The sequence below is a fragment of the Terriglobales bacterium genome (genome assembly GCA_035487355.1).
Lineage (GTDB): Bacteria > Acidobacteriota > Terriglobia > Terriglobales > Acidobacteriaceae > QIAW01.
Window position 1 is genome coordinate 1 of the sequence record DATHMF010000075.1, and the last position, 41,097, is coordinate 41,097.

Genomic DNA, 41,097 nt, shown 5'->3' on the forward strand with positions numbered 1-41,097 from the left:
CGGCTTGCTGCGGTCAAATTTTTCCTTCGCCATGTTCTCTCTCTTTGCTCCTGGCTCTTTGCTCTTATTGCTTAAATTCTTTTAATCTGCGCTCATCCGCGTTAATCTGCGGCGAATAAATTCTTTACTTGCTGGTAGCGCTCTTGCCCTGCGCTTTGGCAATAATTTCTTCGGCTACCGAGCGCGGCGCTTCTTCATAGCGCGCAAAGTGCATGGAATATTCCGCGCGCCCTTGCGTGCTCGAGCGCATGTGCGTGGCGTAACCGAACATCTCCGCCAGCGGCACAATGGATTTAATCACCTGCGACCCGGCGCGGTGCTCCATGCCTTCAATGCGTCCACGGCGCGAGCTGAGGTCGCCCATGATGGCTCCGGCATAATCTTCCGGCGTAACCACTTCGACGGCCATGACCGGCTCAAGCAGCACTGGTGAAGCCTTGCGCGCAGCTTCTTTGAAGGCCATCGAACCGGCGATCTTGAAGGCCATTTCGTTGGAGTCAACCTCGTGATAGCTGCCGTCGTAAAGCTCGACCTTCACATCCACCATGGGATAGCCAGCTAGCACTCCGCCCTCCAGTGCTTCCTGAATACCCTGGTCAATCGGCTTGATGTATTCCTTGGGCACCGAGCCACCGGTAACCTCGTTGATGAACTCGTATCCCTTGCCCGGCTCGTTGGGCTCAATGCGAATCTTGGCGTGGCCGTACTGTCCGCGGCCGCCGGTCTGGCGAATATACTTGCCTTCGGCTTCCGCCTTTTTGCGGATGGTCTCGCGATAGGCCACCTGCGGCTTGCCCACGTTGGCCTCGACCTTATACTCGCGCATCATGCGATCCACGATGATTTCCAAATGCAGCTCGCCCATGCCGCTGATGATGGTCTGCCCGCTGTCAGGATCGGTGTGGACTTTAAAGGTCGGGTCTTCTTGCGCCAGCTTGCTCAACGCCAGCGACATCTTTTCCTGATCGGCTTTGGTTTTGGGTTCTACCGCAACGGCGATGACGGGAACAGCAAATGTGATGGATTCCAGCAGGATGGGGTGCTTTTCGTCGCTAATGGTATCGCCGGTGGTGACATTCTTCAGTCCAACCACGGCGCAGATATCGCCCGCCATGATCTCCGTGATGTCTTCGCGCTTATTGGCGTGCATCTTGAGCAGGCGGCCAATGCGTTCGGTCCTGTTTTTGGCGGAACTCAACACACTCTGGCCGGATTGCAACTGCCCCGAGTACACCCGGATAAACGTAAGGTGCCCGACGAACGGATCAGCCATAATCTTGAACGCCAGCGCGCTGAAGGGCTCATTGTCATCCACTTTGCGCGTAATTTTTTCGCCGTTGTCCGGATTTATACCGGTAATCACCGGGATATCCAGCGGCGAGGGCAGATAATCCACCACCGCATCCAGCAGCGGCTGTACGCCCTTGTTCTTGAATGATGTGCCCACCAGAACCGGGAACACCTTCAACTCAATCGTGCTCTTGCGCAGAGATTTTTTCAGCTCCGAGGGCGTAATGGTCTCGCCTTCCAGGAACTTGTGCAGAATTTCGTCGTCGTTCTCGGCGATGGTCTCGACTAATTGTGTGTGGAAGGCTTCGGCTTTCTTTTTTAGGTCGGCGGAAATTTCTTCGACAACGTACTCGGCGCCCAGGGTCTCATCATTCCAGATGATGGCCCGCATTTCGATCAGGTCTACGACGCCCTTGAATTTATCTTCTTGTCCGATGGGAATCTGGATCGCGACCGGCTTGGCATTGAGGCGCTTGCGGATGGTGTCTATGGCATGTTCAAAATCCGCGCCCATCTTGTCGATTTTATTGATAAAGCAAATGCGTGGGACGCCGTATTTATCGGCCTGGCGCCATACTTTTTCCGATTGCGGCTGCACCCCGTGCACCGCGTCAAACAGCGCGACCGCGCCGTCGAGCACGCGCAGGGAGCGCTCCACCTCGGCGGTGAAATCCACGTGGCCGGGGGTATCAATAATGTTGACGCGAACGTCGCGCCAGGAGCATGTAGTGGCAGCGCTGGTGATGGTGATGCCGCGCTCCTGCTCCTGCTCCATCCAATCCATGGTCGCAGTGCCTTCATGCACTTCGCCGAGACGGTGCGTGCGTCCCGTGTAAAACAGGATTCGCTCGGTCGTAGTGGTCTTGCCGGCGTCAATGTGGGCCATGATGCCGATGTTTCTGCAACGCTCTAATGGAACTGTACGGGGCACTTTAATTTCTCAATTTCTACTTTGTAGAGACGCTGCTTGCTGCGCCTCGAATTCTTTTTTCGTAGAGAGGTAGCTTGCTACGTCCCTACTCTGGCTAAAAGCTAAGAGCTAAAAGCTTTTTTCTACCACCGATAATGCGCAAAAGCCTTGTTGGCTTCCGCCATGCGATGGACATCTTCCTTCTTCTTGATGGCGGCGCCTTTGCCGTTGGCCGCGTCGAGCAGCTCATTGGCCAGCTTATCCACCATGCCTTTTTCACCGCGCTCGCGGCTGTAGGCCAGCAACCAGCGGATGGCCAGCGACGTACGCCGGTCTGCGGCAACCTCGACCGGAACCTGGTAGTTGGCTCCGCCCACGCGCCGGGTCTTCACTTCCAGCAGCGGCTTGGTGTTTTCTACCGCCTTCTTGAACAGCTTGAGGGGCTCATCGCCGCCTTTTTTCTCAAGCTGCTTCATGGCGTTGTAAAAAATTGACTCTGATGTGGATTTCTTGCCGTCCCACATCATCGAATTTACAAACTTGGTGACCAGCGTGGAGTTGTACACCGCATCGGCCTCAACCTCGCGCTTCGCAATGTGTCCTTTTCTTGGCATATGCTTTATTTATCTGCTTATCTGTTAAGACCGCTCAACTATTTCGCGGTCTCAAAAATCTTTCAGGCCTTTCATCTTCGCGGCTCGGCGGCCTGATGGGCCTCGCCGCTCTTGCATCGCTAACATCTCGAAACCTGAAACTCGAAACTTGAAACTTTCTTACGCCTTGGGCCGCTTGGCTCCGTACTTGGAGCGTCCTTGTTTGCGATTGGCTACGCCGGTGGTATCCAGCGTGCCGCGCACCACGTGATAGCGCACGCCGGGCAGGTCTTTCACGCGGCCTCCGCGAATCAGCACAATCGAGTGCTCCTGCAGGTTGTGGCCGACGCCCGGGATGTAGGTCGTGACTTCAATGCCGTTGGTCAAGCGGACGCGCGCCACTTTGCGCAGTGCCGAGTTCGGCTTCTTGGGCGTCTGCGTGTACACACGCGTACAAACTCCACGCCGTTGCGGGCACTCCTGCAGCGCCGGACTCGCCGTCTTAAATTTCGGCGCCGTCCTTCCCTTACGAACCAACTGATTAAACGTAGGCAAAGTTTTCTTTTCTCCTGCTTCTAAGCCATGCCGCACTCGAGCGACAGGCTCACATGGCGTATCTTGTCGCACGCCAAACCATACTTTCCCGCACACGCAACTCCAATGAGTGCGGGATTACTCAAGGGTTTCCAGAAATTTTGATTTAGCTTCCGACGGTGGCATCGCGCCGGGTCGCCCCAGGAGATGCTCCGTTTCGTCCGCGTTCAACCTGCATACCCTTACCACGGTGGGAAGGAAGCGCAGGTTTATGTTTCAGCGAGATAGATGCGGTGTTTGCAACGCGTAACCGCTGCTCAACTACAACTACTTTATATAGATATTAATCAGACTGAATCGGATTCACACCAACACAGACTCTTACAGCTTTGCTCGCAGAACCTATTAAATATAGCAATCCTGCTGCAGCTTCGTCAACCCTAACAATGCAAAAGTGGCACATTTGGTGTGCTTTTCTAATCAATAATTCACCTAGAGGGTCTCTTTTAGGTCACTTTTAGTCTGAGAACTGGGGACTGGGAACCGAAGAACTGCTTCTAAGCCACAACTACGTCCCCAAACCCCTGTTTGCGGAGGTTCTTGATAGCGGAAACCAACAGCTTCTGGTCATCATCGCCCAGGGCAACAAAGCGGAAGGGCTGCTCTTTGGCCTTAGGATCGTTTTTTGCCAGGATCTCCACCACTGCCTGCACGGTCCCTGTGTTGGTGTGCAACCTGATTTCTCCCAAAACCCCGGCGGCGCACTCTTTCGACAACTCAACTGCGCCTCCCGTCAGGGAAAGCTTGAGCAGGTTGCCTTCAATGGGCACGTTATCCACTATAAAAAGGATCTTCGGGGCCTGCGGCACTCGCACCCGCGGAGAGCGCACCCGTTTGTCCGGTTGTGGGAAATACGCCATAGCTGGCTGAATCCTTGATAGCCGCTGACAGGTCTTCGCCGAACGGCTTCCAGATTGAAGCATGGCATTGCCGGTGTCTCTTAGGGTAGATTACCGAAGTACCATATGTCATTACTTCATCTAAGTATGTATCTTTCGTTGCAGGCTAACGTCCCCGTTCATGCTTCACAAAATCTTACACAGCCAAGCCTAGGAAGCTCTCCCCAAAAGCTGCTACACTGTTTGTTTTCAGCTATTCAGGCGGTATTTCATACGACCACCGGCAGTTAGGGGTGGGGAGGATCAATGCACTATTTGCGGTCAGCGGTTCTAACCTTCATTATTCTTACTGTCGTTCTCTTTTTTGCCAGTTGTGGCGGGGGCAGCTCCAGCAGCGTCGGACCTATTACCAGCATTACCCTATCGCCCAGCCCTGCGCTTTCACTCAACGGTGGAGATACCTTTCAAATGACGGCCAGCGCCACCGATGCCAGAGGCCGCGCCGTGAATAATCAGACGCTCACCTTTAATTCCAGCAATACGTCCGTTGCCCAGATCGCTACTGGTGGCAACTTGCCCGGCATAATCTGCGCCGGCGGAGTATGGAAAGATGGTCAAGGCAACACCTCGGATGGACTGGCTAATCCTGTCGTCTGTGCGTCTCAGGTACCTCCTCCAGCAGCGCCTGTATTTAATTCCGGCACGACAAACATCACGGTTACCGCCCAGGGCGTCACCAGTAACGCTGTTACCGTCAACGTGCATCCCAAGGTGGCGAGGGTAGTGCTTACTGCCTCGCAAAATACCTGCGCTTCCCAGACTGGACAAATTTCTTTTACGGCGCAGGCACTGGATGCAAACGGCATTGACATCACCAGCTCTGTCGGCGGCTTTAACTGGAGCATCGCTGACAGCACTGTCGGCACTTTGGCATACTCCACCACGCCTGGCCCCAATAACCTAGTTACTGCAGTTTTACCGGGAATTACCACGGTAACCGCCAGCATCAACAGCACCAATCCTGTAAACAGTCCAGCTGTCGTATTTCAGGAGTGTCCGGTAGCCAGCATCACCATCACTGGCCCCAACACCAACCCCAACCTGGCCTTCAACCCGTCACCGGGAGCGATAGGTGCAACCGGGCAGTTGTCAGCCGTAGTCAAAGACAGCTTGGGAGCTGTGGTCAACAACGTTACCCTCACCTGGAACAGCAGTGTGTCTGCCGCCGCCACCGTTAACAGCACGGGTCTGGTGGCTGGAGTTGCTTACGGGACCTCTAACATTACAGCCTCCTGCGCAGTAAACGGTAGTTGCAACAAGGGCCAGGGATCCGTGGTAAACAGCAATACGGTCACAGCCAGTGTTGGCCCTGGGGCTACGGGAACAACGGTCTACGCTACCGGCTCGGGAACAACCTCTTTGGTTCCGATCAGCAACACCACTAACACTGCGGGGACCGCGATCACTCTGCCGGCAAACCCCAATTCTCTCGTCTTCGATCCGCAAGGAGCTAATGCCTATCTCGGGTCGAGCACCGGATTGATGGTCGTCAACGCCACCAATAACACCCTCACCAAGCAGGTGTCAAACGCTCCCGGAATAGTATTGGCTGTCTCGCCCAATGGACAACTCGTTTTCATCGGCGGCGCCAATTACACCACGTTGTTATTCAACAGCAGTGCGAATACCGTTACTACGCTAAGCACCATCAGCAATGCAGTGGCAGCCGACTTCTCTCCTGACAGCTCCGAAGCGATTGTCGTCAACCAAAATACGCCTGCGACTCCGGCCACTTCGACTTCAACCGTCTATGCGGTCCAAGGTGCTACGGTCAGAACAGTGGCAACCCTTCCCGCACCGGGAGCAAGCGATGTCAGCTTCCTGCCTAACGGCGGACTAGCCTACGTGGCCAACTCCACGACTCCGCTGGTGACAGTTTGCAATAATGCCTCCCAGGCGGGCTCGAGTTCGCTGCTGACCACCAAGCTAAAGGGGATTGCTGATCCCACCAACCCAAGCAATCCCAACATTATGCTGGGGGCCAATTCCCCGAACATTGCTGTCATGACTCCCACGCTCACCGCTGCCTGCCCGCCGGGAATCACCGAAACCCGCGCGCAGGTGACCACTGGAGGCAGCTTCACCGCTAACCAAATCATTGTTACCCCTGACAGCAAACACGCTTACATCCCGGCTAATGACGTTTCCGGAAAATTACTGAGCTATGATGTCGTTGGCAACGCAACTGGGGCAGTTACCCTGGTAGGCACCGCACCGTTCGCCACCACTGGTGGCGTTACGCTGGACAGCGCGTCCGTGTATGTAGGTGTGAGTGACAATGGGAACACCACGGGCAGCGTGCACCAGATTGCCGTGGCCTCTGGTACGGATGTAGCCCAGATTTCGGTAAGCTTCATTCCTGATTTGGTCGCCGTCAGGCCGCACTAAGGCAGCGATTGGCCTTCGGCTATCGAGTTCTTTGCCATGGATATGCCGCGCTGAATACGACAATCTCCCGATGCCGTATTCCTTTTTCCTGATTTAGGAAAGAGTCTCGTTCCGCGGAAGAGCAATATCTCCACCGGAGAAAAGAAGCCAACAGACTAAAATTGATTATGATCCCCATTCTTGAGACGCCCCGGCTCTTACTGCGTCCGTTGGAGCTTGCTGATGCTGCGCAAGCCCAAATTCTCTTTCCACAATGGGAGATCGTGCGCTACCTGACGAACCAGGTGCCCTGGCCTTATCCGCCGGATGGCGCACACAAATTTTATCGCGATGTGGCCCTGCCCGCTGTCGAACGCGAAGATGCCTGGCATTGGACGTTGCGGCTCAAAAGCGATCCTGCTCGATTGATCGGAAGCATCGGTTTGATGAGAGACGAGAACAACAATCGCGGCTTCTGGATTGGCCTGCCCTGGCAGGGACAAGGTTTGATGAGTGAAGCCTGCGAGGTCGTAACCGATTATTGGTTTGACGTGCTGAAGTTCCCCCGGCTGCGTGTTCCCAAGGCAATCGCCAATACAGCATCGCGCCGTATCTCGGAAAAGCAAGGTATGCGTATCGTCGCCACCCTGGAGCGGGACTACGTTTCAGGCCGTCTCCCCGCGGAGATATGGGAGATTACCGCTGACGAGTGGCACACGAACAGGCACCGGCGACGTTAGTTGGGAACAAGGGCAAGCCAAAATCCTGGAGCGCAACTGTACTATAATCTCCGAATATGCAGAAAGTTTTTCTCATCATCTGCATGGTTTTTCTGTGCTTCTGCGCTCTAGCGCAAGCCGACCCAGCAGCATGTCCAGTGCGCGACGGCGATCAGTGGTCACCCGGCTTAACACCGAAGGCGTTCGTACGCAAGCTCATCTTGCGCAATCCCGGATTCTCTCTGGCCGCTCAACAAAGGATCGCTCTAGAAATAAAAAGTCACACCTATTGGTGCGACAACTTCGATGAGATTGCCGAGCGCGTACGCCAGGCCTACCAGGAACGCGGCTACTTCAAAGCACTTATTGGTAGCCCTATGGTCAGAGTGATTCAGGGAGATACACGCAGGAAACTGATAGATGTCACCATTTCGGTAGATAAAGGCCAACTGTATCGGCTAAAAGATATCTCGTTCACCCGCATAACCGTATTCCCTGAGGCTGAATTGCGCAGGCAGTTTCCTATGAGTGCGGGAGATATCTTCAATACCGGCAAAATCCACATAGGTCTTGAAAACACCCGCAAGCTCTACGGTGCCCGGGGATATATCGACTTTACTCCTGTTCCGGATACAAAGATTGATGATGACGCCAACCTGGTCTCGCTCATCATTGACGTTGACGAAGGGCCGCAATTTCACTACGGCAAATTGACAGTGGACGGCGAAGAATCAAAGCCGGGCGCTCGCGCAACACTGCTGAAAGCATGGCAAGCCTACGAAGGAAAGCCATGCAATGATGATGGCTTGGCACTTAAAGATTTCCTTCGCGACATTCATGCTGCACCAAGCGTCAAGTTTGGCGAAGTCTTCAGAGTTTTCCACGATGAGAAATCAGCCCTTCTGAATTTCCAGATTACCCTGGCAAAACCGCCGGAAGGATTGTTAGTGCACCCCATTGCGGCCCGAGCCCAACCATCCGCCATCCATCATTAACCTTGCCAGCTCATCACAGCCAGCTCATCACAATCAACAAAAAAGCCGCCTGGTTCCAGGCGGCTGTAGCTAAAAGCTAAGAGCTAACGGCTATTTCTTCGCAGCCACATCGATCCGCGTCTGCGCCCGCCGCAATGCATCTTCTGCGCGCTGGTAATCTAAGTCCGTTCCACCCTGTTTGAGCCGCGCCTCTGCGCGCTGCTTGGCTGCCTGTGCGCGGGCAAGATCGATATCGGCAGACCGCTCTGCAGTTTCAGCAAGAATTGTGACCTTTTCCGGCAGCACCTCGGCAAAGCCCCAGGCTACAGACAGATATCGGGTCTCGTTCGCCTTGCGATAGGTAATTTCGCCGACGGCGATTTCGGTGATCAGCGGGGCGTGCCCCGGCAGGATGCCCAGGTAGCCGCTCTTGCCGGGAATCTGTATCTCCTGCGCCGTATCGCTCACAATCAAGCGGTCCGGAGTAACGATTTCGAGTTGTAGTGTCTCTGCCATATCCCCATTGTCAGTTGCCAGCCGCCAGTTTCCAGTTTCAGGTTTCGAGTTTCAAGTTGGGAACTCGAAACTTGAAACTAACAACTCAAAACTAAGCGGCAGCCTTCATCTTCTCCGCATCTTCGAGCACTTCCTCAATCGAGCCCTTCATATAAAAAGCCTGCTCGGGGATCTCGTCGTGCTTGCCTTCAATAATTTCGCGGAAGCTGCGCACCGTGTCGGCAATCTTCACAAAGCGTCCGTCGCGCCCCGTGAATTGCGCGGCCACGAAGAACGGCTGCGAGAGGAACTTTTGTACTTTTCGTGCGCGGGTCACGGTGATCTTGTCGTCTTCGCTGAGCTCATCCAGGCCGAGAATCGCGATAATGTCCTGCAAATCTTTATAGCGCTGCAATAATTTCTTCACGCCTTGGGCCACGTCGTAGTGCTCCTGGCCAACAATGCGCGGATCGAGAATGCGCGAGGTAGAAGCCAGCGGGTCCACCGCCGGATAAATCCCAATCTCCGTCAGCGGCCTCGAGAGCACGGTGGTCGCATCCAGGTGAGCAAACGTGGTCGCTGGGGCCGGATCGGTAAGGTCGTCTGCAGGAACATAGATCGCCTGCACCGAAGTAACCGAACCCTTTTTCGTGGAGGTAATGCGCTCCTGCAACTCGCCCATTTCTGTTGCCAGGTTCGGCTGGTAACCCACCGCGCTGGGCATGCGTCCCAGCAGGGCCGAGACTTCCGAACCCGCCTGTGTGAAGCGGAAGATGTTGTCAATGAACAGCAGCGTGTCCGCGCCTTCCACGTCGCGGAAGTATTCCGCCACCGTGAGTCCGGTCAACGCCACGCGCAGCCGCGCTCCTGGGGGCTCGGTCATCTGGCCGTAAACCAGTGCCGCCTTCGACTTGGAGGGATCGCCCGGCGTGATCACGCCCGATTCGCTCATCTCCAGCCACAAATCGTTACCCTCGCGCGTGCGCTCGCCCACGCCGGCAAACACCGAGTATCCGCCATGCTGTTTGGCTACGTTGTTGATCAGCTCCATGATGACCACGGTCTTGCCGACGCCCGCGCCCCCAAACAGACCGATCTTGCCACCCTTGAGAAAGGGCTGGATCAGGTCAATGACCTTGACGCCGGTCACAAACATCTCCGACGTGGTGGCCTGCTCTTCAAACGATGGCGCCTGGCGATGGATGGGCAGCCGCTGCTTGGCGTTGATCGGACCCAACTGGTCCACCGGTTCGCCAATCACGTTGATCACGCGGCCCAAGGTCTCGCGGCCCACCGGGACCGAGATCGGCCCGCCCTGATCAATCGCCTTCATGCCGCGCACCATGCCGTCGGTGGCCTGCATGGCGACGCAGCGCACGCGACCCTCGCCCAGGTGCTGTTGCACCTCCAGAATTACGTCTATGGGCTGCGGAACGGTGAACCCTTCGCTGGTCACGCGCACTGCGGTATAAATTGGCGGTAAACTGCCCTCGGCAAACTGCACGTCTACGGCAGGGCCGGAGATCTGTATGACTTTTCCTATATTTTCCATAATTATTTTTTCGTAAATTATTTTTCGTAGAGACGTAGCATGCTACGTCTCAGTTCTCAAAAGTTGAGCGTTGCTAGTTTTAAGTTTCAAAGCATGAACTCTAAACCCGAAACTTGAAACTGTTTTACAGCGCCGCTGCTCCGCTCACAATCTCAATGATCTCTTTCGTGATCTTTGCCTGCCGGGCGCGGTTCATGGCCAGCGTCAAGGCATCAATCATGTCGGACGCATTATTGGTGGCCGACTCCATCGCCGTCATGCGTGCAGCATGCTCGGCGGCAACCGATTCCAGCAGCGCGCGATAAATCTGTATGGCCACGTACTTGGGCAACAAATCGCGGAACAGCTCCTCGGGCGGCTGCTCGTAGATATAGTCCACCTGCGAGGCGGCAAATGTCGCGGCCTTCTTGTCGGCCTCGCTGGTATCAGCCTCGCGCAGGCCTACCCCGGAATGGATCGCCGCCTCTACGGCGCGCCGGCGATCTTCTTCTGACAATTCTTCCACCTGCTGGATGTCGTGCGCTCCAATCTCACCGATGGGCAGCACCGTATCCACCAGCACCCGCTGTGAGATCACCGACTTGAACTCATTAAAGATGATGTAAACCGCATCCGCCTCGCCGCGGGTATAGCGCTCGATTACCGTCTCCGCCAGGTCGCGCGCATGGTTGAAGGCAATTTTATTGAGAATGCCCACCTGCTCGCCGACGATTTGGATCTCCGCGGCGCGCGTGCCGCTTCCGTTTTCACCCTCGCCCGGCTGCACTACCTTGTAACGCCGCCGGAAATAATCGCGCCCCTTGCGGCCGACTGCTTCGATATCAATATTTTTCCCGTGCTTGCTTTCAATGAACTTCGCAGCGGCCTTCACGATGTTGGTATTAAAGGCTCCTGCCAGGCCCTTGTCTCCGCTCACGATGATCAGCGTTATGTTTTTCTCGGGCCTGCGCACCAGCAACGGATTCAGTGGTTCTCCCGTTTCCGGACTATAAATTTCCGCCCGCTGTACCAGCGACTTGAGCACGTTGGTCAGCATCTGCGCATAAGGACGCCCCGCCAGAGCGCGCTCCTGCGCGCGCCGCAGCTTCGCCGCCGAGACCATCTTCATGGCCTTGGTGATCTGCCGCGTGTTCTTCACGCTGCGTATCCGCCGCCGTATATCGAGTATGTTCGCCATTCTTCTACTTTTGTGTCTTTGTCATCTTTCGTGACCTTGTCATCCCGAGCGAAGCCGCGCTTCGCGGCGGAGTCGAGGGACCTGGGTTTTCTTTGCTTATGACTATGAGTCTTTCCCAACTGAGTACTAGTACTTCATGCCGTTACTGCCTGCCTGTCCGCCACAAACTTCTGCTTGAACTCACCCAGAACGCGGGACAGGTCAGCTTTAATAACATCGTCCAACGCTTTTTTCTCAGCAATCGTCTTGAAGATGCCCGGGTTCATGGTTTCAACGTACTTGTAGAACTCCGTCTCAAAGTCCCGGATCTGCTCTACCGGCAGGTCGTCCAGCACACCAGAGGTTCCGGCAAAGATGATGGCAATCTGTTTTTCAAACGGCAGCGGCTGATACTGCGGCTGCTTCAAAATTTCCACCAGTCGCGCGCCGCGATTCAACTGCGCCTGCGTTGCCTTATCGAGATCTGACCCGAACTGCGCGAACGCCGCCAGCTCGCGGTACTGCGCCAGCTCAAGCTTGAGCGTTCCCGCCACCTGGCGCATGGCTTTGATCTGCGCGGCGCCGCCCACGCGGCTCACGGAAAGTCCCACGTTCACCGCTGGACGAATGCCCGAGTTGAATAAATCTGTTTCCAGGTAAATCTGACCATCGGTGATGGAAATCACGTTGGTCGGGATGTATGCCGAAACGTCGCCCGCCTGGGTCTCGATGATGGGCAGCGCGGTCAGCGAGCCGCCGCCCAGCTTGGCCGACATTTTTGCCGCGCGCTCCAGCAGCCGTGAGTGCAAATAAAAAACGTCTCCCGGATATGCCTCGCGTCCCGGCGGTCTTCGCAGCAGCAGTGAGATTTCGCGATAAGACGCGGCGTGCTTGGAAAGATCGTCATAAATGATCAACGCATGCTTGCCGTTGTCGCGGAAATATTCTCCGATGGCGCATGCGGCATAGGGAGCAATGTACTGCATTGGCGCCGGCTCTGATGCCGAAGCTGCTACCACGATGGTGTAATCCATGGCGCCGAAATCGGTGAGCGTCTTCACCACCTGGGCAATGGAAGAACGCTTCTGCCCGATGGCGCAGTAGATACATATAAGGTTGTTGCCCTTGCTGTTGATGATGGTGTCGAGCGCGACTGCTGTCTTGCCCGTCTGCCGGTCGCCGATGATCAGCTCGCGCTGTCCGCGCCCAATCGGGATCATGCTGTCAATGGCCTTGAGTCCGGTGGCCATAGGCTCGCGTACCGGTTGGCGGTCAATCACGCCCGGAGCGATGCGCTCGACGGGAATGAATTGCTTGGTGTTGATGGGTCCCTTGTCGTCAATCGGCTCGCCAAGAGAGTTGACCACGCGCCCCACCATGGCATCGCCCACCGGGACGCTCATGATGCGTTGCGTGCGCTTCACCTCGTCACCTTCTTTGATCTCGGTGTAATCGCCCAGCAGCACCGCGCCTACCTGGTCTTCTTCCAGGTTCATGGCGATTCCCGCCACGCCGTGCGGGAAGCTAATCAGCTCGCCGGCCATGACCTTATCCAGTCCGTGGACGCGCGCAATACCGTCGCCCAGGGAAATCACCGTGCCGATCTCGTCCACCGAAATCTTGGACTCGTAGTTCTCAATCTGCGCGCGCAGTATCTTTGTAATTTCGTCAGCTTTAATTCCAGCCATGTATGACTCCGAAACCTTTCAAACTCTCAAATCTTTGTGCCTGAGCTCTTAGCTTTTAGCTCTTAGCTAAATTCCAGACAAGAGAATCAGGAATTTTTAATCTCTTTGACATTGCGGAATTTAAAATGCTTCCTGTTTCCGTCATTTCCGTTTGCATCTTGTCATCCTGAGCGCCGATTTTGGCGCGAAGGATCTTGTGTTTTCTTTGTCCGCTCGATACCGCCCCAGAGATCCGCTCGAGCTAAAAGCCTAACTGCTCAGCGCCTCTTTCAACTTCTGCAACTGCCCTCGCACCGACCCGTCGTAAATCGTGCTGCCTACACGGACCACCGCACCGCCCAGCACCTTGGCATCAGTGGCGTAGTTCGCCTTGATGGTCTTGCCCACGACCTCGGCAATTTTCTTCTCAAGCCGCTTGCGCTCGTTCGCGCCCAGCTCGCGCGCTGTCGTGATCTCAGCTTCTGCCAGGCCCAGCCGGTCGTTGATTTCGGCCTCAAACTCACGCACGATCTCCCCGAGTTGCCCCACGCGCCGATGATCAATCAAAACCGCCATAAAATTGCGCAGCAGCTTGGGTAACTTTGTTTTCTGAACAATCGCATCGAGCACCCCATGTTTCTGCTCGTGAGAAACCGAAGGGTTCTCCCACACCACGCGCAACTCATGGCTGGAATCGAGCAGCTCTTTCAGCTCGCGCAGAGCTGCGGCGGTTTTGAGCGCATCCAGCTTCTGGTCGAAGATGGCATCGGCTAAAGCGCGGGCATATCGGCCTGCGACCACACTCATCGGCTGCCGTTCCTTCCCAGTTGGTCTGCAAAATCGCGCACCAGCTCCTGATCGGTCGCCGCATCAACCTTAATTCTTTTCTCCGCCAGGCTCACTGCCAGCTCAGCCGAGTAGGCCTTCAAATCGCGCCGCGCCGCGTTGACAGCCGCGGCAATTTCCTGCTCCGCTGTCTGGATGATCCTCTGCCGTTCTTCTTCAGCAGCCGCTTTCAACCTGCCAGCCTCTTCGTCGGCTTGGGCAGACGCCGTAGCCTCCAGTTGCACGATCTCGGAATTCAACCGTCCCAGCTTGTCTTCAATTTCACGTAAGCGCCGGTTGGCATCTTCGCTGGCGCGGCGCGCCTCTTCCATCCCTTTTTGGATGGCCGCCGTCCGCTCCCGGAACATCTTCGGCAGCGCCTTTTTCAATCCGAACCCAACCAGCCCGGCGACAATGGCGAAGTTAATAAAAACGCTGAGCCAATAAGCCTGCTCAACTGTGATTCCCAGCCACTTGGCAATCAGCTTGACAGAAAATGACTGCTTGAACTGCGCATTCTCGTCTTCAGATTTATTGGGTTCGCGCCCGGCAGCATCATTCGCCGCGTCAGCTAATTGCGCTGCCGGCGTCTGCGAGGCTTGTGTCTGCCCCGAACTGGAACTCGTCTGTTTCGATCCCGCGCCAGCCGGCTGCTTCTCGTTCGAACCTTGCTGCGCGGCGGCCATGGCCGCGGCAAGCAATACTACGGCCCCCAGACTTACGACTGATTTCATCGCATTCATGAGCGTCCACCTACCGGAGCGGCCGCCACCGGCTTCAAAACCGTACGGATAACCTCCGCTGCCAGAGCCTCAACTTCCTGCTCCAGGCGGGCCTTGGCTTCTATTACTTCTTTTTCCAGAACGGAACGGGCTTCTTTGACCATCTGTTGCGCGCGGGCGCGGGCTTCGTGCAAAGCCGCCTCACGGCTTTCAGTGAGTTTTTGCCGTCGCGCTTCCTGCACTTTAAAGATGGCCACTCGTGCCTCACGCAAGCGTTGCTCGTACTCCGCAGTTTTGGCGGCGGCGGCCGCGATATCGGCCTGCGCCTTGGCTACGGCTCCCTCGGTGCGCTCATAACGTTCTTTTAAAATTTTCTGCAGCGGTTTGTGGACCAGGGACTGGTAGGCCACGAACAAAAGAAAAATAAAGATGATGGTCGGAATAGCTCCGATGAGAAATCCTTCGAGTGCTTGAAGAAGGGCCTGGTCCATTGGAAGTCGTTAGTATTTTTTCCTGACTTTATGCTCTTGCTAAGCGGGTTCCGCAGCCACACGTTTTCCCTGCTTGTTGCGCTCGTTGGGCGAACTTCCACCCTGAGGGCAATCTGCTATCCAACCGAACAACTCCCGCCGAGTGGGATTCTGTGGGATGGGAAAGTGGGCTATAAAACTCTCTAAGTTACCATCGTGCCCGAGGCAGTGTCAATGCAGCCATGGCCTGTTGCACCATAAATTGTGCAAAAATCGCCTCCCGCCGCTCTCGAGTTACTTGACAAACTCTGTAGTGGGTCTACCATAGAAGTATCACCTCCGATCCAATTCAGGATCGAATGGGCCGTTGGCCAAGGAAATTGTCACCGCTTCTTGGCAATCGGCCCATTTATTTTGCCGGCTTTTTGTGTTCCCGGCTTTTTGTTCTTTTGTGTCCTTCCGCGGTTAGACCTTCGATTACAAATTTTTCCAGCTTCATCAGGACCGACTGTGCCACCCGGATATCCATCTCCACGCTGCCATCGCGGTATTTGCGTTCTAAAATCCGCGCTCGCGCCTCGATCAGCGAGAGGGCTTTGCCTTCGTGCTGCGGCACCCGCAACCTGACCCGCCGCACCGGATCATCCGCCAGGCATTCATCAATCCGCTCCAGCAGGTGGTCAATTCCCGCCCCGGTCTTGGACGAAACATGCACCGTCCTCACGTCATCGCGCAACCCCTCGCGAATGTTCGCCGGCAGCAGGTCAATTTTGTTAAGCACGCGGATCTGCGGCTTGTTCCCGGCTTCGAGCTCTTCGAGCACGCGCTCCACTTGCGTCTCCTGGCTACGCGCATGGTGCTGGGTTACATCCGAGACGTGCAACAGCAGCGACGCCCGCTGGACTTCCTCCAGCGTCGCGCGAAACGAAGTTACTAACGTGTGCGGCAGGTTGCGGATAAATCCCACTGTATCCGAGAGCAGTATTTTTCGCTTCGATGGCAGCGTAACTGCCCGGATCGTCGGATCAAGCGTGGCAAATAGTTTCGCGGACTCCAGTACCCCCGCCTTCGTCAGCGCGTTAAATAAAGTTGATTTACCGGCGTTGGTGTAACCCACCAGTGCTATGGTCGCAACCGGGACAGACTCGCGCCGCTGCCTCTGCTGCGCCCGCGTGCGCCGCACGTTTTCCAGTTGCTGCTGGACCGCGCGAATCCGCCGATGAATTTTGCGCCGGTCGGTCTCGAGCTGCGTTTCACCCGGACCTCTCGTGCCAATTCCGCCGCCAAGCTGCGACATCTGCAACCCGCGCCCGGTCAGGCGCGGCAGCAGGTATTCAAGCTGCGCCAGCTCAACTTGTAGCTGGCCTTCACGCGTTCTCGCATGGCGGGCAAAGATATCCAGGATCAGTTGCGTGCGGTCAATTACCCGCACCTGCACCGCATCTTCTATATTGCGCTGCTGCGAGGGCGTAAGCTCGTGATCAAAAATAATCAGCCCTGCTCCCGCAGATTGCGCCGTGGCCGATAACTCTTCCAGCTTGCCGCGTCCGATCAAAGTTGCCGGGTCAGGCTTGTCTCTTACCTGCAAAAATTCGCCTGCAACTTCCGCTCCGGCGCTGAGACTCAACTCGCGCAATTCGGCCATGGAATCCTGCGCGCTGAAGCTGGGTTCCTTCTTGCTGGTTTTTGTGCGAGATGCTGAATCGGCGCGAGGTACTGAACCTGGTGAAAGCACTTGGCCGGCGCGGGCTCCCGAATCTGCAGAAGCGGACATGCCTTCGCCAGACGCTAAATCTGCGGAACCCGCCGAATCCGGCGTGCTCGATTCCGCTTCGTCGGCGAGGACCGCCGCCGCATCTTTGGCCTTCTGCGGCTCCGCCCGCCGGCGCTGTCGCAGGTCAATGCCCACCAGAAACGTACGCTCTTGGGATGCAGATGTAGTCTGCTGCGAGCGTCCGCGCCGGTCAGCGCGTTCAGTTAGACGAGAGGAGCGAATTTCTTTTGACACCTGAAGGGCCAGTCTTGTGTGGCACAGGCCGTCCCCGGCTGTGCATTGATGTAGCGCCGGCTATTGTATCTGCTTGGAGCTGAGAGCTTGGAACTTGCAGCTAGGCTCACACTTCGCTGCTGCCTGTAGGTCCTGATGGCGCCGGAGGGGGAGCGCTGCTTCCGGTGTTGGCATGGGACATGCGATCATGCAACTGCACCGCCTTGCTGGTCACCACCGTGGAGATGGCGTGCTTGAAGATAAGCTGTTCCTGATTATTGCTGGTCTCGAGCACTACCGAATATTTGTCGAACGAACGAATCCGCCCTGTCAGCTTGACCCCGCTAAGCAGATAAATCGTAATAGGGGATTTGTCCCTGCGCGCATTGTTCAGGAACGAATCCTGGATGTTTTGTGCCGGCTTAGTTTCCATAGCTAGGTACGATACGGCGACTCACGGGATTTTTCAACCCATAACCAAAGTTGGATGCCCGTTGGCATGGATTGGCGCGGATTTCGGCCAGCAAAATTGGGTGCCACAGCCGATTTGTGCCAGGCGGGGGTGGGGGTACCCTTGCTAGCTTAGAGTCTTGAAAACAGCTCCAAGCTCGCAGCTCTCGGCTCGAAGCAAAGTTTACGGCTATGGGAATGCGACTGGTTTTGGGGAAGGGGGGACCCTTGCTAAGCTTGGGTCGAATCCAGGTGAGCGTTTAACGGATGAGAGGGTACTCGAGGAATCTTGCATTCCCGAGCACTGGGGGCACCCCTCGTGCCAGCTTGGGGGCGAGTGCTAAGTCATTGAAATCAATGGGCCCAGGAGAGACCAAACAATGTCATTCGTAGCGCATGAACCTATACAGACGGCGAATTTTCAAAGAACAATCTGTTGGAGAAATGGTTGAGCTATGCCTCGGGAGAATGATAGCTCGGAATTCGCAAGAAGTTAAGAGTTTGATACCAGGATGGTACCAAAAAGCAGTTCTCGGTTCTCAGTTCCCAGTTTTAAGATAGCTATTTTCACCACGAGACCGTCATGATCGAAGCGACAGGCTATGAGACAATCCTGAGCGGGTCAAGTAGGTGCGGATTCTTGAGTGGGAACTGAGATATGAAGAAATCTTAGAGTGGGACTCATGACTGAACCACAGAGATTCGAAGCGGTTGCAGAAACCCCCGGCCTAGCAAAGCTAGGCACGGCGCACCCTTGAGGTCATCTTGATACAAACTGTTTAGCCCGGGCTACCCGGCCTTGACAGAGCCTTTCCTCTTATCGAGGGCCCCCCGTCCCTTTATCCATTTCCCAAATTATCTCCGCATTAACAGCAAGAGAATCTGGATTAGCAACACTAAAATTGCTATTGACATGTAAGACAAGATGATGCCGACCGCACGATTCGCGGAGGACAAAGCTTCGTGGAGGACTGAATTTGATTCGACCTCGGGGTTGGTCTCCTCACTCGCAAGCCCAAAGCTATTCTGCTCACGAGAAAGTTCGTGAGCTTTTTTACGATATCGAAAGGCTGCCCTCCAGCTACCCGATATCCATGCCATAACCAAGAGATCGCCTGCAAGTAAGCGTGGACTGGGATATTTCCATACAATAACGCTGCCAACAGCAATACACCCTAAGCAGATCAGAGTATCGATCAAAAAATCCCACGACCGAAATGGTGCTTCGGTCGTGAGTTTTCGCTGATTCAAGTTGTTATTTGCCATCACAAACCAATCTTTGCAGCACTATTAGATTTGCTCTACAGGAATTTCTAATTACTCGATTCTTACTCTTTTCTAAGAAACTCGCCCTCAGATCTAGTGCATGAAAAGGCACTCATTGACAGTACCCAAGAAACGTCGCCACTGAAAACGCCCCGCCGGCACGAGCAGCCCATTTGTTGAATGCAACAGGAATTTCAACTTCTTCGAGCGCAGTTGTACCAGCGAGTGTCGTAACTTCACCAGCGGCTAAAGGCGCCTCACCAAGGCCCGCGCCGATTGACCCAGCTCCAAAAACTGCAAAGCTGCAAGCCAATTGGGTATCGAACGTTGTATCCCATTGCGATGGGGTAACAACCGCGTGCGCCAATTGACGAATGCGAACATCCTGGGAATCCACAGGCCTTGCTATTTGAACTATTGTAGTAGTCCCAACTTGTTGCCCATTTACAAAGAAAGATACGTTAGAAATATCCAGATTTACCCAGCCTCCAGTCATTGCTCCCATGACTTCTGGAACCATGAGTGGATTAGGGTTCTTCTTAGGATCATAAAATGGATTATTGATTACCGGAGTTCTCAAACCCGGTATGTAGTATTGAAACTGCCCATTAGATCCAGTGCGTACCCTACTGCAATCACCACCTGGACACATTGCAACAGCGTCGCCACCCCCCCGCAAGAACGCCATTACCACTCCACACGGCATCGACGCGCCATCCATTCTGCATTCAGGTCCTCCTCCGTACATGGACAATAGGTCGAATCCTCCAAATCCTCCGCCGAACTCTGAGCCGTTCGCCTCGGCTGCGGAGCATGTGAAAGCACCCGGACCAGGACACCCCCGCAATCCCAGCGGATCAATAGACGTAAGCGGACTGTTCGACACGTAAGCATAGCGGTTCCAGCTTTGTGGATCTGTCAGGCTTACCGCCCCCATTCCTGCCGGATCGGGCGAGATCCAGCGGCCCTGCTGCGGGAAACTGTACTCCCGGTACATGAAGTCTTCCAGCCCGGGAGCCGTGTCTTCATTCTGCCCGGTAAACGAGTGATCCGTCGTTCCGGCCTCTTTGTAGGATTCACCAAACGGCGCATAGGCGCCCGAGTAGTACAGAGTGCGAGAAGGGGTTGAAGCCAAGCGTGAACTCCCTAGCCAATCCGAGTGCCGGTAGTATTGCAATCCCGAGGCGTTATATACAGCGGTGGCCCCGCCCGGTAGCGGAACAAAAGCTTTGGCCAGTGTTTGCCCGTTCATCAAGGCAAGCTTGCCGCCGCCCGGCCCGTATACAATTTGCTGATAACTTGTTCCGCGCTGCTGCTCTACCATTCTGCCCAGCGCGTCATAGGTCAGGTTCACCGTGTTCGCTCCGCTGGTCACCGAAACCATCTTCCCGTCAGCATCCCACGTATAGGTGTGATAAACGTCATTGGTCAGGTTTCCATTGCTGTTCGCTCCACCCCCATTGTCATAAGTAAAGCCGGCAGTTGTAATCCGGTTTGTGGCCGTATTGTAGGTAGGCTGAAAGGTCAACATGCCATTCTTGGTGATATTGCCGAAGGGATCGTAGGCGAACGTCTGGTTCCACGCAGTGCCGCAGTCCACACCGGCAATACGGCCCAGGTCGTCATGACTATAGTTGCAGGTCTGGCTGTCTACAGCCCCAGGGATGCTGTCGTTAATCGCGAGTTGCTGGAGACTACCGTTGGCATTCCAGATCAGCGTTCCCGTATCGGTCTGGCTATTCACACTGAATTGATAGGTATGCAACCGCCCGGTGTTCGGATAATAAGTAAACGAGTTCGAGTCGTACTGTCCGCTGGTCGTCGTACCCAAATTCACCGAGAGCAACGCTCCCAGCGGTTCACTCGAAGTGTTGGGGTCGGTATTGTTGTAACTCACGTTGTTCACCGGAGATATTCCCGTGCTGGCTGTGACTTGCGTAACTCGGCCTTCACCATCCAGCCCGGTCGTGCCGCCGTAGGTAACGGCGGGCAATCCCGGCAAGCCGCTGAGCTGCTTGGGCAGTCCGTGCTCCCAGTAACTCTGCGTGAGGTGATATGCGCCCGCCGCGTTGGGCGTGGTGGAATAAATGTCCGTCAGCTCTCCACGCGGAGAATAGCTGAAAAACTCCCATGTAATCCAGTTGCATGTGCCGCTGTTCGGGCAGGTTACGGCCGTTGCCAGGCGCCCTTTGGCATTGGCCATTGGGGTTCCCGCGTACGTGGCCGCATCGTAGATGAAATATTTGCGCGGCGTATTGGCGGCATTCGGGCCTGAAGGATAAGTCTTCGACGTCAACCGGTGCAGGGCGTCGTAGGCATTGCAGGTCACGTTGCCGGCCTGATCCACCTTCTTCACCAGGTCGCCATTGGAGGTTCCACAAGTGGTATCGGAGTCGTAGGTGTAACTCACAGTTCCGGTCTCGGGATTTGCCTCCTGAACCATCCGTCCCAGCAGATCGGAAAGATACGTCCGCGTCTGCGGCGTGCCCCCGGTTTGGGCATTCTGCGTAACCGTGAAACGAGTGTAGAGTACAGAGTTGATCGTGACCGTATCGTAGGTGTACTTGGTCAAATAGCCATTCTGTGGATTGGATTGGCCGCAGGCACCGCTGCCGGCCAGATGTTGTGTATCTGTGACAACTTCACACACCGAGGTCAGCCTGCCGAGCGCGTCATATTCATATTGCCGTTGCTTGGTATTCTCTACCGTGGGGGTTGTGGGGGCTGGTTTGGTCTCAATCAACACATCATTGTTCGTGTAGGTATATTTCACGATGCCGAGGCCATCGGCGGCGGTCACCAACAAGGGCCGGCCCAGGGCATCATAGGTGGTGCTGGTTCCCGTCGGAGTGCAGTTGCTGGGCAGTCCGTGGGCGGAACAGTAGCTTTGGGTACCGGCGCCCACATACCCTACGGTAGTCAGATACGGACGCCCATCGCTGTCGTAGTCGGTTTCAACCGAGTCAAAGGTATTGAAGGCCGTTCCCGTCGCCCCCTGCCTGCGTTGGCTAAAGTGGGGCCGTCCTAATCCATCGCGCGTGTTGGCCGAATCAACAATGGAATTGCCACCGTTAAAGATCATGTTGCTTTCAGTAATGGTTGCGCCGCCATAACCAATATTCATTGTGTTAAGCAACGGGTCGGTGACGCCAGCGGGCCGCCAGAAATATGGATCGTTCCAAGTAGTACTTGTCACTTGACTGTTGGCATCAGTGGTTGAGCTTGGCACCGCTCCGGTGCAATTCCAACTCGTCCAAGTATAGAGAGCCAAGGCGATATTGCCCACGGCCTGGGGAAAGCTGTTGCCACAGGAGACAGCCGGATTGGTGTCATAGAAAGAATGCGTCACCGCGCCATTGACGTCGGTGGCATCAAGCACGTTCCCGGAATCAAGATAGCTGAAGGTCTTGCTCAGATAGGTTGTTCCTTGCACCAATTGGCTGACGGTGGTCACATTGCCGCGGGAGCCGCTCACTGCTATATGCTGCGGCGTACCTGCGAGCGACCCCAGACCGGTTTCGTCGTAGACATAATTCGTTTGCGCCAGGATATTGTTATTGCCGTCCTTCACGATCACATTGGAAGGCCGGTCCACAATGTAGTTGCCTAGACTTGCATAGCTAACAATTGTCTTCTTCACGGGGTTGCCCCAGGTTGTGCTGGTAAAGTCGTATTGGTCGGTTTCCGTAGGCAGTCCATAGCTGTTAAAACTCGTGTAAGCCCGCGAGGTTATGGAACCAACATTGCTGTATACATCTATCGCTGTAATCGGCGCGGTCACCGCAGTAGTCGCGTTGCAACTCGAGTCATTGTTGTAACACCGCTGCATTGCTAATAACTGTGTGCCCCCGCTGGCTCGTCCCTGATAGATATGGCGCTGCGTCTCATAGAGGCCTGAGAAGGTCAAATCAGTTTCGTTGTTTTGTGGGTCTACCACAGTGGTGTGACCGGCGTCGTCCGTCGCGTACGCCCAGTTATTGCTGTTGGTGCCATCATTGACCGTGCGCGTAAAAGCTGCGGTTGTGCCATCTGCATAGATTCCATGCTGCGAACCAGACCCGCCCGAATAACTGTAGCTAATGCTGCCCCCTGTCGGCAGTGTGACCGACGCAATGCGCCCGGTTACATGAGCGGGATCTCCCGGCGTTGGCTCGTAGGCGAAAGTATATTTGTCGTTTGGGTTGCTGGCGATATCCGGCATGTCAATCTCGCTCACCAGCCAGGCCGAGTTAATGGCTCCTTCGAATATACTGGTGCCAAAATTGGTCCGGACGTCATGCTGGTTATAAATAATTTGGACTGTAGCAGGGCTGCCATTAGGCGCCGCATAGGTATAGTTGGCCACTTGGGACCATACGCCGTTGTTGTAGGTGGTAACCAGAGCGATGGTCAAAGCCGTCGTCCCCAAGGTATCGGTAATTACGGTCTGAGTGCCGGTCTGAGTGCTGGAGACATTCGCCGTGATCACATTTCCATTTGAGTCCTGGACCGTATAAGTTCCTGCCGTGTTCGGATCTTGCTGCGGTGGAACAATCGTCCCACCGCTAGGGGTGTAGATTGTAGCGCTGAGGCCGCTGCTATTGACCGAGGCATATAGGGTATACCCGGAACCATCTTTAGCGCTTACCGTTCCACTGTTAGGAGTCCCAGGATTGCCCCCCGGAGTATAGAGTGTCATAGCAGAGAACGGGTGCCCAGTTCCTGAGGGATCAACATACTGCCAGCCGCCCCAGACTGTGCCATGATGGTTGTAGGTTAGAAGTCCCGTGACAGATTGGACCGCGTTACCCCATCCCCAGTTAGTGGCTGGTGACCAATATCCGAAACTGTCCGGAGGTTGCACTGGAGTCCAAATTGAGCCGTCGTATTGCAAAGCATAGGAAAATGGCATTCCTCTCCCTGCCCGCGAAAATACCGGAATAGAAAAATGCACGTTCAGATTGGCCAGATTAATCGCGTCAAACGGCCCGCCCCCTAGGCTGCTGAAGGGCGGTGCTCCCGTCGCCACCTGCGCCGAGGCGCTGGGAATTATCGCGGCCAAAACTAGAATGATGAAGGCTACACAACCAACCTGGCGTCTGTGCATGTTAAGTTCCTCTCGATTTTCTGGTATGTACGGTGCGATCCGGGCGGAAATGCCGGAGCTGAAGGCTAACGGGGCCGAGCCAGACGCAGCATGGTCGTCCGCAACACATCTGGTCTCAAAGAATGAAAGCGCCATCATAGGATTTGGGATTACCTCTGTCAAGTAAAGCATTGATTAAAACATCATCTGTCTGGTTCATACTTTATGACAGAAACTGAAAAAACCTTTCACATAGTGCCACTCTGATATCATCCCTACTTTTTAGACACCAAAGCGCTGGAATTTAGAACGAGCGGCGGGTCATTTCTTGCAGAAAAATGTTTAACCACGAAGGAACACGAAGGCTTAACCACGAAGGACACAAAGGAATTCCCGTTTTAGAAATTGTACCGTTCTGACACTAAGGGAGCTTTACCAGGCCGAACTCCAAGGCTGAGTAGGCAAGAAATAACTTCGTGCAAACCTTTGTGTCCTTTGTGGTTAACCACAAAAAAAATGGGGAGCGTTTCCGCTCCCCGAAAGGCTTACAAGTTTTTAGTTTGCTTGCTTAGAAATTCAGTCTCAGAGCAAACTGGATGAACCGCCGCTCGTTGGGTACGCCGGCAGCCGGGTTGACCCCGCGCTTCGCCGTAACCGGGAACATTCCTGCGTTCGGTCCGTTGCCGATATCCAGCGTGCCGCCGCTCTGCACGTAGTAGTTGGAGTGGTTCAGCAGGTTGTAGAACTCGCTGCTGAACTGCAGATTGTAGCGCTCCGTAATCGGGAATGTCTTCCGGACTGCAAAGTTGATGTTGTACCAGCCCGGCGCGCGGAAGGCATTGCGGTGGGTCATGTCGGCCGGGAAGCGGCAGTTCTGTCCGGTCGAGACCGGGTTGCCGGCTGCGTTGTTAACTATGTTGCAGGTCGGTAACTCGCCCGAGCCGACCAGCGGATCAGAGTACTGAACCAGTGGATTGAGGCTCAGACCCGACGGCTGCACCAGGGTAATGTAGGTAAAAGTATTGGGAAGCGGCTTTCCCGTCTTGGGATCAAGAGTAGGTGTGCCGGAGTTACCCGTAAACGGTATGCTTGTCCCCGCCGGGATAAAGAAGCGGGCGAAAACCGTGTCACCCCCAAGGCCGTTCGAGCTGTCGAACACTGTGAACGGGTTGCCGGTGCGGGCGTTGAAGATAGGATCCATCTGCCAGCCATCCAACACCTGCTTGACCCAGCCATGCGTATCCTTGGCATAGGGCAGGTCCCACACCGCGCTGAGGGCAATCCGGTGCCGGGCATCGTAATCGGCATCGCCCTTGTCCAGCGCTGGGTTGAAGGGATTCAGCAGGCCAAGGTTTTCGGTCTGCGGAGTCTCGCTGAAGGTTGAGCTCAGGTTATCAATGGTATGCGAGTAAGTGTAGTTGACGGTAATGTTCATACCCTGGTGGAACAGGTTGCTTGAGGTAAAGCGCGTGTTCAACGAGTTGTAGTAAGAGAACCCGTCAGCGCCGCGGGTATTCATATTTCCGTACTGGCGGTTCAGGCGGTCAAACGGATTACCCACGGCTACATCGGTGCCTTCATACGTCACACCGAACCCCTGTTGGTTGTAGTTCTCAATCGAATACAGGTGAATACCGCGCTGGCCGGAATACTCCAGGGCAAACAGGGAGTTATGCAAGACCTGCCGTTCGACCGAGAGGTTCCAGCTTTCGGTATATGCCGTAGGAATGTCCTGCCGCACGTAACGCAAGCTGGAAGGGGGAAGAGGCTTTGGTGGACCCGAGCCGGCAAATGGCCCCAGGTTGTTCAGACCCGCGAGCGTTAAATAGGGCGCTGCCACTGTACCGCTACCTTGAAAGATGGAGTTAAATTGCGCCGGCGGGTTCTGGATCACGTTGAAGGTAACGTTGCCGAAGTTGCGTTCGTAGGCCAAGCCAAAACCGCCGCGCAGGCTGGTCTTGCCGTCGCCAAACACGTCCCAGGCAAAGCCGACTCGAGGAGCAAAGTTGTGCGGAGAGGCTTTCCACAGGCCGCCCACCGGACTGGCCGGGCTGTTGGGCGTGGCTGCCACGGAGAATACTTGCCCATTGCGGAGCCGGTCAAAGATGGTGTTGCCCGTGCCGAAGACAAAGTTCGAATCCAGGTTCTGGTGGTTGTTGTGTTGCGTCCCGTAGTACTCCCAACGCAGGCCCAGGTTCAGGGTGAACCGGGGAAGAATCTTCCAGGAATCCTGTCCATAGAAAGAAAATTCATTGTAACGGTTACTGCGCGAGAAGCTGGGCTGAGTGGCCGGCAGGTTAAGACTGCACGCGGGAGTGATATTTAGACTACCGGCTGGATCGTTATTTTTGACGCAGGGGAACTTGCCCTGCGGGTTAACCACTACCTGGAACCAACCCGCCTGGGCATTCATCAGGTTATCCAAGCCGGTGGCCAAGCCGCCTTTCGTGCCACCAGATTCCAGTCCCTCCACCGCGTTTTCGTAGGCGCCGAAGGTACGGTTGTCCTGCGCGTATAGATAATCGCCGCCAAAGCGCAGATCGTGGTTGCCCTTGTTGATGCTGACGGATTGCGAAAACTGCGCTATGTGCTGCGGACCGCCAAAGGGAATGGAGTTCCCAGGCGTAGTGCAGGAATAGCCCGGCAGGCAGGTCAGGTTGCCCTTGATGGTGGCCTCTGTGCTGATATTGAAGTAAAGGCTGGGTTGAATCGCCTGTGTGGTGAGAGGCTGCAACAGCTTGATCCGGCTGTAGTTGATCTTCGTATCCGATACGATCTTCGAATTCCAGATATGAGTCAACGAATAGAGGAAGTTCTGGTTCAGCTCGGTTTGGCCGGTGTCAAAACCACTATAAGGGCTATTGTTGACGAAGCCGGCAAACTCACTTTCGTTGAATACAGCGTAACGACCATACATGGTGGTCTTGTCAGACAAATTGAAGTCAATTTTGTTTGACGAGTACCAGGTGTTCTGGGGAGCGCCACCGCCGGAATCGCTGGGGGTTTGGAAGTTGACCAGGTCCATGACCGGCCCGCCGGTTCCGGCGGCCCCGGCATACGCGGTATACGCGGCGCTGCTGGCGCCCGTGGGCACAGCATTTGCCTGTGAAGCGTTCAGCTGCTGCAGAACCGTCAAACCCGGGCGAAAGGCAAAGTTACCGAAATACGCTTTGGTCGCCGCTGAGGTTCCTGCCGCATTTATAAATGCGGGATCGGGAACTGCCTCGATGACGTTTGCCGCGCTGCGCACGCGCAGCCACTCGGTGCTGCTAAAGAAGAACAGCTTGTCTTTCTTGATCGGCCCGCCCACTGAGTATCCAAACTGGTTGCGGGTATACTTCGCCTTGGGAACGCCGTTGGCGTTGCTGTCAAAATCATTCGAAGTAAGCGCCGAGACGCGGTTGAGTTCGTAAACGCTGCCGTGGAAGCGGTTGGTGCCGCCCTTGGTGACCACATTAATCACGCCGCCCGAAGCCCGGCCATATTCTGCCGAGAAGTTGTTACTGGTAAGGCTGAATTCCTCCACCGAATCGAGGGGGACGGTCTGCCCTACTTTCGTGGTGTAAAGGTCTACGTTTTCCACGCCATCCAGAAGAATGTTGGTGCTGGCCGAACGCGCGCCGTTAATAGACACTCCGGCGCCGCGGGTAACTTGGTCAATTCCGCCCGTGCCCGAGGATGAATCCTGGTTCACGTTGCCTAAGGTCTGCACAAAATCATAAGGGTTGCGGGTGAGGCTAGGCAGTTGGGAAACTTGCGTCTGGCTCACAACCTGGTTCAGGGATGAAGTCTGTGTATCAACCTGTGTTTGCGTCGTACCGAGTACCTCTACTGTTTCCCCGGTGGCTTGCGCCGAGAGCGCAACATCAACCGAGGTTTTCACGCCCGGCGAGACCTGAAATTTCTGCTTGAAGTCGCCAAAGCCGGTCTTCGAAACCTTCACATCGTAGGTTCCGGGCGGCAAGCTCGGAATAACGTAGTTGCCCAAATTGTCAGTCGTCGTTGACCGGGCGGCTGATGTATCAACCGAGGTTACCGTAACCGTAGCGCCGGTGACGACTGCTTTTGAGGAATCTGTAACTGTACCGCTGATCGTGCCTGTTTCGAATTGCGCCAATGCGCTGACCGAAAAGGCCATAACCGCCAGCATAGTCAGCACAAACATTGTTGTGTGTCTGAATTGAAGGCTGTTATTAAATTTTTTCCAAAGTGTGGCAAACTTCATGTGCCCCTCCAAGATGATGTTTAAAAATAAGCTTTTTTGATTTGAATCTTACAGAGGACGCTGAAACTCATTGGATCCCCCGTGCCTAATTAAGGAGACGCTTCAACAACCGGCGTCCGAATAGTTTCTACAAGTGCAAACCTAGCCTAACCAAGGAGAGGGAGCAACTGCGATTCCAAACCCTATTACCATGCAAAGTATTGTAAATAAACAACTTGGTAATATTTTTATCAGAAATATCCTCGTTTGTTCTACAGATTCCTGGAATCTCGCCAGGCTGGATTCCAAAATCTGTAGATTTTTGCCCCGTCGAAAAGTCTCGATTTGGAGACATTTTGGAGACATCCCAAAGACATTTTGAGAGACATCTTGATTAACTTGATTAAAATTGAAGATTTCAAGTTCCTCTTAAGCTACAGACGGTGTCTAACTACGATAGAATTTGCCTTAGCTTTTGTTGGAGTCAGAATTGCGCGCAGCATCGGTCAAATCGGAACGCAAGGTGATGCAGGTCCCCCTCCTGGATCTGCGCCGGCAACACCTCCAGGTGCGCGAGGAAATTTTGGGCGCTCTGGAGCGCCTGTGCGATTCGCAGCAGTTCATCCTTGGGGCAGAAGTCGCGCAGTTTGAAAAGGAAGTTTCCGCCTTTATTGGCGTGCAGGAAACCGTGGGCTGCGCCTCGGGCACTGACGCTTTATGGTTGGCGCTTGCGGCTGCGGGCGTGCAGCCCGGCGATTCGGTCATTACTACTCCGTTCAGTTTTTTTGCTACCGCAAGCTCGATTGTTCGCGCTGGGGCGCGTCCTGTGTTTGTGGATATTGACGCGCGCACGCTGAATCTGAATCCTGAGCTGGTGACACAGCACCTCAAGAGTACGCCTAACCTGCGCGCTATCTTGCCTGTGCATCTTTATGGGCAATGCGCCGACATGAACGCTTTGCGCAGCATCGCTGCCGAGCGAAGACTTGCCTTGATCGAGGATGCCGCGCAAGCATTCGGCGCCTCCTGGCGCGGACAACGCGCGGGCTCGTTGGGAGATGCGGCCGCCTTCAGCTTTTATCCGACCAAGAATCTCAGTGCTGCCGGGGACGCCGGCTGCGTTACCACGCATGATTCAAAAATCGCTGAGCGCATGCGCAGCCTGCGCAACCACGGCAGCCGCGAGCGCTATTTCCACGACGAGATCGGATGGAACAGCCGTTTAGACGGCATGCAGGCCGCGGTGCTGCGCGTGAAGATGAAGCACCTGGAAGAGTGGAACCGCCAGCGGCGTGAGCGCGCCAGCACATACGACTCACTGTTTGTCCGCGCAGGTTTTCGCTCGGGCAATAGCAGCAACCCGCAGTCGCCTGTGCAGTTCCTGGAATGCCTCCCGGAAGTGCACCATATTTATCATCAGTACGTCATCCGGGCGCAGCGGCGCGATGAACTTAAGAAATTTTTGGGCGACCGTGGCGTCGGCTCAGAGGTCTATTATCCCCTCTCACTTCACCAGCAGAAATGCTTTGCCTACCTGGGGTATCGTGAAGGCGATCTGCCTGAATCGGAGCGCGCTGCGCGCGAAGTCCTGGCTCTGCCTATATTTCCTGAGATCACGGAAGCCGAACAAACCTACGTGGTCGAGACCATTGCTGAGTTCTATAGCTAGCCCAGCGTTCGCGAAAGAGCGGCTCTCTTGTATTCAAACAAAATGCATGTAGCTCTTGAGTTATTTCCGTTTGTGGCGTGCAGGTTTCTGCGGTTCTTCCCCGGGAGCAAGAATGCGTTTTACGATCACGCCTTTAAGTCTGTATTTTCGTTCTGTGAGACCGCCTGAATCATCCCGCACATGGATGGTAAAGACCGGCAGTGTGCCCTCTGCACCGACATTTTCCTGACCGGCCCGGGCTGGCAACATGCCCTCCAGGTTGCGTTCGCGATAGGCGGTCTCGTAGTGGTGCATCTTCTTGTTCCAGGTAAAAACCCGTATCTGATCGAAGTCAATGAGACTGCCTTCTTTGGATTGGTTCAGCAGCAAGAGATATTGCGGCACCTGCTTGCCGTTGTCATCCACCTGGTTCAGGACGAAGTCAGCGATAATGCGCTGCCCTTCGGCATACTGCGCCACATCCACGGGTACATCCAAATCCAACATGCGGGCCAGGACCCAGCCATAATGCTTCTGCGAACTACGGACCAGCCACCAGTCTTCTAACACCGGCGGGGGTAAAGGAGTGGCGTCCGTGGCCGGCTTGGCTGCGCTCTTCACCGCTTTTTCCGCGGTAGCACGCTTGAGGAGGTCAAGCTTTTCACCTTCCTTCAGCAGGTAAAGGTGCTCGCTGTCGCGGCCGGGGGTGGCGTGCATGTTCAAGTCAGAGCGCGTGACTGCACGGGCCTGGATAGGTGCATTCACATAACCGTTTTCCAGGATTTGGAACCGATTAAAAATCTTTTCGTCGGCGAGATAGCGCTGCTCCACCCAGCCTTCTTCGCCACGGGGCGAACGAACGCGGACAAAGCGCCCATTCTTGGTGCGCTCCAGGACGCTCACCTTCTCACCGTTCTCCACCGTGCCAGTCTTGTTGAAGACGGCCGCCACGCGGTCGCGGAGTGTCACCTGCGCCGCGGCAACATACGCCACCTCGCCAGGCTTAACCGAATTGCGATTGCATCCGGCAATGAGGAGCATGCACGGCAAGAGTGCCGACAGAGCGGCTATTCCGCGCCAACGATTGTGTGAGAAAGAGAACACAGCCAAACAGAACAATATAGCATTCTGCGGGGAATGATTATGAGTAGCAGTTGAGGATCATTTCGAGCAACGTGTCACTGCGTCAGTGACGTCTTTTATTGCCTTCTTCTGATCCGGATCCAAACCTGGCAAACCGATATTGGGGCGGAACACTTCATAGGACTTACGGTAAAACGCGCATGCCTGTCTTCTGTACTCTTGCTTGTTCTCGCCGGTGGCCCCTGACGCTAACCGGTCTTGCGCGGTCGCGATGCCGTTGTAGGCAAAACCGAGATAGCTGCGATTCTGGGTGTCTCCGGCGTCCTTGGCCACGAGAGCAGTCGCAAGGTCAGCTAAAGAACGATAGTACTTAAGCGCTTCGTCATTCTTTCCCATCTTCAAGAGCACATCCGCCACCATCTTTGTGATATAGGCCACACGGCCTTGCAACTCGTGGTTCTCAGGATCGAGTTGCAGCAGCTTGCGGCGAACCTGGAGGGCCTGTTGAAAATTCTGCAAGGCAGCATCCAGTTTTTTTTGGTCCATGTAGTAATAGCCTATCTCGCTCATGTCGAAGCTGGCATCAAGCTGTGCTTGCGCATTGTTGGGATTCGCTTCCGCACGTTTGCTATCCAAGGCCAGGGCAGCCTGGAGATGCTCAATAGCCGGTTGGTCCAGACCTGCTTCCAGTTGATCTGATGCGATGTATTTCTGCGCCAGCGCGGTGTCCCGTTGCAGTTCAAAGCTCTCAGGATGCAGCGCGAGCAGCTTCTCGTATATCTCCAACTCTTGCGTGTGATGAGACACCCGTTCTGCCGAACTTGGCGCCTGTATGGCCATCACATGCAACGCCCTTGCCAGATCCTTTTGCAGGGTTTCATCGTTAGGCCGCTCTTGAACCAACTCCTGGCTGATCTTCAAGGCTTCTCCAGCGGCGCCTTGAGCTTGTGGTGTCCGTAGTTCGTACAAAGAGGCATCGTGCTCATAGCAAGCTGCCAGATTCCGGCGCGCAGTCACATTGAACCGGTCGCGGGCGAGGACGGAATGCAGAAGCGCCTCCGCCTTTTGGTAACTCGCGTTCGCGCCGGCGCGATCACCTAAATTGGCGGTCCCTATGCTGAGCTGGACTTCTCCCAGCCGCATGTATGCCGCGGACAATTCGATCTGCAGGCCAATATCGCCTTCTGCGTCTTTCGCCAATGAGTCCAGGTACTCCGCCGCCCGGGAGATGACCAGCTTGCGGACCGGCGTGGAACCCGGAAGGTCGCGGATGCCGTCATGCACCTCGAAGATCAGCGAGTTGGCCAGCTTGCGCACGTCGTTAAAGCGGCGCTGCGCTCGAGCGCGCTCCACGCGCGCAACGTGCACTTGCCAGGAAACGAGAATTAATCCCGCGACCAACGCCACGAACAAAGCAGAAGAAAGAGCAGTTGCTGCCTTATACCGTGCTACAAATTTTCCAGCGCGGTAGCGAAACGAACCCTCGCGCGCCTGCACGGGCAATCCACCCAGATAGTTCCCGATGTCAGCGGAGAGCTCTTCCGCCGACGCGTATCTCTGCGCTGGCTCCTTGCGCATGGCTTTCAGAACAATGTGGTCGAGGTCGCCGGAGATTGGTTCCAGTCTGCCCGACGCAGTCAGTGTCTTGGCAGCGGCGGTGCTAGCGGTACTCGGTTTCTGCGGTTCGCTCTCGCATACCAGGCGCGCAACTTCTTGCGGAGTCTTCTCTGCAGTCTTGTATGGCTTCTGATACGTCAACAACTCATACAGCAGCACGCCCAACGAGTAGATATCGGTGGCCGTGGTGAGAACTTTGCCTTGGATCTGCTCTGGGCTGGCATACTCGGGGGTCATGGGATTGAGGCTGGTGAGCGTATGCCCTTCAACTCCGGCAGAGCTATCCACAATTTTGGCGATGCCAAAATCCAGCAGCTTGGGAGTGCCGTCTTTCGCAACCAGAATGTTGGAGGGCTTGATGTCGCGATGGACCACCAGGCGCTGATGGGCGTAATGCACGGCGGAGCAGATCTGCCGGAACAGCGTCAGCCGCTGCCTGATAGTCAGGTTGTGGCTCTTGCAGTAATCCGTGATGCGAGCGCCCTCAATGTACTCCATCACGATGTAGGGCTGGCCACTGGCAGTGATTCCGCCGTCGAGCAATCGCGCAATATGAGGATGTTCCAACAGCGCCAGGATCTGGCGCTCGGTACGAAGCCGCTTCAGCAATTCCGGATCGTGCAAACCCGCCCGCACCAGCTTGACCGCGACCACCTGCGTGAATTGCCCATCATCGCGCTCGGCGCGGTAGACCGTTCCCATGCCGCCATCGCCGATGCGCTCCACCAGCTTGTAGGTCCCGATGCGTGTTCCCAGAAAGGTATCTTTAAAAAAACCTTCGGACCCGCCAGGCAAGTCAAACTTGCCCGCCCGCGGCTCGATGCACTTTTCCGCCGCGCGGTAGGCTGCGAGCAGCTCCTCGACTTCTTTTCTGATTTCCGGAGAGTCGGCGCAACACTGCTCCACGTAGGCGGCCTGCCGCTCGGCGGGAAGCTCCAGCGCGGAGGCGAGAATATCTTCCACCGTCTTCCAGTGTGCCGGGTTCACGCTTCCGCCTTCTGCGCCATGTCGCGATAGAGCCAGGCTTTGGCAACAGACCACTCCCGCTTGACTGTGGCCGGCGAGATGCCGAGCACTTCGGCAACTTCGGGAACTGGAAGTCCGACGAAGAAGCGCAGCTCCACGATCTTGCATTTCTTCTCGTCGAAGGAGGCCAAGGCGCTGAGAGATTCGTCGAGGGCCACCAGATTCAGGTCCTCGGAAGCGGAAAGGGTCAGGGCATCATCGAGCAAAACCGGGTCTTTCATCATCCGTCGCTTCTCTGACTGCTTCTGGCGGGCGTGGTCTACCAGAATGCGCCGCATCATCTGGGCGGCAACTCCGAAGAATTGCGAGCGGTTGGCCCACTGGGCGCTACGCTGGTCCACTAACTTCAGATAGGCCTCGTTCACCAGAGCTGTAGGTTGCAGAGTGTGGCCTTCACGCTCGTGGCTCAGGTAGTGCCGGGCCAGGCGGCGCAACTCGTCGTAAACGATAGGCATGAGCTGGTCGAGGGCATCGCGGTCGCCCTGCTGCCAGCGCTGTAGTAAGCCCGTGATTTCATTGGGACTTTCCGCCATGTTTTGAGCCGGGAGTGGCCCGTATTTTAGCACCGATTCTCAAGGTACTTGCTTCCCAATTAAGTCCAGATGCACTATCAGTCATTAGTGAGTCTACGATGCCCTTTCGTTTCGACGTAAGACCGACGAGACGCCTTCGACGAACTTGCTCCCCACAGGTGGTCCACCAGCAATTCCAGGATTTTGGCCCCAGCTTTTGAGCCGCTTTCCACTCCAATTCCGCGTTACTGACTGAGGAGAAAATTTTCCGGCGACTGCATGGAGAGAAACCATTCTTTAGACGCCGCCAGAGGAGAAAACATGATCAACAATCAAAATATCGGAAGTGGTAATTGCCGCCGCGCATCCAGGAGAGCGCTGCGGATCGCCATGCGCACGCTGGCAGCGGCCGCGTGTGCAATGGCGCTCGCGAGCACTGCCTTGGCAGGAACTTTCAAGGTGGCGTTCAATGGCCCGCAGCCGGTGCAGAGCGCAAAGGCTCCGGCTACGGTCATTGACAACCAAAGCATTGTGCCGGTGGTGACGCGCAGCGTGGATGAGGCCGGCAGGCGTCCATTTCAGCAGGAGCTTGCTTGCGACATTGCCGCCGGATCGGACTCCAATAGCTGCACCGCGACATTTGTAGTTCCCACGGGAGAGGAAGTTGTGATCGAGTACGTGAATGTCTACGGCAATTTCATGCAGGGAGCACAGCCAGCTGTCTATCAGTTGTTCACGCTTGTCGGAGGAAATAATGCGCTCTACGAATTCTTTCCCGGACAGCCCTTAGGGTTCGCAGGGCAATTTACGGGAAGCCAAATGGTGCATATCTCCGCCGATCCCGGCTCCACCATTCGGTTCAACGGCTGGCAGACATCGACTGTGGGGAACGGCAGTTTGCACATGATGCTCTCCGGTTACACGGTGAGCCTGCCGTAATTCAGTAATAACGGGGTCAGCACGTTTCGCGCCGTCGCACCTGCCTGTATTCCGGGTGTGCTCAGCGTGGATGCTGCCCCTTCCTTTTCTCTTCTTCTGCCCCTTTGCGATGAAAAAACTTTTCCAATCCATGAGCCGGTTGGTCTCTGCATTCCGCGTTACTGAATGAAGGCAAACAAAAACTGGCAAGTCAAACTGGAGGCCACTATGGTCGGGGCACATCGTCGAGTATTTTTTCTTCTGTTTTTCTTATCCGCGGTCATTCACATCTACGGGCAGCAGCCATTGCAGATGGCCAGCCTGCGGCCTGGGAAGGAGTTAGTCTGGCAGCGTACCTCTCCCAGCGCAGAAAAACCGGACGGACCCGTGCTCTATCAGATCCTGTTCCGCAGCAGCGCCCACATCGGCTCCATTCCCAAAATCGGACCCACCTACACGCTGGTGGATTCCGGGCTCCTGTTCGATAACGGCGGCAACCTGGTCATCGGCGGCCTGACCATCAACGGAACTACTGGAGTGGTGACCTTTCCCACGCAGCAGAGCTCGGGCAACAGCACCCACGATTTCTGGAGCCTGGGCGGGAATACAGGCACTACGCCGGGAGCCAACCGGCTCGGAACCAATGACAATCAGCCCTTCGAGCTGTGGGTTAACGGTAGCCGTGCATTCCGCGTCGAGCCGAAGTTCGATGTCAATGGCAACAGTCCTGCGCCCAACGTAATTGGCGGCTTTAGCGGCAACACGGTCACGAATAGCGATATCGGCTTCGGCGCCACTATCGCCGGCGGAGGCGAGAGTGGCTTTGTCAACACGGTGAACGGACCCTTTGGCACGGTGGGCGGAGGCGAGGGCAACACCGCCGGCTTCAGTGACACAGTGAGTGGAGGCCTTAGCAACACCGCCGGCGGTAGCTACTCCGCCGTGGCTGGAGGCCGTAGCAACACCGCCGGTGGAAAACTTTCCTTCATCGCCGGCGGGCAAAACAACACCACCGGCTTCAACACCGGGGGGACTGCTGCCTATGGCGCCTTTGCCGCTGGGCAGTACGCAAGTGCGGATTGGGACGGATGCTTCGTCTGGGGCGACAATTCAACTACAACACCCACCACCTGTGGAGCAGCCAACCGCTTTGTGGTGCGGGCAGCCAACGGCGCGCAATTTTCCAACGGGGTGAACGTTGATACCAGCGGCGCCGACGGCGGAGCATTTAGTAATGCCGCGAACCTGCTGGTCTTTGGCGGCGTTTCCGGCGAAGCCATTGGATCGCAGCGCGCCAGCGGTCCGGGCACCAACCAGTACGGTTTGGATTTCTATACCAACGGTTTCGATCGCATGTTCATTGACCTGAACGGCACCGTGCACGTGGTCGGTAACCTCACCAAGGGCGGCGGCTCGTTCCAGATTGATCATCCCCTCGACCCGGCCAACAAATATCTTTCGCACTCCTTCGTCGAGTCGCCGGACATGATGAACATCTACAACGGCAACATCACCACCGACGCGCGCGGCAACGCCACCGTGGCGCTGCCCGACTGGTTCGAAGCCCTCAACCAGGACTTCCGCTATCAGTTGACGGTCATCGGAGAGTTTGCGCAGGCCATCATCGCGCGCGAGGTCCAACACAACCGCTTCGCCATCAGGACCAACCGGCCGCATGTAAAGGTGAGCTGGCAGGTGACCGGCATCCGGCACGATGCCTACGCCAACGCCCACCGCATTCAGGTGGAGGAGGACAAAGGCGACAAGCGCGGCACCTATCTGCATCCGGAGTTGTTCAAAACTTCCGCCGTGGCAGCAGGAGGAAGGCCGTAGGTTGAATTTTCCGCTGCGTGGGTGGCGCTTTGGGTAGAACTCCCTGACATTGCAATTCTGTCCGAAGCATTGTCGAGGTCCCTCTCTCCGCGCCATGCCGATGCGTTGCGCTCAGCGTCTTTGCGGCGCTCGGCTCGAGATGACAGTTGGTATACCGTCGCCACTCGACACGATTGCCCACATCTCCCTCAACGAAAAATCAAAAAAAACTTTCCTAGCCGTGAGCCCGTTTGTCTCTGGGTTTCGCGTTACTGAGTGAAGGCAAAAATCTTAAACCAGGCTCCCAGGATGGAGGCTTGCCCGTTTCCCTGTTCGGGTACGTGCAGGCGCTGCAATCAACCTGGAATTCAGAAGAGCAAGAGGAGAAATATGAGACGTAAAAATTCTTACATCAACCGCGCACCGTCGACAGAATTTAGCGCAAGCGCGCGTCGGCCAACACTCGGATGGAGCGCATCGCCGCTCTGGATTGTCACAGTATGCCTCGCCGCCGTCGCCATTTTGGGCCTGGCCGGCGCGGTTGTGCCGGCATACGCGGGAACGATCAACGTAAATTCCACGTTACAGCGGGGCAGCGGAACAACCGGCGTCTGCACCATCGGCGCGGCGATCATCGCCGCTAATACCAACGCAAATGTGGATGGTTGCACCGGCGCCACGGCGTCTCCGAACACGATCATGGTCCCCGCTGGAACATACACGCTTACCGTAGTGGACAACAATTTCGGCCTCCCTTTCGGCCTGCCCGGAATTCAGAGCGATATCACCATCACGGGCCTGCTTGCCCCTGACGTGCCCGCGGGGGCGATCATTGAGCGTTCCCTCGCCAACGGGACACCCAACTTTGGAATTTTTGATAACCGCCAGAACACTGGCCATCTGACGCTCAACAATCTCACGATTAGGAATGGCCACCAGGCCAGTGACGGCGCCGCCATCTTCAACAACGGCGGCCCCACGTCTGGAGGCCCTGCCGCATTGACCGTGAACAATTGCACCTTTGCCAACAATGTATCCACGGCTGCCGGCGTCTTAGGCGGTGGTGGTGCGGTTGGCGGAGGCGGAACCTTTAGCGGCGTCACCTTTACGAATAACAGCGCCACCGCTGGCGGGGCGGTGGAGGGAACCTCGGTTGTCACCAATAGCTTCTTCAGCAACAACAGTGCGGGGGGGGGCGGAGGCGGCGCCCTGCACTGTGTCCAGGGCGGGTGCAGCCTGACGATTTCCGACAGCACCTTCATGAACAACAGCGAAAGCGGTAACGGTGGCGGGGCGGTCCGCTCCGTCGGAGGCTCCATTACGCGCAGCGCATTCATCGGAAACATGAATACGAACGTGAATGCCAGTGGCGGCGCAGCGGGGGTGTTCGGCGGCACAATCACCGACTCACTCTTCATGAACAACAGCAGCTCCGGCGATGGCGGGGCTGTTGATATAGGGAACAACGCGGTCACGATATCAGGCAGCACCTTCCAGGGAAATACGGCGAATGGAAGAGGCGGGGCACTGCTCGGCGGGGTTGGAACCATCATCAACTCCACGTTCTCGGGCAACACAGCGGCAGTAGATGGCGGCGCTATCCAATCCCAGAACGGGCTCACGCTCAACAACGTCACCATCACGAATAACACTGCGACAAACGGAGTGGGCGGCGGAATTGCCGGGGGCGCAGACATCATCCGGAACTCCATCATCGCGGGAAATACGAACGGATCTGGAACCACACCAGACTGCAGCGGCAGCTTGACTTCACAGGGCCACAACATCATTGGCGCATCTGATAGCTGCACCATCAATGCCGTCAATAGCGACTTTACCGGAACTCTCTCCCTTCCCGTTGATCCTGTCGTGGGCGTCCTAGCCGCTAACAGCGGCAAGACGGTTGGATCCGGTGGAAACACATCTGTGATTCCCACAGCAGCCCTGCTCAAGGGCAGCCCGGCGCTTGACTTCGGCAGTCCGGCTGCGCCAGGCAGCGGCGGCACAGCCTGCGAAGCGACCGACGAACGCGGTGTCAACCGGCCTATCGGCCCTGCTTGCGACAGCGGGGCTTATGAAGCTCAATCCGGCGGGGAGACTTCAACCTATGACCTTTCCGTCACCAATACTCCATCGTCGGCCACCATTACCCTGGGCAGCAACCTCACCTACACAATAAAAGTCTCCAATTCTCCATCTGATACTGCCATGGGCCCTTCCCTAACCGGTGCAATCAACCCCTCTAATTTCGTTTCTATCTCTGCCCCTGGATGGGGGTGCAAGACACCATTAGTTGGCGCCACAGGAGGCTTCATTTGCGTACGCGGGAGCCTGGCCAGCAACAGCAGTTCGACCATCTCACTCGTAGTAACGCCCACGGCGGTTGGTTCGCTCTCCAACACCGCTACTATCACCAGCACCGGCAATGACACTAACCCGGCCAACGACTCAGCAACCGCGACGGTCAACGTCGTAGGCCAGGCCGCCGATATGGCCGTGACCATGACGGCTTCCGCCAGCACCGTTCTGGTGGGGAACAACGTTACCTACACCGCAACGGTGAAGAACAATGGTCCGGGTCCCGCGACTAACGTGGCGCTAACTTACACCCTTCCCGCCAACGTTACCCTCTTCGCCGCGAACATCCCTGCTGGGGTCTCATGCAATCTTCCCGCTGCAACAATCATTTGCACCCTGGGCAGTCCCCTCTCCAGCGGAGCCAGTTTCACCATTGCCTTTATTCTGATCCCACAGGCAGGCGCGGTACCCTCCATCACCAACACGATGACCGTCAGCGCTACGGAACCGGACCCCGACAACACCAACAACTCAGCATCGGTTACGACGACGGTAACTCCCGTAGCCGATCTCGCCGTAACTAAAACCAGCTCACCCACTTCGGTGCCCATCGGCGGCAACATAACTTACACGATCAAGGTCACGAACAATGGTCCTTCGCCGGCAAATGGCGTGACAGCTACAGACACGCTTCCACCTGCTATTGCTTTCGTCTTTGTCTCCGCCAGCGCCAGCCAGGGGAGCTGCCCGCCTCCGGCATCGGGAAAGATCGTCTGCGCCGTGGGCACCCTGGCCAGTGGCGCCAGCGCTACGGCGACGGTTGTAATCACGCCCAGCGCGGCTGCTATGCCTTCGATTACCAACTCGGTGAATGTGACCTCAAACCAGTTTGACCCGAACCTAAGCAACAACTCGGCGAGTGCGACCACTACCGTAACTCCTCTGACTGCGAGCGATTTCTCTCTGGCAATATCGCCGGTCAGCGCCAGTGTCCAGGCAGGCGGCACTGCTACCTACACCATCACTGTGACCCCGAGCGGAGGATTCACCGGCAACATATCGCTGGCCTGCAGCGGTGCGCCGGCGCTCACAAATTGCTCCATCACACCCAGCACGCTGGCAATAACCAATGCCAACCCTGTTACAGCAACAATGACCCTTCAAACTTCGGCCCCGGTTGTGACCGCTGGGATTACGCCAGCGCCGGGAGGATGGCGAGGCCGTCCGAACTTAGGGAGAGAGGCCGGTCTCGCATACTTCCTGGGGTCGCTGGTTTCTATTTTCGTCGCCTGCCGCTTGTCCCAGCGCAGAAAAGTGGCAGTGCCGGCCTTTGTGGTTCTCGCGCTGTTGCTCGTGTTCTCGTCAGGCTGCGGAGGTAGTGCGCACCACGCCGGCACGACGGGCGGCACGCCCTCCGGCACGTATCAAATCACAGTCACCGCCACCTCCGGCATGTTGAGCCATAGCGGCTCAGTAGCCCTGACGGTGCAATAAGAAGCCAAAAATGAGAACACGAAAATTTAATCAGGAGATTTTTATGAAGCTACAACATCGGACCCTCAATTTCTTATCGCCAATCCTGTTCCTGCTGCTGGGAACAATCTTGCCGCCGGCGCAGGCACAACAGCTCACGCTGGGAAGGATTCCCAAAGTCGCGCCAACCTCTCCTCGCTTGCCGCTCGCCGATTCGCTGATCTCGGAAGAGGAACTGGGATTGCTGGAGCAATGACAGTTTGGCTGATACAGACCCTGTCGAACTGTCAGAAAATAGAGGCGGAGCTATAATCGCTCGTGTTATGTCGCGAAGGTTCTCATTAGCGATAATCGTGTTAGGCGCCCTAATCTGCGCGATACCTTATGCCTCTGCGCAGATCATTGAGGATCGCGAGTATCGCGGAAAGAAAATTATGTGCATGCTGAGCGGCCTCAGGGGTTGGGGAAGTCCCTGCGGAACCGACGGCAACTACGCGTACATATT

26 protein-coding genes are annotated in these 41,097 nt (G+C 55.9%); 8 read left to right on the forward strand and 18 right to left on the reverse strand.

The window, feature by feature from the left end; translation table 11 throughout:
- Window positions 1-124: 124 nt before the first annotated feature.
- From fusA to VK738_13885, 4 genes are all read right to left on the reverse strand, one after another.
- Entirely contained in the window at window positions 125-2,221 is a 2,097-nt protein-coding gene (fusA, locus tag VK738_13870; protein HTD23741.1) for an elongation factor G, read from the reverse strand.
- Between the two features lie 122 nt (window positions 2,222-2,343).
- On the reverse strand, window positions 2,344-2,814 hold the full coding sequence (rpsG, locus tag VK738_13875) for a 30S ribosomal protein S7 (protein HTD23742.1): 471 nt from the start codon (window positions 2,812-2,814) through the stop codon (window positions 2,344-2,346).
- A 159-nt stretch (window positions 2,815-2,973) separates the two neighbouring features.
- Window positions 2,974-3,348, reverse strand: a complete 375-nt coding sequence (rpsL, locus tag VK738_13880; protein HTD23743.1) for a 30S ribosomal protein S12 — start codon at window positions 3,346-3,348, stop codon at window positions 2,974-2,976.
- A gap of 536 nt (window positions 3,349-3,884) precedes the next feature.
- Window positions 3,885-4,247 (reverse strand): hypothetical protein, encoded by a 363-nt coding sequence (locus tag VK738_13885; GenBank protein ID HTD23744.1) that lies wholly within the window; start codon window positions 4,245-4,247, stop codon window positions 3,885-3,887.
- A gap of 285 nt (window positions 4,248-4,532) precedes the next feature.
- Between VK738_13885 and VK738_13890 the strand changes: the two genes are divergently transcribed.
- The 3 genes from VK738_13890 (at window position 4,533) to VK738_13900 (ending at window position 8,367) form a co-directional block, all read left to right on the forward strand.
- Window positions 4,533-6,674, forward strand: a complete 2,142-nt coding sequence (locus VK738_13890; protein HTD23745.1) for a hypothetical protein — start codon at window positions 4,533-4,535, stop codon at window positions 6,672-6,674.
- Window positions 6,675-6,841: 167 nt separating this feature from the next.
- Window positions 6,842-7,393: a GNAT family N-acetyltransferase gene (locus VK738_13895; protein ID HTD23746.1), complete on the forward strand. Its 552-nt coding sequence runs from the start codon at window positions 6,842-6,844 to the stop codon at window positions 7,391-7,393.
- Between the two features lie 56 nt (window positions 7,394-7,449).
- Window positions 7,450-8,367, forward strand: a complete 918-nt coding sequence (locus tag VK738_13900; GenBank protein ID HTD23747.1) for a POTRA domain-containing protein — start codon at window positions 7,450-7,452, stop codon at window positions 8,365-8,367.
- 90 nt (window positions 8,368-8,457) lie between these two features.
- On the opposite strand, the gene VK738_13905 is transcribed toward VK738_13900, so the two are convergent.
- The 11 genes from VK738_13905 to VK738_13955 all read right to left on the reverse strand — a co-directional run bounded on the left by VK738_13905 (window position 8,458) and on the right by VK738_13955 (window position 28,226).
- Window positions 8,458-8,862, reverse strand: a complete 405-nt coding sequence (locus tag VK738_13905) for a F0F1 ATP synthase subunit epsilon (protein HTD23748.1) — start codon at window positions 8,860-8,862, stop codon at window positions 8,458-8,460.
- Between the two features lie 91 nt (window positions 8,863-8,953).
- A complete protein-coding gene (gene atpD, locus VK738_13910; protein ID HTD23749.1) occupies window positions 8,954-10,393 on the reverse strand; it encodes a F0F1 ATP synthase subunit beta in 1,440 nt (479 codons plus the stop codon).
- A gap of 124 nt (window positions 10,394-10,517) precedes the next feature.
- Window positions 10,518-11,570, reverse strand: a complete 1,053-nt coding sequence (locus tag VK738_13915) for a FoF1 ATP synthase subunit gamma (GenBank protein ID HTD23750.1) — start codon at window positions 11,568-11,570, stop codon at window positions 10,518-10,520.
- Between the two features lie 134 nt (window positions 11,571-11,704).
- The gene (atpA, locus tag VK738_13920) at window positions 11,705-13,237 is read right to left on the reverse strand and encodes a F0F1 ATP synthase subunit alpha (protein HTD23751.1); all 1,533 of its coding nucleotides are present in this window, start codon (window positions 13,235-13,237) and stop codon (window positions 11,705-11,707) included.
- A gap of 249 nt (window positions 13,238-13,486) precedes the next feature.
- Window positions 13,487-14,023, reverse strand: a complete 537-nt coding sequence (atpH, locus tag VK738_13925; protein HTD23752.1) for an ATP synthase F1 subunit delta — start codon at window positions 14,021-14,023, stop codon at window positions 13,487-13,489.
- Window positions 14,020-14,784 carry an ATP synthase F0 subunit B gene (locus VK738_13930; GenBank protein HTD23753.1) on the reverse strand — a complete coding sequence of 255 codons (765 nt, stop codon included), beginning with the start codon at window positions 14,782-14,784 and terminating at the stop codon, window positions 14,020-14,022. Before VK738_13930 ends, atpH begins: the two co-directional genes overlap by 4 nt.
- Window positions 14,781-15,254, reverse strand: coding sequence for an ATP synthase F0 subunit B (locus VK738_13935; protein HTD23754.1), 474 nt, complete (start codon window positions 15,252-15,254; stop codon window positions 14,781-14,783). The genes VK738_13930 and VK738_13935 overlap by 4 nt, the downstream gene beginning before the upstream one ends.
- A 388-nt stretch (window positions 15,255-15,642) precedes the next feature.
- Window positions 15,643-17,241 carry a GTPase HflX gene (gene hflX / locus VK738_13940; GenBank protein ID HTD23755.1) on the reverse strand — a complete coding sequence of 533 codons (1,599 nt, stop codon included), beginning with the start codon at window positions 17,239-17,241 and terminating at the stop codon, window positions 15,643-15,645.
- Between the two features lie 106 nt (window positions 17,242-17,347).
- A complete protein-coding gene (gene hfq, locus VK738_13945) occupies window positions 17,348-17,653 on the reverse strand; it encodes an RNA chaperone Hfq (GenBank protein HTD23756.1) in 306 nt (101 codons plus the stop codon).
- Window positions 17,654-19,048: 1,395 nt separating this feature from the next.
- Entirely contained in the window at window positions 19,049-24,022 is a 4,974-nt protein-coding gene (locus VK738_13950) for an RHS repeat-associated core domain-containing protein (GenBank protein HTD23757.1), read from the reverse strand.
- A 547-nt stretch (window positions 24,023-24,569) separates the two neighbouring features.
- On the reverse strand, window positions 24,570-28,226 hold the full coding sequence (locus tag VK738_13955; GenBank protein HTD23758.1) for a carboxypeptidase regulatory-like domain-containing protein: 3,657 nt from the start codon (window positions 28,224-28,226) through the stop codon (window positions 24,570-24,572).
- Window positions 28,227-28,695: 469 nt separating this feature from the next.
- Between VK738_13955 and VK738_13960 the strand changes: the two genes are divergently transcribed.
- Window positions 28,696-29,874, forward strand: coding sequence for a DegT/DnrJ/EryC1/StrS family aminotransferase (locus VK738_13960; protein HTD23759.1), 1,179 nt, complete (start codon window positions 28,696-28,698; stop codon window positions 29,872-29,874).
- A gap of 60 nt (window positions 29,875-29,934) precedes the next feature.
- Here the strand turns inward: VK738_13960 and VK738_13965 are convergent, their stop codons facing one another.
- The 3 genes from VK738_13965 to VK738_13975 form a co-directional block, all read right to left on the reverse strand.
- Window positions 29,935-30,894, reverse strand: coding sequence for an SH3 domain-containing protein (locus tag VK738_13965; protein ID HTD23760.1), 960 nt, complete (start codon window positions 30,892-30,894; stop codon window positions 29,935-29,937).
- Window positions 30,895-31,014: 120 nt separating this feature from the next.
- Window positions 31,015-33,540: a protein kinase gene (locus tag VK738_13970; protein ID HTD23761.1), complete on the reverse strand. Its 2,526-nt coding sequence runs from the start codon at window positions 33,538-33,540 to the stop codon at window positions 31,015-31,017.
- Window positions 33,537-34,112 (reverse strand): sigma-70 family RNA polymerase sigma factor, encoded by a 576-nt coding sequence (locus VK738_13975; GenBank protein HTD23762.1) that lies wholly within the window; start codon window positions 34,110-34,112, stop codon window positions 33,537-33,539. The genes VK738_13970 and VK738_13975 overlap by 4 nt, the downstream gene beginning before the upstream one ends.
- A gap of 300 nt (window positions 34,113-34,412) precedes the next feature.
- Here VK738_13975 and VK738_13980 point away from each other — a divergent pair, with 300 nt between their 5' ends.
- The 4 genes from VK738_13980 to VK738_13995 all read left to right on the forward strand — a co-directional run bounded on the left by VK738_13980 (window position 34,413) and on the right by VK738_13995 (window position 40,848).
- Window positions 34,413-35,030: a hypothetical protein gene (locus VK738_13980; protein HTD23763.1), complete on the forward strand. Its 618-nt coding sequence runs from the start codon at window positions 34,413-34,415 to the stop codon at window positions 35,028-35,030.
- A gap of 165 nt (window positions 35,031-35,195) precedes the next feature.
- On the forward strand, window positions 35,196-36,842 hold the full coding sequence (locus VK738_13985) for a hypothetical protein (GenBank protein HTD23764.1): 1,647 nt from the start codon (window positions 35,196-35,198) through the stop codon (window positions 36,840-36,842).
- Window positions 36,843-37,211: 369 nt separating this feature from the next.
- Window positions 37,212-40,613, forward strand: a complete 3,402-nt coding sequence (locus VK738_13990; protein ID HTD23765.1) for a DUF11 domain-containing protein — start codon at window positions 37,212-37,214, stop codon at window positions 40,611-40,613.
- Between the two features lie 43 nt (window positions 40,614-40,656).
- Window positions 40,657-40,848: a hypothetical protein gene (locus VK738_13995; GenBank protein HTD23766.1), complete on the forward strand. Its 192-nt coding sequence runs from the start codon at window positions 40,657-40,659 to the stop codon at window positions 40,846-40,848.
- Window positions 40,849-41,097 lie beyond the last annotated feature (249 nt).

What these genes read in the sequence shown, in the direction of transcription:
- rpsG (HTD23742.1), bottom strand. Translation starts at nt 2,814, where the DNA reads ATGCCAAGAAAAGGACACATTGCGAAGCGCGAGGTTGAGGCCGATGCG.
- VK738_13885 (HTD23744.1), bottom strand. Translation starts at nt 4,247, where the DNA reads ATGGCGTATTTCCCACAACCGGACAAACGGGTGCGCTCTCCGCGGGTG.
- VK738_13890 (HTD23745.1), top strand. Translation starts at nt 4,533, where the DNA reads ATGCACTATTTGCGGTCAGCGGTTCTAACCTTCATTATTCTTACTGTC.
- VK738_13895 (HTD23746.1), top strand. Translation starts at nt 6,842, where the DNA reads ATGATCCCCATTCTTGAGACGCCCCGGCTCTTACTGCGTCCGTTGGAG.
- VK738_13900 (HTD23747.1), top strand. Translation starts at nt 7,450, where the DNA reads ATGCAGAAAGTTTTTCTCATCATCTGCATGGTTTTTCTGTGCTTCTGC.
- VK738_13905 (HTD23748.1), bottom strand. Translation starts at nt 8,862, where the DNA reads ATGGCAGAGACACTACAACTCGAAATCGTTACTCCGGACCGCTTGATT.
- atpD (HTD23749.1), bottom strand. Translation starts at nt 10,393, where the DNA reads ATGGAAAATATAGGAAAAGTCATACAGATCTCCGGCCCTGCCGTAGAC.
- VK738_13915 (HTD23750.1), bottom strand. Translation starts at nt 11,570, where the DNA reads ATGGCGAACATACTCGATATACGGCGGCGGATACGCAGCGTGAAGAAC.
- atpA (HTD23751.1), bottom strand. Translation starts at nt 13,237, where the DNA reads ATGGCTGGAATTAAAGCTGACGAAATTACAAAGATACTGCGCGCGCAG.
- atpH (HTD23752.1), bottom strand. Translation starts at nt 14,023, where the DNA reads ATGAGTGTGGTCGCAGGCCGATATGCCCGCGCTTTAGCCGATGCCATC.
- VK738_13930 (HTD23753.1), bottom strand. Translation starts at nt 14,784, where the DNA reads ATGAATGCGATGAAATCAGTCGTAAGTCTGGGGGCCGTAGTATTGCTT.
- VK738_13935 (HTD23754.1), bottom strand. Translation starts at nt 15,254, where the DNA reads ATGGACCAGGCCCTTCTTCAAGCACTCGAAGGATTTCTCATCGGAGCT.
- hfq (HTD23756.1), bottom strand. Translation starts at nt 17,653, where the DNA reads ATGGAAACTAAGCCGGCACAAAACATCCAGGATTCGTTCCTGAACAAT.
- VK738_13950 (HTD23757.1), bottom strand. Translation starts at nt 24,022, where the DNA reads ATGCACAGACGCCAGGTTGGTTGTGTAGCCTTCATCATTCTAGTTTTG.
- VK738_13955 (HTD23758.1), bottom strand. Translation starts at nt 28,226, where the DNA reads ATGAAGTTTGCCACACTTTGGAAAAAATTTAATAACAGCCTTCAATTC.
- VK738_13965 (HTD23760.1), bottom strand. Translation starts at nt 30,894, where the DNA reads ATGCTCCTCATTGCCGGATGCAATCGCAATTCGGTTAAGCCTGGCGAG.
- VK738_13975 (HTD23762.1), bottom strand. Translation starts at nt 34,112, where the DNA reads ATGGCGGAAAGTCCCAATGAAATCACGGGCTTACTACAGCGCTGGCAG.
- VK738_13980 (HTD23763.1), top strand. Translation starts at nt 34,413, where the DNA reads ATGATCAACAATCAAAATATCGGAAGTGGTAATTGCCGCCGCGCATCC.
- VK738_13985 (HTD23764.1), top strand. Translation starts at nt 35,196, where the DNA reads ATGAAGGCAAACAAAAACTGGCAAGTCAAACTGGAGGCCACTATGGTC.
- VK738_13990 (HTD23765.1), top strand. Translation starts at nt 37,212, where the DNA reads ATGAGACGTAAAAATTCTTACATCAACCGCGCACCGTCGACAGAATTT.
- VK738_13995 (HTD23766.1), top strand. Translation starts at nt 40,657, where the DNA reads ATGAAGCTACAACATCGGACCCTCAATTTCTTATCGCCAATCCTGTTC.